This window comes from Rhodospirillales bacterium (genome assembly GCA_016710335.1).
Classification (GTDB): Bacteria; Pseudomonadota; Alphaproteobacteria; order Rhodospirillales; family Defluviicoccaceae; genus JADJXQ01.
The window spans coordinates 57,672-115,342 of sequence record JADJXQ010000004.1; the positions used below are offsets into that span (position 1 = coordinate 57,672).

General features: G+C 66.3%; 49 protein-coding genes and 1 pseudogene (2 of these 50 cut by a window edge). 21 read left to right on the forward strand and 29 right to left on the reverse strand.

Translation table 11 applies throughout. The features are described 5' to 3' along the window. The 12 genes and pseudogenes from infB to miaB all read right to left on the reverse strand — a co-directional run. A pseudogene (infB, locus tag IPM60_07975) lies at window positions 1–1,689 on the reverse strand (translation initiation factor IF-2); it reaches 988 nt to the left of the window's first position. A 5-nt stretch (window positions 1,690–1,694) separates the two neighbouring features. Continuing rightward, window positions 1,695–2,372, reverse strand: coding sequence for a DUF448 domain-containing protein (locus IPM60_07980; protein ID MBK8907832.1), 678 nt, complete (start codon window positions 2,370–2,372; stop codon window positions 1,695–1,697). After that, a complete protein-coding gene (nusA, locus tag IPM60_07985; protein ID MBK8907833.1) occupies window positions 2,359–3,948 on the reverse strand; it encodes a transcription termination/antitermination protein NusA in 1,590 nt (529 codons plus the stop codon). The genes IPM60_07980 and nusA overlap by 14 nt, the downstream gene beginning before the upstream one ends. Before the next feature lie 8 nt (window positions 3,949–3,956). Continuing rightward, window positions 3,957–4,487, reverse strand: coding sequence for a ribosome maturation factor RimP (gene rimP, locus IPM60_07990; GenBank protein ID MBK8907834.1), 531 nt, complete (start codon window positions 4,485–4,487; stop codon window positions 3,957–3,959). Between the two features lie 183 nt (window positions 4,488–4,670). Beyond that, window positions 4,671–5,414 carry a tRNA (guanosine(46)-N7)-methyltransferase TrmB gene (gene trmB / locus IPM60_07995; GenBank protein ID MBK8907835.1) on the reverse strand — a complete coding sequence of 248 codons (744 nt, stop codon included), beginning with the start codon at window positions 5,412–5,414 and terminating at the stop codon, window positions 4,671–4,673. Window positions 5,415–5,452: 38 nt separating this feature from the next. Then, complete coding sequence (locus IPM60_08000) at window positions 5,453–6,637, reverse strand: methionine adenosyltransferase (protein ID MBK8907836.1); 1,185 nt, start codon at window positions 6,635–6,637, stop codon at window positions 5,453–5,455. 464 nt (window positions 6,638–7,101) lie between these two features. After that, window positions 7,102–7,584 carry a helix-turn-helix domain-containing protein gene (locus IPM60_08005; GenBank protein MBK8907837.1) on the reverse strand — a complete coding sequence of 161 codons (483 nt, stop codon included), beginning with the start codon at window positions 7,582–7,584 and terminating at the stop codon, window positions 7,102–7,104. Between the two features lie 200 nt (window positions 7,585–7,784). Next, window positions 7,785–9,422 (reverse strand): apolipoprotein N-acyltransferase, encoded by a 1,638-nt coding sequence (lnt, locus tag IPM60_08010; protein MBK8907838.1) that lies wholly within the window; start codon window positions 9,420–9,422, stop codon window positions 7,785–7,787. After that, window positions 9,419–10,300 carry an HlyC/CorC family transporter gene (locus IPM60_08015; GenBank protein MBK8907839.1) on the reverse strand — a complete coding sequence of 294 codons (882 nt, stop codon included), beginning with the start codon at window positions 10,298–10,300 and terminating at the stop codon, window positions 9,419–9,421. Before IPM60_08015 ends, lnt begins: the two co-directional genes overlap by 4 nt. 104 nt (window positions 10,301–10,404) lie before the next feature. Then, window positions 10,405–10,911, reverse strand: coding sequence for an rRNA maturation RNase YbeY (ybeY, locus tag IPM60_08020; GenBank protein MBK8907840.1), 507 nt, complete (start codon window positions 10,909–10,911; stop codon window positions 10,405–10,407). Beyond that, on the reverse strand, window positions 10,895–11,920 hold the full coding sequence (locus IPM60_08025) for a PhoH family protein (protein ID MBK8907841.1): 1,026 nt from the start codon (window positions 11,918–11,920) through the stop codon (window positions 10,895–10,897). The genes ybeY and IPM60_08025 overlap by 17 nt, the downstream gene beginning before the upstream one ends. Before the next feature lie 8 nt (window positions 11,921–11,928). After that, complete coding sequence (miaB, locus tag IPM60_08030) at window positions 11,929–13,278, reverse strand: tRNA (N6-isopentenyl adenosine(37)-C2)-methylthiotransferase MiaB (GenBank protein ID MBK8907842.1); 1,350 nt, start codon at window positions 13,276–13,278, stop codon at window positions 11,929–11,931. 248 nt (window positions 13,279–13,526) lie between these two features. Here miaB and IPM60_08035 point away from each other — a divergent pair, with 248 nt between their 5' ends. The 4 genes from IPM60_08035 (at window position 13,527) to IPM60_08050 (ending at window position 16,391) form a co-directional block, all read left to right on the forward strand. Next, window positions 13,527–13,832 (forward strand): helix-turn-helix domain-containing protein, encoded by a 306-nt coding sequence (locus IPM60_08035; protein MBK8907843.1) that lies wholly within the window; start codon window positions 13,527–13,529, stop codon window positions 13,830–13,832. Window positions 13,833–14,423: 591 nt separating this feature from the next. Then, on the forward strand, window positions 14,424–14,666 hold the full coding sequence (locus IPM60_08040; GenBank protein ID MBK8907844.1) for a hypothetical protein: 243 nt from the start codon (window positions 14,424–14,426) through the stop codon (window positions 14,664–14,666). A 324-nt stretch (window positions 14,667–14,990) separates the two neighbouring features. Beyond that, entirely contained in the window at window positions 14,991–15,794 is an 804-nt protein-coding gene (locus IPM60_08045; protein ID MBK8907845.1) for a DUF169 domain-containing protein, read from the forward strand. A gap of 111 nt (window positions 15,795–15,905) precedes the next feature. After that, window positions 15,906–16,391, forward strand: a complete 486-nt coding sequence (locus IPM60_08050; protein ID MBK8907846.1) for a DUF1640 domain-containing protein — start codon at window positions 15,906–15,908, stop codon at window positions 16,389–16,391. Between the two features lie 41 nt (window positions 16,392–16,432). On the opposite strand, the gene odhB is transcribed toward IPM60_08050, so the two are convergent. The 5 genes from odhB to mdh all read right to left on the reverse strand — a co-directional run bounded on the left by odhB (window position 16,433) and on the right by mdh (window position 23,795). Beyond that, a complete protein-coding gene (gene odhB, locus IPM60_08055) occupies window positions 16,433–17,749 on the reverse strand; it encodes a 2-oxoglutarate dehydrogenase complex dihydrolipoyllysine-residue succinyltransferase (GenBank protein ID MBK8907847.1) in 1,317 nt (438 codons plus the stop codon). A 30-nt stretch (window positions 17,750–17,779) separates the two neighbouring features. After that, window positions 17,780–20,683, reverse strand: coding sequence for a 2-oxoglutarate dehydrogenase E1 component (locus tag IPM60_08060; GenBank protein ID MBK8907848.1), 2,904 nt, complete (start codon window positions 20,681–20,683; stop codon window positions 17,780–17,782). A gap of 70 nt (window positions 20,684–20,753) precedes the next feature. Then, on the reverse strand, window positions 20,754–21,629 hold the full coding sequence (sucD, locus tag IPM60_08065) for a succinate--CoA ligase subunit alpha (protein MBK8907849.1): 876 nt from the start codon (window positions 21,627–21,629) through the stop codon (window positions 20,754–20,756). After that, entirely contained in the window at window positions 21,630–22,799 is a 1,170-nt protein-coding gene (gene sucC, locus IPM60_08070) for an ADP-forming succinate--CoA ligase subunit beta (GenBank protein ID MBK8907850.1), read from the reverse strand. A 45-nt stretch (window positions 22,800–22,844) separates the two neighbouring features. Beyond that, complete coding sequence (gene mdh, locus IPM60_08075; protein MBK8907851.1) at window positions 22,845–23,795, reverse strand: malate dehydrogenase; 951 nt, start codon at window positions 23,793–23,795, stop codon at window positions 22,845–22,847. A 377-nt stretch (window positions 23,796–24,172) separates the two neighbouring features. On the opposite strand from mdh, the gene IPM60_08080 reads away from it, so the two are divergent. The 3 genes from IPM60_08080 to IPM60_08090 are packed head-to-tail and all read left to right on the forward strand — an operon-like array spanning window position 24,173 to window position 27,024. Continuing rightward, the gene (locus IPM60_08080; GenBank protein MBK8907852.1) at window positions 24,173–24,979 is read left to right on the forward strand and encodes a polysaccharide deacetylase family protein; all 807 of its coding nucleotides are present in this window, start codon (window positions 24,173–24,175) and stop codon (window positions 24,977–24,979) included. Window positions 24,980–25,033: 54 nt separating this feature from the next. Beyond that, window positions 25,034–25,951 carry a neutral zinc metallopeptidase gene (locus tag IPM60_08085; GenBank protein ID MBK8907853.1) on the forward strand — a complete coding sequence of 306 codons (918 nt, stop codon included), beginning with the start codon at window positions 25,034–25,036 and terminating at the stop codon, window positions 25,949–25,951. Beyond that, complete coding sequence (locus IPM60_08090) at window positions 25,948–27,024, forward strand: GNAT family N-acetyltransferase (GenBank protein MBK8907854.1); 1,077 nt, start codon at window positions 25,948–25,950, stop codon at window positions 27,022–27,024. Before IPM60_08085 ends, IPM60_08090 begins: the two co-directional genes overlap by 4 nt. 66 nt (window positions 27,025–27,090) lie before the next feature. On the opposite strand, the gene IPM60_08095 is transcribed toward IPM60_08090, so the two are convergent. Further along, window positions 27,091–27,996: a 4-hydroxybenzoate octaprenyltransferase gene (locus tag IPM60_08095; GenBank protein ID MBK8907855.1), complete on the reverse strand. Its 906-nt coding sequence runs from the start codon at window positions 27,994–27,996 to the stop codon at window positions 27,091–27,093. 79 nt (window positions 27,997–28,075) lie between these two features. Between IPM60_08095 and IPM60_08100 the strand changes: the two genes are divergently transcribed. Both IPM60_08100 and IPM60_08105 read left to right on the forward strand, forming a co-directional pair. Further along, on the forward strand, window positions 28,076–28,828 hold the full coding sequence (locus tag IPM60_08100; GenBank protein MBK8907856.1) for a 16S rRNA (uracil(1498)-N(3))-methyltransferase: 753 nt from the start codon (window positions 28,076–28,078) through the stop codon (window positions 28,826–28,828). Window positions 28,829–28,871: 43 nt separating this feature from the next. After that, window positions 28,872–30,239 (forward strand): glutamate--cysteine ligase, encoded by a 1,368-nt coding sequence (locus tag IPM60_08105; GenBank protein ID MBK8907857.1) that lies wholly within the window; start codon window positions 28,872–28,874, stop codon window positions 30,237–30,239. 18 nt (window positions 30,240–30,257) lie between these two features. Here the strand turns inward: IPM60_08105 and IPM60_08110 are convergent, their stop codons facing one another. Next, a complete protein-coding gene (locus IPM60_08110) occupies window positions 30,258–30,755 on the reverse strand; it encodes a DUF411 domain-containing protein (protein ID MBK8907858.1) in 498 nt (165 codons plus the stop codon). 40 nt (window positions 30,756–30,795) lie between these two features. After that, window positions 30,796–32,229 carry a metalloprotease TldD gene (gene tldD, locus IPM60_08115; protein MBK8907859.1) on the reverse strand — a complete coding sequence of 478 codons (1,434 nt, stop codon included), beginning with the start codon at window positions 32,227–32,229 and terminating at the stop codon, window positions 30,796–30,798. 265 nt (window positions 32,230–32,494) lie between these two features. On the opposite strand from tldD, the gene metZ reads away from it, so the two are divergent. The 3 genes from metZ (at window position 32,495) to acnA (ending at window position 37,650) form a co-directional block, all read left to right on the forward strand. Beyond that, entirely contained in the window at window positions 32,495–33,727 is a 1,233-nt protein-coding gene (gene metZ, locus IPM60_08120) for an O-succinylhomoserine sulfhydrylase (GenBank protein MBK8907860.1), read from the forward strand. Between the two features lie 179 nt (window positions 33,728–33,906). Further along, complete coding sequence (locus IPM60_08125) at window positions 33,907–34,758, forward strand: DUF1206 domain-containing protein (GenBank protein ID MBK8907861.1); 852 nt, start codon at window positions 33,907–33,909, stop codon at window positions 34,756–34,758. A 165-nt stretch (window positions 34,759–34,923) separates the two neighbouring features. Beyond that, entirely contained in the window at window positions 34,924–37,650 is a 2,727-nt protein-coding gene (gene acnA, locus IPM60_08130; protein MBK8907862.1) for an aconitate hydratase AcnA, read from the forward strand. A gap of 65 nt (window positions 37,651–37,715) precedes the next feature. Here acnA and IPM60_08135 read toward each other — a convergent pair whose 3' ends face one another. Then, window positions 37,716–38,270, reverse strand: coding sequence for a VUT family protein (locus IPM60_08135; GenBank protein ID MBK8907863.1), 555 nt, complete (start codon window positions 38,268–38,270; stop codon window positions 37,716–37,718). Window positions 38,271–38,564: 294 nt separating this feature from the next. Between IPM60_08135 and IPM60_08140 the strand changes: the two genes are divergently transcribed. Continuing rightward, entirely contained in the window at window positions 38,565–40,586 is a 2,022-nt protein-coding gene (locus IPM60_08140; GenBank protein MBK8907864.1) for a hypothetical protein, read from the forward strand. Window positions 40,587–40,619: 33 nt separating this feature from the next. On the opposite strand, the gene IPM60_08145 is transcribed toward IPM60_08140, so the two are convergent. Further along, the gene (locus tag IPM60_08145; protein MBK8907865.1) at window positions 40,620–41,684 is read right to left on the reverse strand and encodes a TRAP transporter substrate-binding protein; all 1,065 of its coding nucleotides are present in this window, start codon (window positions 41,682–41,684) and stop codon (window positions 40,620–40,622) included. 199 nt (window positions 41,685–41,883) lie between these two features. On the opposite strand from IPM60_08145, the gene IPM60_08150 reads away from it, so the two are divergent. Both IPM60_08150 and IPM60_08155 read left to right on the forward strand, forming a co-directional pair. Then, complete coding sequence (locus tag IPM60_08150) at window positions 41,884–42,606, forward strand: phosphatidylserine decarboxylase (GenBank protein MBK8907866.1); 723 nt, start codon at window positions 41,884–41,886, stop codon at window positions 42,604–42,606. 68 nt (window positions 42,607–42,674) lie between these two features. Then, complete coding sequence (locus IPM60_08155) at window positions 42,675–43,397, forward strand: phosphatidylcholine/phosphatidylserine synthase (GenBank protein MBK8907867.1); 723 nt, start codon at window positions 42,675–42,677, stop codon at window positions 43,395–43,397. Window positions 43,398–43,404: 7 nt separating this feature from the next. Here IPM60_08155 and IPM60_08160 read toward each other — a convergent pair whose 3' ends face one another. From IPM60_08160 to IPM60_08170, 3 genes are all read right to left on the reverse strand, one after another. Beyond that, window positions 43,405–46,575: an efflux RND transporter permease subunit gene (locus IPM60_08160; GenBank protein ID MBK8907868.1), complete on the reverse strand. Its 3,171-nt coding sequence runs from the start codon at window positions 46,573–46,575 to the stop codon at window positions 43,405–43,407. Further along, window positions 46,572–47,681: an efflux RND transporter periplasmic adaptor subunit gene (locus IPM60_08165; GenBank protein MBK8907869.1), complete on the reverse strand. Its 1,110-nt coding sequence runs from the start codon at window positions 47,679–47,681 to the stop codon at window positions 46,572–46,574. Before IPM60_08165 ends, IPM60_08160 begins: the two co-directional genes overlap by 4 nt. A gap of 135 nt (window positions 47,682–47,816) precedes the next feature. Beyond that, window positions 47,817–48,623, reverse strand: coding sequence for a hypothetical protein (locus IPM60_08170; protein MBK8907870.1), 807 nt, complete (start codon window positions 48,621–48,623; stop codon window positions 47,817–47,819). Between the two features lie 191 nt (window positions 48,624–48,814). Between IPM60_08170 and IPM60_08175 the strand changes: the two genes are divergently transcribed. Further along, window positions 48,815–49,165, forward strand: a complete 351-nt coding sequence (locus tag IPM60_08175; protein MBK8907871.1) for a carboxymuconolactone decarboxylase family protein — start codon at window positions 48,815–48,817, stop codon at window positions 49,163–49,165. A gap of 74 nt (window positions 49,166–49,239) precedes the next feature. On the opposite strand, the gene IPM60_08180 is transcribed toward IPM60_08175, so the two are convergent. Continuing rightward, window positions 49,240–49,935 (reverse strand): Bax inhibitor-1/YccA family protein, encoded by a 696-nt coding sequence (locus tag IPM60_08180; GenBank protein MBK8907872.1) that lies wholly within the window; start codon window positions 49,933–49,935, stop codon window positions 49,240–49,242. A gap of 225 nt (window positions 49,936–50,160) precedes the next feature. Here IPM60_08180 and IPM60_08185 point away from each other — a divergent pair, with 225 nt between their 5' ends. Both IPM60_08185 and thpR read left to right on the forward strand, forming a co-directional pair. Then, the gene (locus IPM60_08185) at window positions 50,161–51,303 is read left to right on the forward strand and encodes an FIST C-terminal domain-containing protein (protein MBK8907873.1); all 1,143 of its coding nucleotides are present in this window, start codon (window positions 50,161–50,163) and stop codon (window positions 51,301–51,303) included. 20 nt (window positions 51,304–51,323) lie between these two features. Then, window positions 51,324–51,905, forward strand: coding sequence for an RNA 2',3'-cyclic phosphodiesterase (gene thpR / locus IPM60_08190; GenBank protein MBK8907874.1), 582 nt, complete (start codon window positions 51,324–51,326; stop codon window positions 51,903–51,905). A 28-nt stretch (window positions 51,906–51,933) separates the two neighbouring features. On the opposite strand, the gene IPM60_08195 is transcribed toward thpR, so the two are convergent. Both IPM60_08195 and IPM60_08200 read right to left on the reverse strand, forming a co-directional pair. Then, window positions 51,934–52,143 carry a hypothetical protein gene (locus tag IPM60_08195; protein ID MBK8907875.1) on the reverse strand — a complete coding sequence of 70 codons (210 nt, stop codon included), beginning with the start codon at window positions 52,141–52,143 and terminating at the stop codon, window positions 51,934–51,936. A 128-nt stretch (window positions 52,144–52,271) separates the two neighbouring features. Next, window positions 52,272–52,823 (reverse strand): hypothetical protein, encoded by a 552-nt coding sequence (locus tag IPM60_08200; protein ID MBK8907876.1) that lies wholly within the window; start codon window positions 52,821–52,823, stop codon window positions 52,272–52,274. Window positions 52,824–53,020: 197 nt separating this feature from the next. On the opposite strand from IPM60_08200, the gene IPM60_08205 reads away from it, so the two are divergent. The 3 genes from IPM60_08205 to IPM60_08215 all read left to right on the forward strand — a co-directional run bounded on the left by IPM60_08205 (window position 53,021) and on the right by IPM60_08215 (window position 55,698). Then, the gene (locus IPM60_08205) at window positions 53,021–54,628 is read left to right on the forward strand and encodes a peptidoglycan-binding protein (protein ID MBK8907877.1); all 1,608 of its coding nucleotides are present in this window, start codon (window positions 53,021–53,023) and stop codon (window positions 54,626–54,628) included. 199 nt (window positions 54,629–54,827) lie between these two features. Continuing rightward, a complete protein-coding gene (locus IPM60_08210; GenBank protein MBK8907878.1) occupies window positions 54,828–55,268 on the forward strand; it encodes a hypothetical protein in 441 nt (146 codons plus the stop codon). Window position 55,269: 1 nt separating this feature from the next. Beyond that, window positions 55,270–55,698 (forward strand): hypothetical protein, encoded by a 429-nt coding sequence (locus IPM60_08215; protein ID MBK8907879.1) that lies wholly within the window; start codon window positions 55,270–55,272, stop codon window positions 55,696–55,698. Window positions 55,699–55,848: 150 nt separating this feature from the next. Here the strand turns inward: IPM60_08215 and IPM60_08220 are convergent, their stop codons facing one another. After that, a protein-coding gene (locus tag IPM60_08220) for an EAL domain-containing protein (protein MBK8907880.1) crosses the window boundary here: on the reverse strand, window positions 55,849–57,671 show its 3' portion. The gene runs 37 nt beyond the window's last position; 1,823 of the gene's 1,860 nt are visible here — the last part of the coding sequence; its start codon lies off the right edge, out of view — the gene reads right to left on this strand; its stop codon occupies window positions 55,849–55,851.

Below are 57,671 nucleotides of genomic sequence, written 5' to 3' on the forward strand. Positions count from 1 at the left end.
GGGTTGGATTTCAGGTCGAGGAACTCCGACAGGAGAAGAATGTTTTCGACCACCTTGTCGACATTGGCGCCTGTCTTGGCGGAAACCTCGATAGACAAAGTTTCGCCACCGGTTTCTTCGACCTGAACGTCGTGCTGCAGCAACTCCATCCGGATCCGCTGAGGATCGGAGTCGGGGCGATCGATCTTGTTGATGGCCACGATCATCGGCACGCCCGCCGCCTTGGCGTGACGGATGGCCTCGATGGTCTGCGGCATGACGCCGTCGTCGGCCGCGACGACGAGAACGACGATGTCGGTGACGTTGGCGCCGCGGGCGCGCATCTGGGTGAACGCAGCGTGACCCGGCGTGTCGATGAAGGTGATCCTGGCGCCGTTGGCGGTGGTGATCTGGTACGCCCCGATGTGCTGGGTAATGCCGCCGGCTTCATGGGCAGCGACGTCGGTCCTGCGAAGCACATCAAGAAGAGAGGTTTTGCCGTGGTCGACGTGGCCCATGATGGTCACCACCGGCGGCCGCGGCTGCAGGTTCTCCTTTACGTCTTCTTCACCTTTAAGGCCGATTTCCACATCGGCCTCGCTGACCCGCTTGACCTTGTGACCGAACTCGGAGGCGATGAGTTCGGCGGTGTCGGCGTCGATCGACTGGTTGAGGTTGGCCATCACCCCGATGTTCATTAGGGCCTTGATGACGTCGCTGCTGCGCTCCGCCATGCGGTTCGACAGTTCCTGGACGGTAATGACTTCGGGGATAACCACGTCGCGAATCACCTTGCCTGTTTCGCCCGGGCCGGCCTGCAGATGCTTGAGGCGTTCCTTCTCGCGTGCACGCCGCACGGCCGCCAAGCTGCGTCCACGCTCGCCGCGATCCTGATCGTCGAGGGCGTCGGTCACCGTCAGCCTGCCGACGCGACGTTTGGGCTCGCCCCGGCGCGGCGCGGTCAGCGGCTTGCGGATATCAGGTCGCACCGGCCGCTTGGCACGGGCCGAGGAATCCTCGTCCCGCTCCGCGGTTTCCCTCTCCGCCGGCTTGGCGGCTGGTTTCTTTGCCGCCAGTGCGGTCCGCGGGGCGTCCGGCTGGTCGTGCCGCCGGTCACGGCGCGCTTCCACCGGCATGTCGGCAGGTCGCTCGTCAGGCGGCTGTTCGTCCGGCCCCCCCCCCGGCTGGATGTCTTCGGCGATCTCGGGTTCTGCCGACAGCGCTGGCGATGCAGTCTCTTCGGCCGTCTCGCCCGCCTCGGCCTCAACCGGCGTAGTCTCGAGATCCGGCTCGCCGGAAACTGGCTCGGCGGGCGCCTCGTCCAGTGCCAAGTCCTGATCAAGGACCACCGGCTCAAGATCCTCTATCGCCTGCAGCGCGGCCAAGTCCTCCGTGCGCCTTGCCCCCTGCAGAGCCCGCGCGCGCTGTGCCTTTTCCCCCTCCGTGAGCCCGACGGCGGATCGATCCCGCAACGCCGTCTCGGCGGCGGCAGCGCGCTGCTCGGCCTCCGCAGCGACCTTAGAGAGCCGGCCGCGGGGCATCAGTGGCATAAGTGCGCTTCTTCCGCACCTCCACCCGAACGAGCTTGGACCGGCCATGGGCGAAGCTCTGACGCACCTGTCCCGTCTCGACCGTCTTCTTCAATTCAAGCTTGCGCGGGCGGCTAAGTTTGCCCTCGCTGCCGTCGTCGTTGCCGGTGGTGTCAGTCATCGCACCTACGTCTGTAACAGAACGCCATTGCCTCTCGACGCGGTTTCCCGCGCAGCTTCCTGAACGTCAGCCGTCCGGCGAATGCCGGCAAGCCGCAGTCCCTCGCGCCGTATGCACCTTGCGAAACCGCCAGGAGCTATAACGACATAAACCGAACGCTCACGGCCGGCCACGCCTCCCAGTTCCGAGGCCGTCAACGGCACAACCAGCGGCTCGGCGTCGGTGAACGCACGCCCCTTGGCCCGCGCATTGGCCGATGCATCCGCCGCTATAAGCAGCAAACCAGTTCGCCCAGACCTGAACCAGTCCCGCGCCTTCTCAAAGCCGAACGCCGCTTGCCCGGCGCGTCGTGCCAACCCGATCATGTTGAGGCAGTGTCGGATCAAGCGAGCCTCGACCTGCTCGACAAGCTCGCGTGGAACGATGACGCCGGCCCGCGCCGCCTTGGCGAATACATTTTTCGCGCACGCCTTCATAAGTGTTTCCCGATCCGCACTCAACCAAATTCCCCGTCCGGGCAGGCGCTGTTCGATGTCGACGACCAGCCGGTGCTCCGGATCGACCACAAACCGCAACAGCGCGTCCCTTTCCGTCACCGCACCGGTGACGATGCAGCGACGCCGAGGCGAAGTCACATCCTCAAAATCGTCCCTGGCCTCGGATCGAAGATCAGCGGCCAACATCGCCGGTCTCAATTCCCGAAGCCGCCGGCGCTTCTGATGCTGTCTGCTCGGCATCAGCGGCGTCGGCCTCATCCACGAACCAGTGGGCGCGTGCCGCCATGATGATTTCGTTGGCCTGATCTGAAGTCAGCGTCCCTTTGGGCGCGATCTCGAGCAACTCGTCACCGGCGAGATCCGCCAAATCATCGAGCGTCTTGACGCCGTTCTCGCCGAGCGCCGCCAACACCGCCGGCTTGAGACCCTCCACCTGCGCCAACTCGTCCGACACGCCCAATTCGTTGCGCCGCTGCTCGAAGGCTTCATCGCGCTCGGCAAGATAAACGCGGGCACGTTCACGCAGCTCCTCAGCGACATCTTCATCGAAGCCCTCAATGTCGGCCAGATCGTCAACCGGCACGAAGGCGACCTCTTCCACAGACGTGAAGCCTTCGGTCACTAGGAGATGGGCGATGACGTCATCGACGTTCAGCGCGTCAATGAAGGTCTGCGAGCGCGCGTGGAACTCCTCGTTGCGGCGTTGCGATTCCTCGTCTTCGGTAAGGATGTCAATGTTCCACCCTGTAAGTTGGGTCGCCAAACGCACGTTCTGGCCGCGGCGACCGATGGCGAGGCTCAACTGATCATCGGGAACCACCACCTCGATGCGGCCCGCTTCCTCGTCGAGGACGACCTTGGCCACCTCCGCCGGCGCCAGTGCATTGACCACGAATGTCGCCGGGTCGGAAGACCATTGAATGATGTCGATCTTTTCGCCTTGAAGTTCGCCGACCACGGCCTGAACGCGCGAGCCGCGCATGCCGATGCAGGGCCCGACGGGGTCGATGCTGCTGTCGTGGGACATCACCGCGATCTTCGCGCGCGAGCCCGGATCCCGCGCCACCGCCTTGATCTCTATGATGTTTTCGTAGATTTCCGGTACCTCCTGAGCGAACAGTTTCGACATGAACATGGGATGGGTGCGCGTCAGAAAGACCTGCGGGCCGCGCGGCTCGTCGCGCACGTCGAGAATGTAGGCGCGCACCCGATCGCCGAGGTTGAAGTGTTCGCGCGGGATGATTTCTTCGCGCCGCAGCACCGCCTCGACGCGGCCGAGGTCGACGACGACGGTCCCGAACTCCACCCGCTTCACCAGCCCGTTGACGATGTCGCCGATCCGGTCCTTGTACTCGTCGAACTGGCGCTTGCGTTCGGCGTCGCGGACCTTCTGGACGATGACCTGCTTGGCCGACTGGGCGGCGATGCGGCCGAAATCGATCGGCGGCAGCGGATCCACGAGGAACTCGCCGACCTCGGCGTCCGGCTTCTTGCGGCGGGCCTGCTGAACGGTCAGCTCCGTCGCCTCATTCTCGATCACTTCAACCACTTCGAGGTAGCGCGCCAGCGTGATCTCGCCGCTCGAGCGATCGATGTGCGCCCGGATGTCGTGCTCGTGCCCGTACTTGGAGCGGCCGGCCTTTTGAATCGCCTGCTCCATCGCATCGAGGACCTCGTCGCGGTCGATGTTCTTGTCGCGGGCGACCGTGTCCGCCACCTGAAGAAGTTCCGGCCGTGCGTGAACGGCCGCCGTATCCGCCATCGTAGGTGTCATTGTCCGTTTCTACTACCCAGTGATCTATTCAATGGCCCACTCGCGTCCTTGTCGTGGGCCGCGATTAAATCGTCCGTCAGGACGAGCTTGGCCCGCAGAATGTCAGTGACCGGCAGGCCCACGTCTTCTTCCGATTCAAGGCGAAGCCGGACCTGTCCGTCTTTCACCCCGACGATCCGCCCGGTAAACCGCCGACGCCCATCCAGCGGACGCCCCAGTTCGACACGCGCCGCAAATCCGGCGAACCGTTCGAAATCATCGGCCCGAACCAGCGGCCGATCAATGCCGGGAGAACTGACTTCCAGCGTGTAGGCGCCGGGTATCGGATCTTCGACATCCAAGATCGCCGACAACGCCCGGCTCACCTCCGCGCAGTCGTCAACCACGATGGCGCGACGGTCGCTCCGCTCGATCATCACCTGCAACCGCTTACGCTGCTGGCCGGAAAGCTGGATGCGCACGACGTTGTAGCCCATGGCGGCCAACGCCGGAGCGACCAAGGCTTCAATGTTGCCCAAGGCGGACATCTCGGAGGCCATGTCCTGCGGACATTCTGGAAACCTTGTACTCAGTTTGCACGATTGCCGTCGTCATCCCACCATAACGCAAAAAGGCGGGCCACTGGCCCGCCCCATCAAACCCCATCCGCGAAGAGGCCCAACGAGACCGAGTCGGCTGCGACTCACCAATGGTACTATAGGCATGGCGCGTTATGGCACAAGCAGTTTGCCCCGCTGCACGCCATATTCGCGCCTTGGACAGCGCTCGAAGCGGAGATAGGCGCATTTTCCGCCGGCTGCCAGCGCTTTGCTTTCGTAGCGGGTGGGTATCCAGTCTTGGGGTCTCCTCCGCCAGTCATCCGGCCGACGTGCCAGCCACCGAAAAGCGCGGTGGCGGGTCGCGTGCTGCAGGGTCCAGGCGACCGACCCCATGTGGTCGCTGGCGACCCAGATCTGACCGCCATCGGCGAGGATGTTGGCCAGCTTGTCCAGTGTTTCGGGCGACAGGAAGCGGCGCCTGTGGTGCCTCTTCTTGGGCCATGGATCGGAGAACAACAGGAAGATGCGCTCGACGCTGGCTTCCGCCAAGCGGGGGAGCAAGAGCCTAGCGTCGTCGTCGAAGATGCGAACGTTGTGGAGATCGGCTTCGGCGACGCGTGCGAGCAGGTTGGCGACACCGTTGACGAACGGCTCGCAGCCGATGAAGCCGATGTCCGGGGACGCAGCTGCGCGATGGAACAGGTGCTCGCCGCAACCAAACCCGATCTCCAGCCAGACCGGGGCGGTCGGCCGATCGAACGCCGTCCGCGGATCGAGAGCCACGCCATCGTCAGAAATCGGTACCCGCAGACGAGGCAGCAATGATCGGACCAGGTCTTGGCGGCCGGCTCTCAGCTTGCGTCCGTGACGCCGACCGTGAAAGCGGGGCGCGACCGCCGGGATGTGGCGATTCACTTTTTCCTGATCGTCGCGCGTGCCGCCGTGGTGCTGCGTCACAGGGCTCCGAACGCGGTTCGGAGAGCGCCGACGAGATCGGTGCGCTCCCACGAGAAACCGCCGTCGCTCTCCGGCTCACGTCCGAAATGGCCGTAGGCCGCAGTCCGCGCGTAGATCGGCAGATTCAGGTTGAGGTGCTTGCGCATGCCCCGCGGCGACAGGTCCATCAACTCCTGCAGCACCACGGCAAGCCTGTTCTCCTCGACCTGGCCGGTGTCGTGGAGATTGACGTAAACTGACAGCGGGTGCGAGACGCCGATGGCGTATGACAGCTGGATGGTGCAGCGATCGGCCATCCCGGCGGCGACCACGTTCTTGGCGAGATAGCGAGCCGCATACGCGGCGGAGCGGTCGACCTTGGTTGGATCCTTGCCGGAAAAGGCGCCGCCGCCATGAGGCGCAGCGCCGCCATAGGTGTCGACGATGATCTTGCGGCCGGTGACGCCGGCGTCGCCGTCGGGCCCGCCGATCACAAAGCGCCCAGTCGGGTTGACGTAGAACTGATCCTCAGGGCACATCCAACCGTCCGGCAACACCTCGACCACATACGGCCGCACGATTTCCCGGACGTCGTCCACCGAAATCTGATGGGCGTGCTGAGTGGAGACGACGATGGCGCTGGCGCCGACCGGCTTTCCGTCGACGTAGCGGAGGCTAACCTGGCTCTTGGCGTCGGGGCCGAGCATCGGCTCCTTTCCGGCGTGGCGGGCGCAGGCAAGCGCGCGCAGCATCGCGTGGGCGTAGAAAATCGGCGCCGGCATCAGCACCTCGGTCTCGCGGCAGGCATAGCCGAACATGATGCCCTGGTCTCCGGCGCCTTCATCCTTGTTACCGGTGGCATCGACGCCGAGGGCGATGTCAGCGGACTGCGAATGAATGTGGGAGGTGATTTCCGCATCCCGCCAGTGGAAGCCATGCTGCTCATAGCCGATATCGCGGACCGCCTGGCGGGCGATCTGCCGGAAGCGGTCGTGATCGAGGCTCTCCGGCCCTCGCACCTCGCCTGCTAGGACGATGAAATTGGTGGTGCAGAGGGTTTCGACAGCCACCCGCGATGTCGCGTCCTCGGCGAGGAAAGCGTCGACGATCGAGTCGGAGATGCGGTCGCACACCTTGTCGGGATGCCCCTCGGCTACGGACTCGCTGGTGAAGACGAAGTCATTTTTCCATTGGTGCGACACAGACGCCCCCTGTAAATTCCGCAACTTTGTTCTCCGGAACAATCATGCCGCGCGGTGTTTGGCGTCCGGCGGGGAAGCAGGACGCGCAAAAACACCTCACTGCGCCAGCCGCACGTTCCGGCTGACGGCCGTCGTTGTGACGAGGAAACTTTTGGAGGTCAAGAACCTTGGCTCGTCGTCCATCGGCGAATTCGAGGAATGCGCCGACGGACGTAATGATCGCTTCTAGTGGATCCGCTGGTCCGATCCAGCCAGCGGCTGTGACTCAACTTGCATCATTGACCCAGAAGTGCATATCCGACCTCGATCGGTTGAAACACGCGAACGGGTACAGTAACCCCCGTTAAGGATTGATCGCTCCCATGCGGCCGACGAGCTGTGCAACGTTCTCGCGCTTCTAAAGCCGCTTTACGCGAAATGCGCCGGCCGCCACCGTCACCTTCTGCGAGGTACCTCTTTTGCGCTTATGAGGCTTGGCCGTCGGTGCCCAGCGACTTCGCAAGCTCGAACAGACGACGCCGCACTTGGGGATCGGTGATCCGATAGTAGGCACGAACCAGCTCAAGCGTTTCGCGGCGGGTGAGAGGGTCCTGTTCCATGGACGGCTGCGGATGATCGGCCAGTCCCCAGGCCACGTAGCTATCGTCCGAGCGCGGGGCCTCCGGCATGTCGTCAAAGAAGAATGAGACGGGCACGTCCAAAATCCGGCTGAACTCGAACAAGCGGGAGGCGCCAATACGATTGGCTCCTCGCTCGTACTTTTGAATTTGTTGAAACGTCAGACCTACGGCTTCCCCTAACCGCTCTTGGCTCAAGCCGAGCAGCGTCCGGCGCAGCCGGACCCGGCCGCCGACATGGATGTCGACCGGATTGGGCGTGCCTGGAGGCATGCGCTCGAACCGTGCTGCGGGACCCGCAGAATTGCCCTTCCTCGTCGCCCTTTGCATCCTAACTTCGGTCATTTTTTTGACACACCTTATCGTTGGAACCCGCGGCCGTGCGCCTGCAGCTTCTACCCGCCCCGTGCACATCCTTTCCGCAACCGCACCCATTCTGAGCATTCGGACGATTGTATGCAAATTTTGATCGATTCCGCAACACTTGTTGTCGGGCACCCGCTTTCAACCATGTGTGGATCAAGGGACGACTAAGCGCCGTGGCTGAAGCGCCACCCGATGAGCCCTGCAGCTAGCACCATGACGAGCACTACGCCGTCCCCGAAGCGCGCATAGGGCGTGGGCGCAGCCAGCGGACGTGGCAACGGGCCGTCGAGGCTGCCGACCTTGCCGAGGTCGAGGGAGGCCACAGTGCGCCCGAACGGATCGACGATGGCGGAAACGCCGGAGTTCGCGACACGCACCAGGGGCAAGCCCTCTTCCACCGCCCGCAAGCGGGCGGCGGCGAAATGCTGGTAGGGCCCGGGGGAAATACCGTACCATGCGTCGTTGGTCAGGTTTAGCAGCCAGTCCGGGCGCCGGCTCGGCTCCGTCACCCGGCCGGGGAAGATCACTTCATAACAGATGAGAGGACTCGCCGGAGGCAACCCCGGCAGATCGAGGGTCGTTGGTCCATCGCCGCTGGAGAAATCGGTGCTGCCCGTGGTGACCTTGGCGAACCCCAACCACGAGCGCAGCGGCACGTATTCGCCGAACGGCACCAAATGGGATTTGTCGTACGTCCCCACGATGGCGCCTTGATCGTTGACCGCGTACAGGCTGTTCCAGATCTGCAACGATTCCGTGTCCGGCGTTCGCCGCAGCGTGCCGAGGATGGTCAGCCCTCCTGGCGGCGTAAAGCGGCCGATGAGCGCGAGGCGCTCGGGATCTTCGGCCAAGAACAATGGAGCCGCCGTCTCGCCCCAGATGACGTGGGTCGGTGCAGCTTCACCCCCCGTCCCGCGCCCCTGGTAGCCGAGCTTCAACTGGGCGACCAGATGCGCGTCCAGTTCGTCGCGCCGCCATTTTTGTTCCTGTGGAATGCTGGGTTGGATAAGGCGGAGATAAATTCCGGGAACGGTTTCGGTGTCTCCCGCGGCTGCCAGGCGTGCCGCGCCGCCAGCCCAGGAGACGACAAGAACGCTCGTCGCTATACCCGTCGCCAGCACCCCGCGCCGCCACGACAGCGCTGGATCCGCCAGCGCCGCCGGTATCGACGCGGCGGCAACCGTGACGAGGCTCAGCCCGAGCGTGCCGATGACCGCGGTCACCTGCATCATGGGGTCGGAGGCCGTCCAGATGGTGCCCACGAGGTTCCACGGGAAGCCGGTCAGCACCCAGCCGCGCAGCCACTCCGCCACCGTCCACGCTGCGGCGAAAACGACAATGCCGCCGATCCCGCGCCATCGCAGCCAGCGGGTCGCCCCCCCGGCAACGGCCGGAAAGCAAGCCAGCAAGGCCGCAAGACCGACAACAGCGAACGGTCCGGCCCAGATGAAGCCGCCGCCGCGCACGATGAAGGCATTGACGACCCAGTAGAGACCGAAAACGAAATAGCCGGCGCCGAACCACCATCCGGCCCACAAGCCGCCGCGCCGGCGCTGGGCGCTGTCGATGAGCCAATAGAGACCCATGAAGGCCGGCACGACGGCTGGCCAGACATGGAGCGGCGGCAGGGCAGCCACCGCCATGGCGCCGAGCAGAAACGCCACGCCATACCGCCGCCATCCTTGCAGTTCGGTGACTGTCGCTCGCGAGCGTTCCAGTGCGCCAAGGAACGGGCTCAACGTCCGGTCCGAGTGCCTCGCCACGACCAGCGGCGGCGCCCCGGTCGTCCCAGCGGTTATCATCGCGTATCCGCCGGCTCGGCCGCCTCTGCCGCTGACGGGTCCGGGCCGCTGGCAGGCACATCGACGCGGCGCAGACGCAGACGACGTATACGCCGCGGATCGGCATCGAGGACCTCGAATTCCAAACCCGCCGGGTGCTTGATCAACTCACCGCGGATAGGAATGCGCCCGATCAGGAGAAACACCAAGCCGCCGATGGTATCGATTTCCTCGCGCTCTTCCTTGCTCAGGACTTCACCGTATTCCTCCTCCAGGACTTCTATGTCAGTCCGAGCGTCGGCATCGAGCGAGCCGTCGGCGTTGCGCACCACTGTCTCTTCGGGCCCACGGTCGTGTTCGTCCTGGATCTCGCCAACAATCTCTTCGACAAGATCCTCAATGGTGACAAGGCCATCGACCCCACCGAACTCGTCGACGACAAGGGCCATGTGCATGCGCTTGACGCGCATTTCGAGGAGAAGCTCGAGCACCCGCATCGACGGCGCGACGAACAGAACGGGGCGGAGCACCTTGGACAGGCGAAAGGTGTTTTCTTCTTCACGCCAGGCCAGCACGTCCTTGATGTGGACCATGCCAATCGCGTCATCGAGCATTTCCCGGTAGACCGGCAGACGGGAATGACCGCCCCTGGTCATGAGGTCCAAGATCTCCCGCATCGTCGAACGACTCTCGGCAGCGATGATATCGGCGCGCGGGACCATCACATCCTCCACCGTCTCATCCCGCAGCCGCAGGATGTTGGCAAGAAGGGCGCGTTCGTCCTGATCAAGCGGAATTTCCGCTTCCTCGCGTTCCTCAATGATCTCGTCGAGGGAGTCGCGCGCAACCTGTTCGCCGTTCCGCGCACGTCTCACGCTGCGCATCAGGCCGCGGAGCATTTTTTTTAGTGGATACTCCTGCGGGATCCGCGCTTCGCCGGCAGCAACGTCGGGTGCGCTGGTTCCACCGGTTCCCCCTGGCTCGGCGTTGGCATTGGATCGACTCATTGCTGTTCCACCCCCGGTTCGGCATAAGGGTCGGGAATACCGAGCCCGGCGAGGGCGGTCACCTCCAACCGCTCCATCGCGTCCGCCTCTTGCGGCGATCCGTGATCGTACCCCAAGAGATGCATGGTGCCGTGCACGACGAGATGACTCAAGTGATGCTCGAGCAACTTGCCTTCGCGTGCAGCTTCCGCTGCCGCGGTCTCAAAAGCGACAACCACGTCGCCCAACAACAGAGGGTGGCCCGGCGCCGGCCGCTCTCCTGCCGCTGAGGCGGGAAACGCCAGAACGTTCGTCGGAGCATCCCGGGCGAGCCAAGCGCGGTTGAGTGCGCGGATCGAATCGTCGTCCGTCAGGACAACGCTCATTTCGGCCTGGTCAACCGTGAAGCGGATAACAGCGAGCGCCGCTTCGACCGCCCGCCTGCAGATCGCCTGCGCCCGCGGCAAAGCCTCCAGCCACGCCTGGCTGTTGACCAGCACCTCCAAATCAACAATTGCGCTCATTGCCGCGAGCTGGCCCTGCCGCGTAGCGCGCTCCGACTCCGAGGCGGCTCTCGGCCTCTTCATACGCCCGCACGATGCGGGTGACCAGCGGGTGCCGAACCACGTCCGCGTCCGTGAAGTGCACGAACGCCACATCGTCGACGTTGTGCAGGACTTCCAGGGCGTGACGAAGCCCGGAGCGTGTGCCCTTGGGCAGATCGACTTGGCTGAGGTCGCCGGTGACCACCATGCGGGCGTTCTGCCCGAGCCTGGTCAAGAACATCTTCATCTGCACCGAGGTGGTATTCTGCGCCTCATCCAGGATGACGAAGGCGTTGGCTAGGGTGCGGCCGCGCATAAATGCTAGCGGCGCCACCTCGATTTCGCCGCTCTCCAGACGCTTTACCACCTGCTGCGCTGGCAGCATGTCGTAAAGCGCGTCATAGAGCGGGCGCAGGTAGGGGTCGACCTTCTCCCGCATGCTGCCAGGCAGAAAACCCAGCTGCTCCCCCGCCTCGACTGCCGGGCGCGACAGGATGATGCGGTCGACGCCGCCGCTGACCAGCCGTTCCACCGCCTTAGCCACCGCCAAATAGGTCTTGCCGGTGCCGGCAGGCCCTAGCCCGAACACAAGGTCGAAGTCGTCGATCGATTTGATGTATGCCGCCTGGGTCGCGGTGCGCGGTGATACGGTGCGTTGGCGAACCCGCACTTCCACGTTGGCGCCGGATGTGTCGCCGGTCGCCGCTGCCATGCGCACCGCCGCGTCCACGTCTTCGCTCAAAACCGTCTGGCCGCGGCGGAGGCGCCCGTAGAGATGGTCGAGCACGGTGCGGGCCAGATCGACGGACTCCCCGGCGCCGGCGATGGTGACGCGGTTACCGCGGGCGTCGACACTGACATCGAATGCATGTTCGATGCGGGCGAGGTGGCTGTGATGGGAACCGAACAACTCCAGAGCGTAGCGGTTGTCGTCAAACTCCAGAACTAGGGACTTGTCATCGGCATTTGCGAGGCGGCGCGGCTGCAAGAGGCGGTTCAAGCCACGCACCTTTCGTCCATGGCGCCAGCGAGACTGTTGGCGTAACCGGCAACAATATGCACCGGCTGGATTGTCCCCAGGTTGGTCTCAGGCGCATCGGCGTGCACTGCCTGCATGTACGGGCTTTTTCCCACCAACTGCCCCGGCCGGCGCCCCCGCGTCTCGAACAACACCGGCAGGATCCGGCCTTCGCACCGCCGGTTGAAGGATAGCTGGTGCTCGTCGAGACGGGCCTGCAGGCGATGGAGGCGATCCGCCTTGACGGCTTCGTCCACTTGCGGTTCCAGCGAAGCGGGCGTCCCCGGGCGGGCGCTATACTTGAAGGAATAGGCCTGCGCGAAGCCGACCGCATCGACCAGGTCCAGCGTTGCACGGAAATCACCCTCGGTCTCGCCAGGAAAGCCGACGATGAAATCGGAGCTGAGGGCGATGTCGGGTCGCGCCGCCCGTAGCCGATTGATTATGCTCCGGTAGTCTTCAATCGTGTGGCGGCGATTCATGGCCGCCAGTACCCGATTCGATCCCGTCTGCACCGGCAAATGCAGGTACGGCATGAGCTTTTCGACGCGGGCATGGGCGGCAATAAGATCGTCTGTCATATCCGTCGGGTGGGAGGTGGTGTAGCGGATGCGCCCTACGCCCGGAATTTCAGCCACCTCCTCGATAAGCCGCGACAGGCGCCACGCACTGCCATCCGGCGCCACGCCGCAATAGGCGTTGACGTTCTGGCCGAGGAGCGTGATCTCGCAGGCGCCTGCATCGGCGAAGCGTCCCGCCTCCTCCACCACATCGCCGGCCGGGCGCGCGTACTCGGCGCCGCGGGTGTAGGGGACGACGCAGAAGGTGCAGAACTTATCGCACCCTTCCTGCACCGCGAGGTAACGCGACGGCCCAGCGCAGCCTTCGCGGCTGTGCGGAAGGTGGTCGAATTTCGGCTCGGTGGGAAATTCGGTTTCCAGCACCAAGCCGGCGGCGCGGCTCGCTCTCGCCACCATCTCCGGCAGTCTGTGGTAGTTCTGCGGACCGAACACCATATCCACCTGCGGCGCCCGCCGGAAGATTTCGCCGCCTTCGGCTTGCGCGACACATCCCGCAACCGCGATCAGCGGAACGGTGCTGCCCTGCTCCCTTGGGCGCGTCTTGAGCGGCTTGAGCCGGCCTAGCTCTGAGTAAACTTTTTCCGCTGCTTTCTCTCTGATGTGGCAGGTGTTGAGGATGACGAGGTCGGCCGTCTCGGCATCGTCCGTGCAAACGAACCCGAGTGGCGCCAGCACATCGGCCATGCGCTCGGAGTCGTAGAGGTTCATCTGACAACCGTAGGTCTTGATGCAGACGGTCTTGGTCACGACTAGATCGTCAGGCCGCAATCGCGACAAGGTAAAGGCGGTGATCGTTCATCAACCCGGATGGTCCCGAACCTGCATTCACGCACCAGCGTAACCGCACAAAGGCGAGAGTCAAGGCTCTCGCCCTGGTACTGTCGCTAACACGAGGTATGTCCGGCGTAGGGAACACATGATCTGTCCGGGATTAGAACTGCTCCAGACGGAGGAGCGGGATGCGACGGACAGAGTGTTTGCAAGGGCTACGTCTGATGAAGTTCGAGGAGGTTTACGGCAAGGTCTGCCGGGGTCGGCTGAGCGTGTCGGAGGCGGCTGAGGTGTTGGGGATGCCGGAGCGGACGTTTCGGCGCTGGCGGGGCCGGTACGAGGAGTCTGGCGCGGAGGGTCTCTACGACCGGCGTCTGGGCCGGGCCTCGGCGCGGCGGGCGGCGGTGGACGAGGTGGCGCGGGTTCTGGAGCTGTTCGACACGCGGTACTTCGATTTCACGCCGAAGCACTTCCACGAGAAGCTGGTCTCGGAGCACGGCTGCCGACGGGCTACAACTGGGTGCGACTGACCCTGCAGCGATGCGGGCGGATCACGCCGGCGCCACGTCGCGGGCCCACCGGCGAAAGCGGCCGCGGCGGCCGATGGCGGGAATGATGCTGCACCAGGACGGCTCCCGCCACGAGTGGGTGCCCGGCGAGCGCTGGGATCTGATCGTCACCATGGACGACGCCACGTCGGAGATCTACTCGGCGTTCTTCGTCGCCGAGGAGGACGATGTCGAGCTTCCGGGCGCTCGACGAGGTGATCTCGGAGCGGGGAGTGTTCTGCGCGCTCTATGCGGATCGCGGGTCGCACTACTGGCATACCCGGAAGCCGGCGGCAAGGTCGACAAGGACAACCCGACCCAGGTCGGCCGGGCACTCGCCGCGCTCCGCATCGAAGCTGATCGCGGCGTACTCGCCGGAAGCCCGCGGCCGCTCGGAGCGCATGTTTGGGACCCTGCAGGGCCGCCTGCCGCAGGCGTTGCGGGAAGCCGGGATCACCACCATGGAGGAGGCCAACCGGGACCGCGCGGGAGGTCTACATCCCCGAGCACAACGCCCGCTTCGCGCGGCCGCCGGCCGAACCGGGCTCGGCGTTCACCGCCTGCCCCGCCGGCATTCTCGAGGACGTCCTCTGCATCCAGGAAGAGCGCGTCGTCGGTAATGATAACACGGTGCGCTACCGCAACCGGATCCTGCAGATCCCGGCGGATCGTCACCGCCACCACTACGTCAAGGCGCGTGTCCGGGTTCACGAGTACCCCGACGATACGCTGGCCGTGTTCCACGGGCCGCGGCGCCTGGCGCGCTATGCGCCCGACGGAAATCCGATCGACGACGCCGATCAACAGGCGGCGTGACCTGCTTCGACGCCCGCCAGCCCCGTGGATTTGTGGACAAGGCTACACCTTCCCCACAACCCCACAGGGCCATCAGCCACAACAGAAGCGGTCAATTCATGTGGTACCTAAAGCGGCCAACTCAGTTTGTTATCGACACCCGCATCGCGTCCGGCCGTTGGGAGCGGAGGGATGAAGCGCCTTTACCAAACCTTCCAGGGGCGGGCTGCCGCAGGAGGTGCGGAGGCCATCCTCACGCTTTATGGCCAGGAGACGTGCCTGCGGCTTGGCGAGGGTGCGCCGGCAGGCTTACACTGGATATGGATTTAAAGGAGAGACCGGACGATGGACGCCGCGACGAACGCCGACTACGACAACCGCTTGAACCAGTACCTCAGGCTGAACAGCTTCCCGGTTGCGGTGAAGTTCCTGAAGACCTGGGACGAGGCGCCGCCCAAGGCGCGCCGACCGGCGAAGGACCTGAACAACCGCTTCACGACGTGTCAGGCCATTTCCATGTCTCGGCGCTACGGCTGGGTGCTGGCGCTGGGACGGGAGGACTCGAGCTGCGTGCTCGGCAGCATGGCGCTCGGCTTGGACAGGCGGTTGCCGCACTACACCGAGGGCAACCTCTGCGTCGACCTCTACACTGAAAGTCTCGAGGCCGGACGGCTCAGCGAGGACAGCGTGCCGAGGCTTCCGGAAGGCGAGCATGTCGGGGTGGTCACCGCGCCCCTCAACCGTGCCGCCTTCGAGCCCGCTTCGGTGATCATCTACGGCAACAGCGCGCAGATCATGCGCCTGGGCCAAGCGGTGCTGTGGAAGCGCGGCGGGACGATGAACAGCGCCTTCCGCGGCCGCATCGACTGCGCGGATCTCGCCATCGCGCCGCACATCACCGGCGAGGCGCAAATGATCGTGCCGTGCACCGGCGACCGCATTTTCGGCCAGGTCCAGGACCACGAGGTCGCCTTCAGCTTCCCCTACGCGATGATGGAGGAGATTCTCGCCGGCCTCGAAGCCACCCATAAGGGCGGCGCCGCCCGCTATCCCGTCACCCACTGGCTCAACTACACCGGCGGCTTTCCGCCCTCCTACAACGCCTACGCCAAGATGCTGGATGAGGAAGGGCAGCCGCGGGAGGCGTAAGAGCGGCGTCCCCATGGTTAAGCGCGAGAGACCTTGTCCGGAACCGTGCAAGCCCGGGTTGTCGATGCTGGCGTTCTTTAACCAGAGGATAATCCGGGCTATATTGACCGCATGACCGTGATTGCCTTCGATACCCTCAAGCTGGCGCGAAAGCTGGAGGCCGGCGGCTTTTCCGCACAACAGGCGGAGAGCTTTGCCGAGGCGTTTGCCGATGTGGTGCAGGACGCGCCGGGGGCGGATCAATGGGCGGAACTCCGGGCCGAGATGGCGACCAAGAAGGACCTGGAGGCGTTCGCGACCAAGAAGGACCTGGAGGCGTTCGCAACCAAGAAGGACCTGGAGGCATTCGCGACCAAGAAGGACCTGGAGGCATTCGCGACCAAGAAGGACCTTCAGGACCAGGTCGGTGCGATCCGGGCCGAGATGGCGACCAAGAAGGACCTGGAGGCGTTCGCAACCAAGAAGGACTTGGAAGTGCTGCGGTCGCAGAGCATGGCCGAGATTTACGCCGCCAAGCACGACATGCTCAAGTGGGCGGTCACCGCACTCGCCGCACAGGGCGCCCTGATCGTGGCGATTCTGAAGCTTTTGCCGTAGGCGGCGATATACCTTCGACCGTCTGTACCGATGAACTTGATTTAAATCTCCAGAAGCAGCCGCTGGGGATCCTCAACGCACTCCTTGACGCGGACGAGGAAGGAGACCGCTTCGCGGCCGTCGATGATGCGGTGATCGTAGCTGAGCGCCACGTACATCATCGGCCGCGCCTGGATCGAGCCGTCGGGCATGACGACCGGCCGCTGCTCCACCTTGTGCATGCCGAGAATGCCGGACTGCGGCGGGTTGAGGATCGGCGTCGACAACAGGGAGCCGAACACGCCGCCGTTGGTGATGGTAAACGTGCCGCCCTGCATCTCCTCAATTGCGAGCTTGCCGTCGCGGGCGCGCTTGCCGACGTCGGCGATCCTGGCCTCGATCTCTGCCATGCCGAGTTGGTCGCAGTCGCGCACAACCGGCACCACCAGGCCCTGCGGTGAGCCCACGGCAATGGCGATGTCGTAATGGTTCTTGTAGACCAGCTCCTCGCCGTCGATCTCTCCGTTTACCGCCGGGAACTCCTTCAGTGCCTGCACGCACGCCTTGACGAACACCGACATGACGCCGAGGCGGGCGCCGTGCCGTTTCTCGAACGCCTCGCGGTAGCGGCTCCGCATGGCATTGACGGCGGTCATGTCGATCTCGTTGAAGGTGGTGAGCATCGCCGCCGTGTTCTGGGCCTCCTTGAGGCGGCTCGCCACCATCTTGCGAAGTCGCGTCATCCGCACCCGCTCCTCGCGCGGCCCGGCCGGCTTCGCGGGCGGTGCGGCCGGTTTCTCGACTTCGCGCTTCTTCTCCGGCTGCGGCTGCGCCTTAGCCTCGGGCGCCGGAGCTTTTTCTTTCTCTCCGCTGTCGATGAACGCGAGAACATCGCCCTTGGTCAGGCGGCCATCCTTGCCGGACGCCGGAATCGCGGCCGCATCGAGATCATGCTCCTCCACCAGCTTGCGCACCGCCGGTGACAGGGCTGCGGCGGCCGGTCTGTTGTCCTCGCCGGACTCGGCTGTGGGCTCCGCCGGCGCTGGTTCCTCCGTCTCGGCCTCACCGGCGTCCCGCTGCTCCGCTTCGGTTACGGATTTCGTATCGCTTTCCTCTTTCGGGGCAGGCTTGGACCCGGCAGCGCCTTCGCCGATCTCGCCGAGCCGGGCCCCGACCTCCACTTCGCTGCCGTCGGGCGCGTCGATGGCGCTGAGGATGCCGCTGGCCGGCGCGTTGACTTCCAACGTGACCTTGTCGGTCTCCAACTCGCAGAGAGGTTCATCCGCCTCGACGGCGTCGCCCACCGCCTTGAACCACTTGGCTACGACCGCGGTTGTCACCGATTCGCCGAGAGCGGGAACCTTGATCTCCGTCGCCATCTTGAACCCCACGCGTCTATTGGTTGGCCGTTACACCGTCTGCGCTGGACGCCGAATGAACGGTTGCGGCATGGCATCGAGGTCGCTGCAGAGGGCCTGATCCACGAGCGTCTGCTGCTCTTGGACGTGCGCCCTGTGCGAACCTGTCGCCGGCGAGGCGGCTGCCTTGCGCCCGACGTACCTCGGCAGGACACTGTCCCGCTCCAGCTCCTGGAGAATGCTGATCAGGCGCGGCAGCACGAAGGTCCACGCTCCCATGTTGGCCGGCTCTTCCTGGCACCAGACCACTTCGGCATTGCCGTATCTCCAGACATGCTCCGTGACCGTCTGGCGCGGCCACGGGTACAGCTGTTCGACGCGGACGATGGCGACGTCGTCGATGCCGCGCTCCCGGCGCTCCTGCAAAAGGTCGTAGTAGACTTTGCCGGAGCAAAGAACCAGACGGCGCACTTTGGCGTCCGGAACCAGCCCGTCGACCTCCGGCAGTACTCGACGAAAGCGGGTGCCGGGTCCCATATCGGCCAGCGAAGAAACCACCAGCTTGTGGCGCAACAACGACTTTGGCGACATCACCACCAGCGGCTTGCGGTAGTTGCGGCGGATCTGGCGGCGCAGCGCGTGGAAGTAGTTGGCGGGCGTGGTGATGTTGACGACCTGGATGTTGTCCTCGGCGCTGAGCTGAAGGAACCGCTCCAGCCGCGCCGAGGAGTGCTCCGGCCCCTGCCCCTCATAGCCGTGCGGGAGAAGCATGACCAAACCGGAGAGGCGCAGCCACTTGGACTCCGCCGATGAGATGAACTGGTCGATGATCACCTGCGCGCCATTTGCGAAATCGCCGAACTGGGCCTCCCAGATGACTAGCGCGTCGGGCTCAGCCAGCGAATAGCCGTACTCGAATCCCAGCACCCCGGCTTCCGAAAGCGGGCTGTCGATCACCTCGAACATCGCCTGGCCGTCGCTGATGTTGTTGAGCGGCACGTAGCGGCGTTCGTTCTCCTGATCGACCAGAACCGAATGGCGGTGGGAAAACGTGCCTCGCCCCGAGTCCTGCCCGGAAAGGCGCACCGGCGCGCCTTCGAGCAACAGCGTGCCGAACGCCAGCGCCTCGGCGGTCGCCCAGTCGATGCCCTCGCCCGTCTCCATCATCTTGCCACGAGCGTCCAGCAAGCGGAGGATCTTTCGGTTGACATTGATCTCGGCCGGCGGGCGGGCGAGACTTTCGCCGATCAGACGCAGCATGTCCTCGGCGACCGCGGTGTCCTCTTCCCGCAGTTCTTCTTCGCCGATAAGGGTCTTGAGGCCTTCCCACTTGCCCTGCAGCCAGTCCGCCTTGTTGACCTTGTAGCTGCCCGCCGCGTCGAAATCGCTTTCGAGACGACTGCGGAAGCCGGATTCCATGGCCTTGACGTCATCCTCCGTCACCGTGCCGTCGGCGATCAGGCGGTCGGCATAGATCTCCTTGGTCGACGGATGCTTGGCGATGGCGCGATACATGATGGGCTGGGTGAACATCGGCTCGTCGCCCTCGTTGTGGCCGAAGCGCCGATAGCAGAACATGTCGATGACCACGTCGCGCTGGAACTCCTGGCGGAACTCCATGGCGATGCGCGCCACGTGCACCACCGCCTCGGGATCGTCACCGTTGACGTGGAAGATCGGCGCCTGCACCATCTTCGCCACGTCGGAGGGATACGGTGACGAGCGCGATTGTCGCGGGCTGGTGGTGAAGCCGATCTGGTTGTTGACGATCAGGTGGACGGTGCCGCCGGTGCGATAGCCCTTGAGCTCCGACAAGTCGAAGCACTCCGCCACCAGCCCCTGGCCGGCGAAGGCGGCGTCGCCGTGCAGCAGGATCGACATCACCGCCCGCCGCCCCTCGTCGCCGCGCTGGGACTGCTTGGCGCGCACCCGGCCGAGCACCACCGGGTTGACCGCTTCCAGGTGTGACGGATTGGCGCTGAGGGTGAGATGGATTTCGTTATCATCGAAAATCCGGTCGGACGAGGTGCCGAGGTGGTACTTGACGTCGCCCGAGCCCTCGACGTCTTCGGGATAGGCCGACTGCCCCTGAAATTCGGCGAGGATCGCGACGTAGGGCTTGTGCATGATGTTGGCGAGCATGTTGAGGCGGCCGCGGTGCGGCATGCCGATGACCACCGCTTCCACGCCAAGTTGCCCGCCGCGCTTGAGGATCTGCTCGATTGCCGGGATCATCGCTTCGCCGCCGTCGAGCCCGAAGCGCTTGGTGCCTGTGTATTTCAGGTGCAGGAACTTCTCGAAGCCTTCGGCCTCGATCAGCCGCTCGAGGATCGCCCGCTTACCTTCCGGCGTGAAATGGGTCTGGTTGCGGATGCCCTCGATCCGCTGCTGGATCCACGCCTTTTCTTCCGGATGCATGATGTGCATGAACTCGACGCCGATCGAGCCGCAGTAGGTCTCCTTCAGAATCTGCAGGATCTGGCGGATGGTCGCGGTGTCGAGGCCGAGCACGTTGTTGATGAAGATCGGCCGGTCCATGTCGCTATCGGAGAAACCCCAGGTCTTGGGGTCCAGCTCCGGATGGTACTTGTTTCCTTCCAGGCCGAGCGGATCGAAGTTGGCGATCAGGTGTCCGCGCACGCGATAGAGGCGGATCAGCATCAGCGCCCGGATCGAGTCCCGGGCCGCCTGGCGCACATCGACCCCGGCCGCGTCGGCTTGGACGGCCTGAGACGCTGGCGCGCCCACGCCGTCCCGGATCATCCGGGATCGCCGGGGCGCCCAGCTGGCGCCGGTGACCTCCGTCAGCAGCGCTCGGCCGTCGTCCTGAAGCTCGTCGAAAAAGGATCTCCAGCTTGGGTCTACCGAGTCCGGATCGTCCAGAAAGCGGCAGTAGAGTTCGGCGATGTAAGGAGCGTTGGCCCCGGTCAGGAACGTGTCGTGTTCAGCGCCCATGCGTCAAAACCCATGCAAAAAATAAGGGCGCGGCGAGGCGCCGCGCCCCTCCCGCATCAGGGTGTTCGAACTAGCCGCGCAAAACCTCCACCATGGTGCTGCCGATCGCTGCCGGCGATTCTGCCACGGCGACGCCTGCGCTTCTTAAGGCTTCGATCTTATCCCCGGCAGTCCCCTTTCCGCCAGAGATAATGGCGCCGGCGTGACCCATGCGCCGGCCCGGCGGCGCGGTCAGTCCGCAGATGAAGCCGACGGTGGGTTTCTTGACCTTGTTGTGTTTCAGAAAATCCGCCGCCTCTTCTTCAGCGGTGCCGCCGATCTCGCCGATCATCACGATGCACTCGGTCGCGTCGTCGGCGAGGAAGGCCTCGAGACAGTCGATGAAGTTGGTGCCGTTCAGCGGATCGCCGCCGATGCCGATGCAAGTGGTCTGACCGATGCCGGTCTCCGTCGTCTGCCCCACCGCCTCGTAGGTCAGGGTGCCCGAGCGCGAAACGACCCCGCACTTGCCCTTGAGGTGGATGTGGCCCGGCATGATGCCGATCTTGCACTCGTCCGGCGTGATGATGCCGGGGCAGTTGGGCCCGATCAGGCGCGTCTTGGCGTCCGCCAGCGCCCGCTTCACCTTCAGCATGTCCTGGACCGGAATGCCTTCGGTAATGCACACCGCCAGCGGGATTTCAGCGTCGATTGCTTCCAGGATGGCGTCGGCCGCGAACGGCGGCGGTACGTAGATGACCGTGGCGTCGGCGCCGGTGGCTTCCCGCGCCTCGGCGACCGTGTCGAACACCGGAAGGTCGAGGTGCCTGGAGCCGCCCTTACCAGGGGTGACGCCGCCGACCATCCTGGTGCCGTACGCGATCGCCTGCTCGGTGTGGAACGTGCCCTGCGCTCCCGTGAACCCTTGGCAGATGACTCTGGTTTGGGCATTGACCATGACAGACATTTACGCAGCCTCCTTCACGGCTTTGACCACTTTCTCGGCCGCGTCCGCCAGGTCGTCGCCTGAGATGATGGGAAGACCCGAATCGGCGAGGATTTTCTTGCCCAGGTCGACGTTGGTCCCGGCGAGCCGCACCACCAGCGGCACGTTCAGATGCACCTCGCGGGCCGCCGCGACCACGCCCTCGGCGATCACGTCGCAACGCATGATGCCGCCGAAGATGTTGACGAGAATGCCTTCGACGTTGGGGTCGCGGAGAATGATCTTGAACGCCTCGGTGACCCGGTCCTTGGTGGCGCCGCCGCCCACATCGAGAAAGTTGGCTGGCTCGCCGCCGTAGAGCTTGATGATGTCCATGGTCGCCATGGCGAGGCCGGCGCCATTGACCATGCAGCCGATGCTGCCGTCGAGGCGGATGTAGTTGAGGTCATGCCGGGCCGCTTCCAGCTCGGCAGGGTCTTCTTCCGCTTCGTCGCGAAGCTCCTCCACGTCTTTGTGGCGGAACAGCGCGTTGTCGTCGAAGTTCATCTTGGCGTCGAGGGCGATCACGTCGCCGGCGCCGGTGACCACCAGAGGGTTGATCTCCAACAAGCTGGCGTCGAGGTCGGTGAACGCCCGGTACATGCTCATCACGAACCGAACGCAGCTGCCGACCTGCTTGCCTTCGAGCTTGAGGCCGAAGGCGATCTTGCGGGCGTGGAACGGCTGGATGCCGATGGCCGGGTCGATGGCCACTTTGAGGATCTTTTCCGGCGTCTTCGCCGCGACCTCTTCGATGTCCATGCCGCCTTCGGTGGAGGCCATGATGGTGATGCGCGAATTGGCCCGGTCGATCAGCATGCTCATGTAGAGCTCGCGCTTGATGTCGCAGCCCTCTTCCACGTAGATGCGCTTGACCTCCTTGCCGTTGGGACCGGTCTGGTGGGTGACGAGGGTCATGCCCATCATCGACTTCGCCGCCGCGACCACGTCCTCGATGGACTTCACCACCTTGACGCCGCCGCCCTTGCCGCGGCCGCCGGCGTGGATCTGCGCCTTGACGACCCAGACCGGGCCGCCGAGGTCCTTGGCAGTCGCCTCCGCTTCCGGCCACGTGTAAGCGACGCCGCCGCGCGGTACGGCGACGCCGTATTTCGCGAGCAGCTGCTTGGCTTGATATTCGTGAATATTCATGGATGTCCTATTTTTCTAAGGTCGCGGCGGTCCGCACCGCACCGACTACATCAGGCCCTTTGCGACATCGACCAGTGAGCGCACGGCGTTCACCGAGTTATCGAACATCTGCTTTTCCTCGGCGCTGAGTTCGATCTCGACGATCTTCTCGATGCCGCCGGCGCCGATCACGGTCGGAACCCCGACATAGACGCCGCTCAGCCCGTAGACGCCATCGCAATACGCAGCGCAGGGCAGGACGCGCTTCTTGTCCTTCAGATAAGCCTCGGCCATCTCGATCGCCGAAGTCGCCGGCGCGTAGAATGCCGAGCCGGTCTTCAGCAAGCCGACGATCTCAGCGCCGCCGTCACGGGTGCGTTGCACGATCTTGTCGAGCTTCTCCTGGGTGGTCCAGCCCATCTTGACCAGGTCCGGCAGCGGAATGCCGGCCACGGTGGAGTACCGCACCGACGGCACCATGGTGTCGCCGTGGCCGCCGAGCACGAACGCGGTCACGTCTTGGACGGAGACGCCGAACTCCTCGGCGAGGAAGCAGCGGAAGCGCGCGGAGTCAAGGACCCCCGCCATGCCGCAGACCATGTGATGCGGCTGACCGGTGAACTCTCGAAGCGCCCACACCATCACGTCGAGCGGGTTGGTGACGCAGATGACGAACGCTTCGGGACAGTGGGTCTTGATCCCGTCGCCAACGGCCTTCATGACCTTGACGTTGGTGCCGATCAGGTCGTCCCGGCTCATCCCCGGCTTGCGGGCGATGCCGGCGGTAACGATGACCACCGATGCGCCGGCGATGTCGGCGTAGTCCTGTGTTCCCTTGAGCGACACGCTGACCCGCTCGACCGGGGCCGATTGCGCCAAGTCGAGAGCTTTGCCTTGCGGCATGCCTTCGACGACATCGAACACAACGACATCGCCGAGTTCCTTGAGGGTGATGAGATGCGCGAGGGTGCCGCCGATATTGCCGGCGCCGACGAGCGCGATTTTGGGTCTTGCCATTGGACCTCCCCCGTTTGTTGCGGCCGACATGACCGAGGTACGCTTTGCCGACGGTCACTTTGCCGCAGTGCAACATGAAGCGATGTGTGTACCGCGATCCTTGCGGAGAGGCAAGGGAAAGCCGATCTCGACCTGCGCATGCGGGACGCCGCGAAAGCTAACGGCGGGGAGGTTCGCGATGGCGTTACCGGGCCGGCGGACGAATTCGACGTCACGATGCGGACGATCCGGTTCCGAGATGGCCGCCCCGCCAGCATCGATGCCGAAACGGCCCGGATTCAGCTGTTGATTGCAGCAGCCGCACGTTGTAGGTTTCGAGCGCCGACTTCAGCTTAGGGGTCGACTGCCAGCGACAACGACCGCAGAGGGCCGCGCCGTTGGCCTATGAGCCGCCCATCACCATCGTCGACAAGCTCCGGTCGCGGTACGCGCGCGCGCGCAAAGCCAAGCCGCACACTCTCGCCAACACCCGCTCCATTGTCTCGTTTTCCTTCGATGATTTCCCGCGTTCCGCCGTCCGTGTCGGCGGCCGCATCCTCGCGGCGCACGGTGTGGTTGGCACGTATTACGTCGCCGGCGGGATGATCGGCAGGCGCGGCGAGAGCGGCGAGTTCGCGACCCATGAGGACGTGTGCGACGTCATTGCCAACGGCCACGAACTGGCATGCCACAGTCATAGTCACCAGGATGGCATGCGCGTGCCCGCGAGCGCGATGATGCGCGATATCGATCGCAACGCCCGGCACGTCGCGAGAACCATCGGCGGTTATCGCCTCCAGAATTTCGCCTACCCTTATGGCCGTGTCTCTCGGGGTCTCCAGGTCGCCGTCGGGGCGCGGTTCACGTCGGCGCGGGGCGTCCTGCCCGGGATCAACCACGGAACGATCGATCTTACCTATCTCCACTCCAGTCTGCTTTACGCTGCACCCGAGTATCAGGCGGCCGCACACCGGATGATCGAGGAGAATGTCCTGCTCGGCGGCTGGCTGATTTTCCTCACCCACGACGTCGGCCCGCATCCGTCCCCCTACGGCTGCACGGCGCCGCAGCTCGACGCGGCGGTGCGGGCGGCGCTGGCGTCCGGGGCTGAAGTGCTGACCGTGGCCGCGGCGCTGGACCGCATCGGCGTCCCCAAGCCGGAGCCATCGCGGTTGCGGGATCAAGACCGGCGCGCGGCGAACTGATATGATGCGGGCCGGTGAGCGCGGTAGGCGCTCTTGGCCAAGCAGGAGGGACGCATGCGCTGGCGAACGGGGCGACGAAGCCAAAACATCGAGGACCGGCGCGGCAGTCCGATGGGCGGCGGTTTCGGCGGCTTCCGCATGGGTCGTGGCGGCATGGGCTTTCCGGGCGGGATCCGGGTCGGCCGCCGCGGCGGGGTCGGCGGCATCGGCGCCATCATATTCATTCTCGTCGCGCTGTTCTTCGGCGTCGATCCCGGCATGTTCATGGGTGGCTCGGAGACCACCGCCGTCGCACCTTCGGACGCTCCATCCACGGCTCGACCGGCGGCCGAGAACGAGCTGAAGGATTTCGTGTCGGTGGTCCTCGCCGACACCGAGGACACCTGGAGCGCCGTGTTCAGGGAGGCGGGCGCCCAATACCATGAACCGAACCTGGTCCTGTTCACCGGCGCGGTGCAGTCCGCTTGTGGCTATGCCCAGGCGGCGATGGGACCGTTCTACTGCCCCGGCGACCAGAAGATCTACATCGACCTCGGCTTCTATGACGATCTCAGGAACCGGTTCGGCGCGCCCGGAGATTTTGCGCAAGCCTACGTGATCGCCCATGAGGTCGGTCACCACGTCCAGACCCTGCTCGGGATCAGCCCGAAGGTCCACGCGGCGCAACAGCGGGCCAGCCAGAGCGAAGCCAATGCGCTCTCCGTGATGCTCGAGTTGCAGGCCGACTGCTTTGCCGGGGTTTGGGCCAAACGCGCCGATCATGCGCGCAACATCCTCGAAGCCGGCGACATCGAGGAAGGTCTGAACGCGGCGAGTGCCATCGGCGACGATCGTCTGCAGCGGCGGTCGAGCGGCCGCGTGGTCCCGGATTCGTTCACCCACGGAAGCTCGGCGCAACGGGTCAACTGGTTCCGACGGGGGTTGGAGAGCGGCGACCCGGCGGCGTGCGACACCTTCAGCGCCCGCTCATGATCCGGGTCCATGTGGTTCGGCCGGGCGAACTGGCCTCGGCCGAACTGGCCCGCTGGTCGCAGCTTCAGGCCGCCGATCCACGATTGGCGAGCCCCTACTTCTCCCCCGGCTTCACGCTCGCGGTGGGCCGGGCGCGCCCGGATGCCCGTGTCGCCGTCATCGAGGGCGCAAGCCGCATCGCCGGTTTCTTCCCGTTTCAGAAGCGCCCGTTCGGGCTCGGTATTCCGCTCGGCGGGCCGCTTTCGGACTATCAGGGGATCATCGGCAATAGGGACATCACGATCGACGCGCCGGCGCTGTTGCGCGGCTGCGGGCTCGCAGGCTTCGCTTTCACCAACCTCATCGCGGCGGACGATGCCTTCAAGCCCTATCACCGCCGCGTCGATCCCTCCCATCAGATCGACGTTTCGGCGGGGGTCGACGCGTTCATGGCCGAGCGGCGGGCGGCCGGATCCGATGTCATCCCGGCCACCTTGCGCAAACGCCGCAAGATCGAGCGCGAGGTCGGGCCGCTGCGCTGGGTCCTGAAGGATCCGGACCCGGCGTCTCTCGAGCGGGTCATTGCATGGAAGCGGGATCAGTACCGGCGCACGCGGGCCGTCGACGGCTTCGCCTACCGCTGGCCGGCGACCCTGCTCGCGGATCTCCATCGCATCGACGCGCCGGAGTTCGGCGGCGTCCTCTCGACCTTGTGGGCCGGCGATCGGATGATCGCCGGCCACATGGGCATGCGTTCGCAGAGCGTGTGGCACTACTGGTATCCGGTCTATGATCCCGCCTTCGGCAAGTATTCGCCCGGCCAGATCATGCTGTTGGCGATGGTGGAGAGCTGCGCCGATCTCGGCGCCAACGTCATCGACCTCGGCAAAGGCGCCTACATCCACAAGCTGCGCCTCGGCAACCGCGCCGTCGACGTGGCCGAGGGCTATGCCGGGCTTGCCTCGCTGGCGACCGCAATGCAGCGCCTTTGCGTCCGGTTCGAACGGACGGTCCGGCGCCTGCCGCTCGGGCCGGCAGCCGAGTGGCCGGGCAAAGCCTTACGCCGCCTTGAAGGCCACCTGGGGTACCTGTGAGGGCACGCCGGCGGATGGATCAGCGCGTCCGCCTGCCGGCTCGTCGCGATGACGATGAGAGGCTGGCTACAGCGCCTTGGCGGCGACGATGCCGATGAACAGGACCAGGCCGAAGTCGCGGTTGGACCGAAAGGTCCTGAGGCAGCTATCCGGATCGTCGAGATCGACGAACACCACCTGCCAGATGGCGTGGAGGATCACCAGGACGATCGCGATCAGGTAGGGAAAGCTGAGCTCGGCCGCATATCCGGCCACCACGAACATCGCCGCCGCCAGCGCATAGAAGCCGGCGACCATGGGCTTGGTCTCGGCGCCGAACCGCAGCGCCGTCGAGCGGACGCCGATCAGCGCGTCGTCCTCCTTGTCCTGGTGGGCATAGATGGTGTCGTAGCCGAGCGTCCAGAACAGCCCGCCGATGTAGAGCGCGATCGCCGGCGCCGCCAGGTCGCCGCGCACCGCCGCCCAGCCGAGCAGCGCGCCCCAGTTGAAGGTGAGGCCGAGCCACGCCTGCGGCCAGTCGGTGATCCGCTTCATGAACGGGTAGACCGCGATCATCACCAGCGACGCGACGCCGAGCCAGACGGCGAAGGCGTTGAACTGCAGCAGGACGACCAGGCCGATCAGACACAACATGCCCATGAACAGCCAGGCCTTGAACACGCTCACCTCTCCCGCCGGGATCGGACGCCCCGCGGTGCGGGCCACCTTGGCATCGTAGCGCCGGTCGACGAGGTCGTTGAACGTGCACCCGGCGCCGCGCATCACCAATGCGCCGACGGCGAACAGTGCCAGGTACCACAGGTTCGGCCATTCTTCCGCGGCGAGCGCGATGCTCCACCACCCGGGCAACAGCAAGAGCCACGTGCCGATCGGCCGGTCGATGCGGGCCAGACGCAGATACGGACGCCACGCCGGCGGGGCGGCGCGAAGCACGGGGTTGTCGTCACGGATGTCGCTGGATGCGTTGGCCATTGTTTCTGTCACCCTGCTGATCCTGCGGAAGCGTTCGCCCGGGATCGATCTGCAGCCGGGCGTGCGCTAAGAGTAGCCTATGTCGACGTCGTTGCCCAAGACCCGCCTGTTCGTCGCCGAAGATCTCGGCCCTGCGTCGGTGCTCACCGTCGGCGGCAAGTCCGCGCACTATCTCCTCAACGTCCTGCGGATGACCGCCGGCGATCGGCTGACCGTGTTCAACGGCCGTGACGGCGAATGGCTGGCGGCAATTGCCGCCGCCGGCCGGATGCGCTGCGAGCTTGCCCTCGAGCAACGGATGCGGACGCAGCACGCGGAACCGGGGCCGTGGCTGCTGTTCGCGCCGATCAAGAAGACCGGCGTCGACTTCATCGTGGAGAAGGCGACCGAGTTGGGCGCCGCGCATCTGTGGCCGGTGCTGACCCGGCGGACGCAGTCGGGCCGCGTCAATCTGGAGCGCCTGCAGGCCCAAGCCATCGAGGCGGCAGAGCAGTGCCGCCGCCTTACCATTCCGGCCATCGCCGCGCCGGTTTCTCTCGCCGCGCTGCCGGCGCACTGGCCGCCGGACCGGCGGCTCATCGTTCTCGACGAGCGTGGAACGGCGCCGCCGCTCGCCGCCGTCATTCAGGACGGCGCGCGCCGGCATCCGACCATGCCGGTCGGCTTCCTGGTCGGCCCGGAGGGCGGCTTCACGGCTTCCGAACTTGACGCGCTGACGACGCTGCCCTTTCTTAGCGCCGCGTCGCTCGGTCCGCGCATCCTCCGGGCTGAAACCGCGGCGCTGGCCGCGCTGGCATGCTGGCAAGCAGTTGCCGGTGACTGGGGCCAGTGAGTTGGGACCAAGTGCCTGCTGCAACAGGCCGTAAGGACACGTCATGGCCACCACGACCACCGCCGACAGCGAACCTCTGACCGAGAAGCGTCAACTCGTGGACTTCATCGCCAGCGGCTGCAAGCCGAAGGAGCGGTGGCGGATCGGCACCGAGCACGAGAAGTTTGCCTACTGCCTGGAGGACGGCCGGCCGCTCCCGTATGAGGGCGAGCGCAGCATCCGAACCCTTCTCGAAAGCCTGATCCCGTTCGGTTGGACGCCGATCCTCGAGCACGGCAATCCCATCGCTCTGTCCGCGCCGGACGGCTGCCAGATCACCCTCGAGCCGGCCGGGCAGTTCGAGTTGTCGGGCGCGCCGCTCAAGACCATCCACCAGACCTGCGGCGAGGTCGACCGTCATCTGGAGCAGGTGAAGAGCGTGGCCAAGGCCACCCAGGTCGGCTTTCTTGGTCTCGGCTACCAGCCCAAGTGGCCGCTGGCGGCGATGCCGTGGATGCCGAAGGGCCGCTACGCCATCATGCGCCGCTACATGCCGACCCGCGGCAACCTCGGCCTCGCGATGATGCAGGCGACCTGCACCGTACAGGTCAACCTGGATTTCGAGTCCGAGGCGATGATGGCGGAGATGTTTCGCGTCGGATTGGCGTTGCAGCCGGTGGCGACGGCGCTTTTCGCCAACTCGCCGTTCCGCGACGGCCGCCCGTGCGGCTATCTCAGCTACCGCAGCCACATCTGGACCGACGTCGATCCGGACCGCACCGGCATCCTGCCGTTCGTGTTCGAGGACGGCTTCGGGTTCGAGCGCTACGTCGACTACGCCCTGGACGTGCCGATGTACTTCGTCCACCGCGGCGATCGCTACATCGACGTCGCCGGCCGGTCGTTTCGCGACTTCATGGCCGGCCGCCTCGACGGCCTGCCGGGCGAGCGGCCCATCGCCACCGACTGGGAGGACCACCTCACCACCATCTTCACCGAGGTGCGCATGAAGCGGTTCCTGGAGATGCGCGGCGCCGACGGCGGTCCGTGGAACCGGTTGTGCGCGTTGCCGGCGCTCTGGGTGGGCCTGCTTTATGATGCGGAAAGCCGCGCCGCCGCGTGGGATCTGGTGCGCGACTGGACGGCAGAGGAACACGCGGCGCTCCGTCTCGCTGTGCCCCGCCTCGCCCTCAAGACAGTGTTCCGGTATGGGACTCTCGCCGACATCGCGGTGAGGGTGCTGGAGATCGCCCGCGACGGCCTCAACCGCCGCAACATCGGCGACGGCACCGGCCAGAATGAATCCAGGTTCCTGAACCCGCTGTTCCAGATCGCGGAATCCCGCTTCACCCCGGCCGAGGACCTGCTCGCCGCCTACAACGGCCGTTGGCGCGGCTCTGTCGACCCGGTGTTCAGAGAGTACGCCTACTGACGGGTTGCGCCGCTGAACCTACTCCCGCGTCGGCACGACGCTCATGTATACCGACGTGCCGCCCGTCTTGTCGAAGGTCATGACATCGTAGGTCTCGGGGTTTGGCCCTTCCATCCCGGGCGAACCCACCGGCATGCCCGGCACCGCGAGGCCGGCGACGTCGGGCCGCTCGCGCAACAGTCGGTCGACCGCGTCGGCCGGGACGTGACCCTCGAGAGCATAGCCGCCGACCACAGCCGTGTGGCATGACTCCAGTTCTGCCGGCACGCGTGCGCTCGTCTTGACCGACTGGAGGTCCAACATGTCATGGCTGCTCACGGCGTACCCGCGCGCCTTCATGTGCTCGATCCAGCCCTCGCAGCAGCCGCAATAGGGCGACTTGTAGACGGTGACGGCGGGCTGCTCGACGCTCCCCGCGCTTGCGCCATGCTGGTCCGCAGAGGCCGGGCTCGTGAGATCGAACGCCGCCAAAGGCGCCGCCACCACTGCCGCCAACAGAACTCTCAAGCCGTTCATCTCTGCTCTCCTTGTCGCCAGTGGAGCAATGGTACGTGCATTAGAAAGCCGTGCCGCCGACCGTGAGGCCGTCGATGCGGAGCGTCGGCTGGCCGACGCCGACGGGCACGCCCTGGCCGTCCTTGCCGCAGGTGCCGATGCCGGGGTCGAGCGCCATGTCGTTGCCGATCATCGCCACCTTGGTCAGCACATCCGGACCATTGCCGATCAGGGTCGCCCCCTTCACCGGCGCCCCGACCCGTCCGTTTTCGATCCGGTACGCCTCGGTGCACGAGAACACGAACTTGCCGTTGGTGATGTCGACCTGACCGCCGCCGAACGACACGGCGTAAAGCCCGCGGTCGACCGAGCCGAGGATCTCCTCCGGCTCATGACCGCCGGAGAGCATGTAGGTATTGGTCATGCGCGGCATCGGCCGGTGCGCGAAGCTCTGGCGGCGGCCGTTGCCGGTGGACTTCTGACCCATCAGCCGAGCGTTCATGCGGTCCTGCATGAAGCCGACCAGGATGCCGTCCTCGATCAGCACCGTCCGCTCCGTCGGCGTGCCCTCGTCATCGACCGTGAGCGAGCCGCGGCGGTCGGGAATGGTGCCGTCATCGACGACGGTCACCCCAGGCGACGCCACGCGCTCGCCCATCAGGCCGGCGAACGCCGACGTCTGCTTGCGGTTGAAGTCGCCCTCCAACCCGTGGCCGATGGCCTCATGCAGCAGGATGCCGGGCCAGCCGGGGCCGAGCACTACGGTCATCTCGCCTGCCGGCGGCGGCACCGACTCGAGGTTCACCAGGGCCTGGCGCAATGCCTCGTCGACCGCCGCCCGCCATGCCTCCGGCTGCAGGTAGCGGTCATAGTTCACGCGGCCGCCGACGCCGTGGCTGCCGACCTCGCGGCGACCGTCGCGCTCGACGACCACCGAGACGTTGAGCCGGACCAGCGGGCGGATGTCGCCGATCGGCGGCTGCTTCGGGCGCACGATCTGCACGGCCTGCCACTCGCCGGACATGGAGGCCGTGACCTGGCAGACTCGCTCGTCGCGGCCGCGGGCGTACGCATCGATGGCGGCCAACAGGGCGACCTTGTCCTCGAACGGCACCGCCGCGAGCGGATTATCGTCGCCGTAGAGCCGGCGATTGGTGCCGACGGGGGGCTCCGCGAAAGTGCCGCCATGCCCGGCGCGTACCGCGGCGATGGTGTTGGCGGCGCGACGGATGGACTCCTCGCCGAGCACGGAGGCGTGGGCATAGCCGGTGGTATCGCCGTTGACGGCGCGCAGCCCGAAGCCCTGGGCAGTGTCGAAGCTGGCGGTCTTCAGGCGGCCGTCGTCGAACACGAGGCTCTCGGACTGGCGGTACTCCAGGAACATCTCGCCGTCGTCCGCGCCGTGCAGGGAGTCGTCGACGAGCGCCTGCACCCGCCCCCGGTCGAGGTCGGTCCGCCCGAAAAACAGGTCGTCGGCAATGGCTGCATTGGTCATTATGATCTCCGTCAAGCACTCCGGCTGGCATGACCGTTATATGGCGCGAGGGCAGGCTCACGTCGACCCGCCTTCCGAATTGCGCTTGACGCGGTGCGGGGCGTCATGCTGAACAGAGTCGCTGGCAGCAAGCGCTTATCTCTCGACTTCGCTTAGGATAAGGTGCCGGGTCAGGCAGCGAAGCAACCCCATGCTGAGCGAAATCGAAGCATGGGCGTCGCAAGGCGCGGTACATAGTCCAAGTGCAAAGGGAGACGGTCGGCCAATGGCCCGTGATCTTCGCGACGAAAATGGTTGGCGGCCGGCGACACGGCTGGTGCGAGGCGGCACCTGCCGTTCGGCGCACGAGGAAACCTCCGAAGCCCTCTACATGACCTCCGGGTATGTCTACGGCTGCGCCGAGGAGGCCGAGGCGGCGTTCAAGGGCGACACGCAGCGTTACGTCTATTCGCGGTTTGCCAACCCCACCGTGACGATGTTCGAGGCGCGCATGGCCGCTGCCGAAGGTGCTGCACATTGCCGGGCGACGGCCTCCGGGATGGCCGCCGTCTTCGCCTCGATGGCCTGTGCGGTCCGCGCCGGCGACCGGGTCGTCGCGTCGCGGGCGCTGTTCGGCTCGTGCCAATACGTCGTCGCCGAGATTCTGCCGCGCTTCGGGGTGGAGACGGAATTCGTCGACGGCGGCGACCTCGCCGCGTGGGACCAGGCGCTGGCGCGGGCGGCGGCGTTCGTTTTCCTGGAGACCCCGGCCAACCCGACCCTCGGAATCATCGATCTTGCCGCCGTCGCCGAACTGGCGCACAGGGCGGGGGCCAAGGTGGTGGTCGACAACGTCTTTGCCAGCCCGATCCTGCAGAAGCCGCTCGAACTCGGCGCTGACATCGTCGTCTACTCGGCGACCAAGCACATCGACGGCCAGGGCCGCTGCCTCGGCGGCGCCGTCCTCACCAACGACGGCGACTACGAGGACACGGTCCTGGTGCCGTTCCTCCGCAACACCGGTCCGGCGCTGAGCCCGTTCAACGCTTGGCTGCTGCTGAAGGGCCTGGAGACACTGGAGCTTCGCGTCCAGCGCCATTGCGGCAATGCCGCCGCCGTCGCCGGCTTCCTTGAGGCCCGCGACGGTGTCGGCCGGGTGCTCTACCCCGGACTGGCAAGCCATCCGCAGCACGACCTCGCCGCGCGGCAGATGACCGCCGGCGGCAGCGTGGTCTCGCTCGAGCTGCCGGGCGGCAAGGCCGCGGCGTTTCGTTTTCTCAACGCCCTCCGGCTGATCGACATCTCCAACAACCTCGGCGACGCCAAGAGCCTCGCGACCCACCCGGCGACCACCACCCACCAGCGCTTGACCCCGGACGAGCGCGTCGGCATGGGCATCGGCGACGGCCTTGTGCGGATCTCGGTCGGATTGGAGGACGTGGACGACATCAAGGCCGACCTCGATCAGGCGCTGGCCGCGGCGTCAGCCAGCACATCGGGCCTTCGCGCGGCGGTGTAGGGTTGCGCCGCCGGGAGGTCGCATCACGAGGCCATCTGGTTAGGGAGATTGGCGACGATCTGCGGGAACACGGTGACGTCATGTACCGGCGACACCTTCTGGATCCCCCGCACCTCGGAACAAAGCTCGGCGCTGGCGGCTTGTGAGGGGATACGCAAACGGTGGAGCGCCTCATGGACATGCAGAGGCACGGCCGCGCAGCGAAGCGGCGTGTGGCTGCGGAAGCCGGCGACAACGGCAAGTACAAGGCGTTGGCGCGGCTCGGGTACGCGTCCCGCGGCGTCGTTTACGTCATCGTCGGGGCGCTCGCCGTCCTCGCCGCCTGGGGCGGCGGCGGCGGCCAGACGACCGACACCAAGGGTGCGCTGCAGTCTCTAATGGACGAGCCGTTCGGGTGGGTCCTCATCGGCGTGTTGGCGCTGGGCCTCGTCGCGTTCGCGGTCTGGCGCGCCGTGCAGGCCTTTGCCGATGCGGATCGTCACGGGAGCGACGGCAAAGCGCTGGTAATTCGCGGCGGGATGGCGGTCAGCGCCGTGACCCACCTTTTGCTGGCCGTGTTCGCCGCCAGCCTGGCCTTCGGCTGGGGATCCGCCGGCGGGGGCAGTGGTGATAGCGGCACGCAGAGTTGGATCGCCAAGCTGATGCAGCAGCCTTACGGCGTCTGGCTGGTCGCAATCGTCGGTCTATCCATCATCGGCGCAGGCATCGCCCAGATCGTCAAGGGCGTCAAGGTCAAGTTCGAGAAACGGCTGGACGCCGACGAGAGCGCAATGCGCTGGATGCGGCCGGTCTGCCGGTTCGGCCTGATCGCGCGCGGCATCGTCTTCGTCATCATCGGCGGCTTCATCGGCATCGCCGCCTGGCAGAGCGATCCCCAGGAGGCACGCGGCTTGGCCGGCGCCCTGGAAACCCTGCGGAGCCAACCCTACGGCGAGGCGCTGCTGGGCGTCGTTGCGCTCGGCCTGATCGCGTTCGGAATCTATTGCTTTGTCGAAGCCATCTACCGCCGCATCGGGATGGGCGCCGGCTAGCGCGGCGGCGCGGCCGCATCGGCCCGGCCGGCGCTCGGTGGTGGCAGAGCGGCAGCGGCGCTACAGACGCCCCGTGCGAAGCGTCCGTCGAGGTGGACAGGTGCGGCGAAGTGTCCCATACCTTAGGGACGGAATTCGAAAGATGCGTCACGGAGGAGGTCATCGATGTCTTTGACCGGAAACGACAGCCTGGGCGCGCGCCGGCAACTGAAGGTCGGCGGGCGAGATTACGAATTCTTCAGCCTCAAGGCGGTTGCCGATGCCGGGTTCGGTGACGTGTCGCGGCTGCCGTTCTCGCTGAAGGTGCTTTTGGAGAACCTGTTGCGGTTCGAGGACGGGCGCAGCGTCAAGGTGGACGACATCGAGGCCGTTGCCGCGTGGCTGCAGGAGCGCAGGTCCAGTCGCGAGATCGCCTATCGGCCGGCTCGGGTGCTGATGCAGGACTTCACCGGTGTGCCCGCCGTCGCCGACCTGGCCGCCATGCGCGACGCCATGGTGGCGCGCGGCGGCGACCCGAAGAAGATAAATCCGCTGGTGCCGGTCGACTTGGTCATCGATCACTCGGTAACTGTCGATGCGTTCGGCACGGCAGGGGCGTTCAAGCAGAACGTCCAGCACGAATACGACCGCAACCACGAGCGCTACGCGTTCCTCCGCTGGGGCCAGAAGGCGTTCGACAACTTCCGCGTGGTGCCGCCGGGCACCGGCATCTGTCATCAGGTTAACCTGGAATACCTGGCGCAGGTGGTGTGGACCAGCGGCCTCAACGGCACGACCCTTGCCTATCCGGACACGCTGGTCGGCACCGACAGCCACACCACCATGATCAACGGCCTCTCGGTGCTCGGTTGGGGCGTCGGCGGCATCGAGGCGGAGGCGGCGATGCTCGGCCAGCCGATCTCCATGCTGATCCCGGAAGTGGTCGGCTTCAAGCTGACCGGCGGAATGCGGGAGGGCGTGACCGCCACCGACCTGGTGCTCACCGTAACCGAGATGCTGCGCAACAAGGGCGTGGTCGGCAAGTTCGTTGAATTCTGCGGGCCGGGGCTGGCCCATCTGACCCTCGCCGACCAGGCGACCATCGCCAATATGTCGCCCGAGTACGGCGCCACCTGCGGCTTCTTTCCGATCGGCCAAGCCACCATCGACTACCTCACGTTCACCGGCCGGGAACCCGAGCGGGTGGCGCTGGTGGAAGCCTACGCCAAGGAACAGGGGATGTGGCGGGACGCCGACACGCCGGATCCCTCTTTCACAGACACCCTTGAACTCGACCTCGGCGACGTGGTTCCGTCGCTGGCCGGTCCCAAGCGGCCGCAGGACCGGGTGCTGCTGTCGGACGCGGCGGCGGCGTTCAAGCGCCATCTCGCCAGCGAGCGGCACGTTGATCAGAACGACCGGGTCAACGAGATGGACCTGGAGGGCTCTGGCACGGTGCCGTCCCTTGACCGCGAAGCTCCGGTTGAGGGCGCCAACTACAGCCTCACCGACGGGGACGTCGTCATCGCGGCGATTACGAGTTGCACCAACACCTCCAACCCCACCGTGCTGGTCGGCGCCGGCTTGGTGGCGCGCAATGCGCGGCGCCAGGGTCTCTCGGTCAAGCCCTGGGTCAAAACCTCGCTCGCGCCCGGCTCGCAGGTGGTCACCGCCTACCTGGAGGCGAGCGGACTCCAGGAAGACCTGAACGCGCTCGGCTTCAACCTGGTCGGCTATGGCTGCACCACCTGCATCGGCAATTCCGGGCCGCTTTCGGAGCCGATTGCCGAGGCCGTCACCAAGGGCGATCTCATGGTCGCCTCGGTGCTGTCCGGCAACCGCAACTTCGAGGGGCGCATCCATGCCCTGACGCGTGCCAACTACCTCGCCTCGCCCCCACTGGTTGTGGCTTACGCACTCGCGGGGTCGATGAGCCGCGATCTCCTGAACGAGCCCTTGGGCAAGGGCGGGGAAGGACAGCCGGTCTACCTCAAGGACATCTGGCCCGAGAACAAGGAAATCCAGGACGTCATCAAGAGCGTGGTGACTCCGGAGATGTATCGCACACGTTACGCGGACGTGTTCACCGGGACCGAGGAGTGGCGCCGCATCGACGTGGCCATCGGCGAAACCTACGACTGGGAGCCGGAATCCACCTACGTGCGTCTGCCGACCTTCTTCGAGGAGGGCGGCCAGAGCGGGTTCGCCAACATAGAAGGCGCTCGCCCGCTGGCGCTGCTCGGCGACTCGGTGACCACCGACCATATCTCCCCGGCCGGCGCCATCAAGCGGGACAGTCCCGCAGGCGAGTACCTGATGGAGCGCGGGGTCAAGGTTGCGGAGTTCAACTCATACGGCTCGCGGCGCGGCAACCACGAGGTGATGATGCGGGGCACCTTCGCCAACATCCGCATCCGCAACGAGATGGTGCCGGGGACCGAGGGCGGCGTCACCAAGCTGATGCCGGACGGCAAGCAGATGTCCATCTACGATGCCGCCATGGCCTACCAGAAGGACGGCGTACCGCTGGTGGTCATCGCCGGCAAGGAGTACGGCACCGGCTCGTCCCGCGACTGGGCGGCCAAGGGCCCGCGACTGCTCGGCGTCAAGGCGGTGGTCGCCGAAAGCTATGAGCGCATCCATCGCTCCAACCTGGTGGGCATGGGCATCCTGCCGCTCCAGTTCAAAAACGGCGCCACCCGCAAGACCCTGAAGCTCGACGGCAGCGAGACGTTCGACATCACCGGCATCGAAGGCGACGTGCGCCCGTCGATGGACGTCACCCTGACCATCCACCGCAGCGGCGGCGAGAGCGAAACGGCGCCGGTGCTATGCCGGATCGACACTCTGGAGGAGGTCGACTACTACCGCTCCGGCGGCATTCTCCAGTACGTCCTCAATAACCTCTCGTGAGGAGCTTCTGAGCATGAGGCCAGGGCCGTAATCGACTTGGCAGCCAAGCCGCTGTTGCGGGCCGCTCACGCCGGTTCCAGGCCGAGGCGGCGGTCGCGGTTGCGGATCCACCAGATCGCCGGCAGGGCGAGCAGCACCATCCATGTTTTGCCGATGATCTGGCCGGGAAGATACGCGAGACTGCCGAACGCCAGATAGAGGAAGACGGCGCTATCGACAATCAAGCCGACCAGGCTGCTGAGCGCCACTGCAAGCAGCAAGCGGCGGCGCTGTAGCGGCGTGTAGACCGCGAGGTCCACGAACTCGGATATCAGGAACGCGACGGCCGAGGCGATAACCAGAGACGGCGGCGCCAGCACAGCCGAGACGGCGGCGCCTCCGAGAATCGCCGCGGCCGCCCAGCCGACCCCCAGCCGCCGCTGCACCAGGTCGCGCAGCACCAGCGCCAGCCCGACCATGATCACGCCGCTCGGCGCCATGACGCCCGGCGCCACCGGCACCAGACAGACGCCGTCGGCCGTGCACACGGTTCCGACGTGCTGGATCAGCCAGTTGGCCGCCGGAATGCAGGCGGCGAAGGCGGCAAGGAATGCGGTTCCCTCAATGGTGCGTCTGTTCATCGTGCGTCCCCGATCTGGCGCGGACCTTACCGGTGATGCGCGGGACAAGACAACACGTCACGTAAGGTTTATGCAGGCGGTGCGCCCTTTCCTTCCCCTGCACCGCGGCATGGCCAACCCGTTTACACTCCGGTTACGATGCAATGGTAGTCTCCCAGCCTGGTTCGAAGTGTCGTGCCCGGCGGCCGCCTGAATGCATCGGCAGCGTTTTCGGTCACGGCGCTGGCCAATCCTTGAGCGAGGCCACGGTCGTTGACGACACTGCAGGAACTGGGGCGGCGAGAGGATTCGTTCATGGCGGCCTTGGACCCCAGCCACGTCTACATTAACGACGCCCGAGCCGAGGTGCTGAAGGCGGCGGTGACCGCCGTGCGCGAAGGCCACGCGATCGTCATTATCACCGGAGCCGACGGGGCCGGCAAGACGACGCTGATGCAGGCGCTCGGCGCGTGGCTGAAGGGGGTCGACGACATCGTCCTCGCCTGTCGCGACCGGGTGCTGGCCTGCAGCAGCGGGACGACCCTTGAAGCCGCGACCGCCGTCTGCCGTCCACCGGCACATTTCGCCGCGGGCGCCGCCGCCCGTGGCCGGAGCGAGAACGGGCCTTTTACGCTCCTTCTGGTTGACGATGCCGACCGCCTTGATGCGCCCGTCCTTGCAGGGCTGAAGCGCTGGGTGGTGCAGGCGCGCGAGGACGGCGTCGCGATGGCGATGATCATGACCATCACAGACCGTGGCCGACGGGCGCGGCGGACCGAGGACGAACAAATCCGCGCCGGCGCCGACCGCGAAATCAAGCTGCCGTTGCTCGACGCGGGCGAGGTGCCCGCCTTCGTCTATCACGCGCTTCAAGCCAAATGCGAACACGGGCTGGACTTGTTCAGCGACGCGGCGTTGGCGCGCATCTCTTTCTATGGCAACGGCAATCCGGGGCGCATTGCGCGCCTCTGCACCGGCGTTGTCGCCAAGGCCGAGCGCACCGGGACCCGCCCAATACCGCAGGAGTTGGTCAAGGATGTGGCATGGACCCTGTTCGTGCCGCCGCACTTGCGGAAACTGGCTGCCGGGCGGTCGCAGCCTGAATTCGATGGCTTGACGGCGACGGCCGACGACGATGACTCCCGCCTCGATTACTCGCTTGCGGATCCGGAACCAGAGCGACGACCGCACCGGGCTCCTCAGGAACAGCGGCCGCCTGTTATCCCGCAGCGCGACGGGGGCCCAGAGCCGCCGCGCCGCGCCGTGCCGGAGCGAACGTTCCCGCAGCCTCCTGCCGACGGCGACGCCGCCGCCGAGACTGCGCTGCGGCCGGCGCCCATTGTCATGGAGCCGCCTGCGGCCGCGGCGGCCGAAGCCGCGAAGCGCTCCGGCCCCGGCGCGGCGCGCACCGTGCTCGTCGTGCTGCTTGCCTTGCTGGTCGGCGGGGCCACCGGGTACGCTCTGGTCCGAACCGGACTGGTCAAGGCCGGCGGCCTCAATCGCGCTTGGCGTGCCGTCACCGTCGAAGGCGAAGCCGCCGTGTCTGCGGCCTCAGTGTGGATCGCCGACCTCAGCAGTGTCGTCACCGAGATCAGCGACAACGTCAACGAGGTCCTGCGCGAGGTCGGTCCGCTCGACGATGAGCGGTATGGTCGGGATCGGGTGGCCGCAAGCGATGCGGAAGGCGCCGCCGCAGGGGTTGATGCGCCGCCGCCGCAGTCCCCGCTGGCGGGCGCGGAACCCAGCCTCAAGCCGGCGGATCCCCCGGCGACGGAGATCCTCCAGGGCCCCCGGCCGGCACCACCAGCGGCGAGCGCTCCGCCGGCGGCCGAAATGTCGCGGAAGGATGCTTGGGATGGTGCGGTGGACGCCAGCACGGCGCCTTTACCGGAGTCTCCTCCTGAGGAATCCGCCGCCGCCGACGTTGCGCCGGCCCCGGCCGAACCCGCCGCAAATAGCCAAGCCCCGTCTGCGCAACAACAACGGAAAAGCTCCATTGGCGCCATCGACGCGGCGCCGTTGCTGGCCCGCGGCGACCGGATGCTGGAGTTGGGCGACCTGGCTTCGGCGCGCCTCTTCTACAAGGTGGTGGCCGAGCGCGACGACGGCCGCGCTGCGATGCTGATGGGCCTGACGTTCGACCCTGTCTACTTCCGGCAGCGGGGCATCAAGGGCATCCGACCTGAACCGGAACAGGCCATCGCCTGGTACAGGCGCGCCATTGCGCTCGGATCCGCAGAGGCCGAGCAGCGCCAGCGGGTCCTGGTGTCGTGGCTGAACTGGCGGGCCGAAACCGGCGATGCGGCGGCGGCGCGGACGCTGCAGAATCTGCCGTAGTCGAAACCGCCGCGTCGCCCGCGCCTTCTCTCTTCACTGGCCGGCGCCGGCGGCGGGCGCCAGCGACGCCCCCGTCTCGCCGGCAGTCGCGTCCGGCGCGCCGGGCTGGCGATCGGCGGTGGGCTGGGAATCCAGCCATTCCTGCGCCGCGGCAAAGCGGGTCCAGCCCGCGACGTCGGCGGCGAGGTTGATTTCGCGCCACTTGGGGTGGCGGGCTTCGGACAGCAGATTGCCGAAATCGCCGAACAATGCTTCGACGAACCGCGCCGCCTGGCGGTAGCGCACCGATCCGGGCTCCCAATTGTAGACGGCGAGCACCGTGCCCACCGCGAACGTCTCGATCGCTTGCGGGTCATCGACGAGGCGCGGGTAGTCATCGTGATCGAGAGACGCCGGGGCGTACGTCGACAACAGCGCTGGCGCCATCGGCACGGACAACAGGTGAAGCCCGCCGGGATCGTCGATCTGCCGGAAGAAGGCGGCCGGCTTGCCGGTCACGTAGACGAGACCGGCGATTTCCCCTGCCTTCAGTTTGTCGAGCGCCACAACGTGGTCGAGCAGCAACGGCTGCACGGTGACGCCGAGGGTCTCGAAGGCGGCGGTCGCGGCCACCGCGGAGCCACTGCCTTCCGGCCCGATGCTCACCGGTTGGCCGGCGAGATCCTGGAACGAGCGGATGTCGTCCCGCACGAGCAGGTGGAACTCCTCGTTGTGCAGCTTGGTGATGTAGCGAAGGCGCTGCGCCGTGGTGGTGTGGATGCGGTTGCGGGCCACGTAGTCGAGGGCGTCCTCCTGGATGATGCAAAGGTCGATGCCTTTGAGATAGAGGAGGTCGGTGATGTTCTGCACAGAGCCCTTGCCCACGATCGGCAGGATGCGGAGGTCGCCCCGCTGGTCGAGCACCGCTGCGAGGTCGCTGGCGATCCGTAGCGAGGTGCTGCCCCATTCCCCGGCGATGATGCGCACAACCCCCTCGTTGACCCGGGAGCGGGTCTGGTACACAAAGGCGTCAGCCTCGGTCTGTTGCGCTTCGACAGTGACCGCAACGCCGAGCCAGACGATCACCGCGAACACCGCTGCCTGAACAAATCGTTGCACGCGGATACTCCTCGCTGATGAACGGCTGTCGTAACGGGGCGGACGAGCGCAGCCTAGACCTCCCGATATGCGGGAACAAGTCTAACTTCACGCTACCGCGTCCGCCGGCGTCGACCAGGCGGCAGAAGGCGTGGTAAGCTGAGGGCGAAAACGCGGGTCGAAGGGCCTGCGGCGGGCGCTATGGGCGGAATGGCGGCAGATGGCTTCGCTCAAACCTTTCGGAGAATCGATCGCCTCTCTGGATGCCGTGCTGGCACCGATCAATCGCGCCGGCTGGCCGTTCATCGCCAGCTTCGCGGCGGCGACGGTTGTGCTGTGGTGGCTGGCGCCGCCGTTTGGGTGGATCGGGGTCGTGCTCACGCTCTGGTGCACGTACTTCTTCCGGGATCCTTCGCGGGTGACCCCGAGCCGCCAGGGCCTGATCATCAGCCCGGCGGACGGGGTGGTGCAGGCCGTCCTGCCGGCGGTGCCGCCCCCGGAACTGGGTATGGGCAACGCCCCCCGCACCCGCATTTCGGTGTTCATGAATGTGTTCGACGTGCACGTGAACCGCATCCCCGTCGACGGCGTCGTGACGCGGACCGCTTACCGACCCGGCAAGTTTTTCAACGCGTCGCTCGACAAGGCGAGCGAGCACAACGAACGCCAGGGGTTGGTGGTGACCGCCGACGACGACGCGCAGGTGGCGTTCGTGCAGATCGCCGGGCTGATCGCGCGGCGCATCAAGTGCATGGTGCACGAGGGGCAGGTGGTTCGGGCTGGTGAGCGGTTCGGGCTGATCCGCTTCGGCAGCCGGGTCGATGTCTATCTGCCGGACGGCGTTGCGCCGCTGGCGGTGGTCGGTCAGCGCGCCGTCGCCGGTGAAACGGTGATCGCGGACCTTCGCGCCCAGGAAGCGGCACGCGAGGGGGAGCGCCGGTGATCGCGTCGTCCGATGAAACTGCTCAGCCGCCGCAACGCCGGCGGATCAAGGCTCTCCACATCAATCGCATGATCCCCAACGTGCTGACGTTGCTGGCGCTGGCGGCGGGCCTGTCCGGTATCCGCTTCGCGTTGCAGGAGCGGTGGGAGCTTGCCGTGTTCGCCATCGTCGTTGCCGGTGTCCTCGACGCCCTCGACGGCCGCATCGCCCGCATCCTCAAAGGCGCCACGCGATTCGGCGCCGAACTCGACTCCCTTTCGGACTTCCTGTGTTTTGGCGCGGCGCCGGCCCTGATCCTCTACGTCTGGACCTTGCAGGACGCCGGGCGCATTGGCTGGTCGTTGGTGCTGTTGTTCTGCATCTGCTGCGCACTCCGGCTGGCGCGCTTCAACACGGACCTGGACGCGCCGGAGCCCCCGGCATGGCGGCGCAGCTACTTCACCGGCGTGCCGACGCCGGCCGGCGCCGGGCTGGCGTTGCTGCCGATGGTCATGTGGTTTCAGGGAGAAATAGACTTTTTTCGCCATCCCGCCGTCGCTGGCCTCTGCGTGGTCACCGCGGCGATCCTCGAGGTCAGCCGGGTGCGCACCTTTTCGTTCAAGAAGATCCGCGTGCCCACCAACCGCGTGCTGCCGGTGATGCTCGCCGCCGGCCTCTATCTGGCGCTCCTGCTGAGCGCCCCGTGGACGACGCTGTCGCTCACCATGTTCGCCTACGTTGCCTCGATCCCGTTCAGCGTTCGCAGCTACGCCGCCCTCAGCCGCGCCCCCTCCGCCGAGGAGGGTGAATAGCAGACCGTTACTCCGCGGCCTGCGGTAACTCCTCCACGACCGACAGCTTGTGGGTGCGGCGGCGGCGGCGCCAGTCGCTGACGTTGGCTTTCAGCATCAGCGCCGCGGGGGTGAACACCAGGGTCAGGAGGGTCGAGAAGCCGAGGCCGAACACGATGGCCGTTGCAAGCTGCGACCACCACTGGGTCGCCGGCGCGCCGACCGAGACGTGGCGGGCGATGAAGTCGATGTTGACCCCGAACATCATCGGCAGCAGGCCGAGTATGGTGGTGATGGTGGTCAGCATCACCGGCCGAAGCCGCTGGGCGCCGGTCCGGAGAATGGCGTCCAGCGGGCTTGCCGCGGTCTTGACGAGGCGGTCGTAGGTGTCGATCAGCACGATATTGTTGTTGACGACGATGCCGGCCAGGGCGATGACGCCGATGCCGCCCATGACGATGCCGAACGGCTGGACGGTGACCAGCAACCCGACGAACACGCCGATGGTCGACATCACGACTGCGGTCAAGATCAGCGCCGCCGAGTAGAAGCTGTTGAACTGCGTGACCAGGATCACAGCCATCAGGAAGATGGCGTAGGCGAACGCCTTCAGCAGAAACGCCTCGGCCTTGTTCTGCTCCTCGTCCTCGCCCTTGAAGCGGATACCGATGCGCCGATCGACGTCGGCGCCCGCCAGCCACGCCTGAATTTGCTTCACCTTGTCGTCGGCGAGCACGCCCTCTTCCACGTCGGCCTTGATGGTCATCACCCGGCGGCTGTCGGTGCGATAAACGGCGCCGACCTGCGGCTGTGGCTTCAACTGCACGAAGTTGCCGATGGGCACGGCGCCCGAAGGCGTGTTGAGGCGCATCTCGTCCAGCATGTCGATGGTGCGGTAGCGCTCCGGGTAGCGCACCCGGATGTCGATCTCGTCGTCCGAGTCGTCCGGGCGGTATTCGCCGGCCTTGATGCCGGTGGTGACCATCTGCACGGCGCGCCCCAGCGTCGCTACATCGACGCCGAACTTGGCGGCCTGGGCGCGGTCGATGACGATCTCCCAGTCGATGCCGGGGAGCGGCCGGCTGTCCTCGATGTTGACCAGGCCGCCGATCTGCCGCAGCCCCGCCAGCACCTGCTCCACCGCCGGCGCCAACAACTCCGGATGCCGGGACGAGAGTTCGATCTGGACCGGCTTGCCGATCGGCGGCCCGGCTTCCTCTTCGCGCGGATCGACGAACACCCCGGCGATCCCGGACGTGCGGTCCTTGACCTCTGCGAGGATCTCCTTCGCCGGGCGGCGGTGCTCCCAGTCGACGAGTTCCAGGGTGATGGTGCCGATGATGTCCTCGGCCTCCTCGCCCCGCTCGGGCGTGCCGGTGCGCGTGTAGACGGCTTCGAACTCGTCCATGCCGAGGATGCGCTGCTCCACGTCCCGCATCAGGGCGTCCTGCTCGAGGCTGGAGAGGTTGCCCCGTGCCCGAACCTGCAGCTTGACCACCTCCGGCTCGACGTCCGGGAAGAACTCGACGCCGCGGCCGAACGCAGCATAGGCGACCTGGACGCCGACCAGGAGCACAACCGCAACCACCACTACCTTGCCCGGATGGCGGAGCGCCGCCTGCAGGAAGCGCACATAGCGGGCGGTCCAGCCGTGCAGGTGGCCGAGGTCGCCGCCTTCCGCGCCGGCGAGGCTCCGCATCGTCTCGGGATCGGCGGCGCCCGGCTTGCCGATGAAGGCGCCGAGGGTCGGCACGAACACCAGCGCCATCAGGAGCGACGCGGAGAGGGTGGCAAGGAGGGTGATGGGCAGGAACTTCATGAACTCGCCAACCACGCCCGGCCAGAACAGCAGCGGCAAAAAAGCGGCCAACGTGGTCGCGGTCGAGGCGATGATCGGCCATGCCATGCGCTTGGCGGCGACCGCATAGGCCCGGCGGCGCGGCTCGCCCTCCACCATCTTGCGGTCGGCAAGCTCGGTGACGACGATGGCGCCGTCGACCAGCATGCCGACGGCGAGGATCAGCGCGAACAGAACAACCATGTTGATGGTCAGCCCGAACCCCTGCAGCACCAGGATCCCGGCGAGAAACGATCCTGGAATGGCGACGCCGACGAGGGCCGCGGAGCGAACGCCGAGCGCCGCCACGATGACGATCATCACCAGCAAAACCGCGAACAGCACGCTGTTCTGCAGGTCCGAGAGCATGGTGCGGATATCGCCGGACTTGTCCTGGATGAAGGCGACATGCACCGACCGGCGCAGCGCCTCCGGCCACGCGCCGCTTTCTTCGGCAACCACGGCGCGGACCCGGTCGACCGTCTCGATCAGGTTTTCGCCGGTCCGTTTGGAGACCTCGATGGCCAGCGCCGGCCGCCCGTCGACACGGGCGAAGCCCTGTGGGTCCTTGAAGGTGCGGCGGACCTCGGCGACGTCGAGCACGCGCACCACCGCGTCCCCTTCGACGCGGAGCGGCAGATCCGCGATGTCGCGGGCTTCTTCGAACAAGCCCGGCACCTTGACGCTGAACCGGCCGCGCCCGGTGTCCTGAGCGCCCGCGGCTACCAGGAGGTTGCTGCTCTGCACCAGGGCCAAGGCCTCGTCGGGGGACAGCCCGTAGCTTTCCACGACAACCGGATCGATCAGGACCTCGACGAGTTCCTCGCGGTCGCCGGCGATCTCGGCGCTGAGCACACTGGTGACCGATTCGATCTCGTCCCGCAGGTCGCGGGCGAGGCGGAGCAGGGTGCGTTCCGGCACATCGCCGGACAGCATCACCACGACGACCGGGAACAGGCTGAAGTTGACTTCGCTGACGATGGGCTCGTCGGTTTCTTCCGGCAGTTCCGGCTTGGCCAAGTCGACCTTGTCGCGCACGTCCTGCAACGCGCTGTCGGCGTCGAAGCCGGCCTCGAACTCCAGCAGCACATAGGCGCCGCCCTCGTAGCCCTTGGAGCGCATCTCCTTGACGCCCTCGATGGCGCGCAACTCAACTTCCATCGGCCGGATCAACAGCCGTTCGGCGTCCTCCGGCGAAATGCCCTCGTGGGTCATCGAGACGTAAATGATCGGGATGTTGACGTCCGGCTCCGCCTCCTTGGGAATCTCGATGAAGGCGATGGCGCCGGCGATCAGCACCAGCACCAGGATCGAGAGGACGGTGCGCGAGCGGACGAGGGCGGTATCGATCAGGGGCATCAGGACGTGTCCCCTGCTACGGCGGCGCTGTTCGCGCCCGCTTCCTCGACCGGTCGCACCCGCTGCCCGTCGCGGACGAACTCCTGGCCGACCGTGATCACCGTCACCCGCTCCGGCAGGCCGCCGACCCACATGCCGTTGGTCGTGTCGTCGATGATCTGCACCGGACGGAAGGCAACCTCGCCGTCACCGTCGATGGTCTTGACGCCCAGTTCGCCGGCGTCGTTGAGGGTGAGAACCGCCGGCGAGACGAGATGCGCCGCAATCGGCCCCAACGGCAGCGACACTTCGGCGGTCAGTCCTTCAGGAATGGCGCCGTCCGGATTGTCGACGACGATCTCGACGCGGAAGGTGCGGGTCTCGCTCGACCCCATGCGCGCCAGATAGCGGACGGCGCCTGTGAGTTGCCGGCCGGTGACGAGGCGGATGTCGGCTTGGCTGCCGACGCTCACTCCGCCGACCATCCGCTCCGGCACCGCGACGACCACCTCGATTGGGTCGAGATCGACGACGGTCGCCACCGGATCATGGACCTCGACGACGTCCCCCACTTCGACCGGCAGCGCGTCGACGACGCCCCGGAACGGCGCCCGCACTTCGATGCGCTCGATGTCGAGGCGCGTGGCGGCAAGCCTTGCCTCGGCGGCCTCGAGCGCCGCCCAGTCCTCGGCCTTGCGGACTTCGGACTGGAAGCCGGACTTGGAGAGTTGCTGCGTCGCCTCGAATTTCTGCTGCCATTGCTGGACCGCGGCCTCCGCCTCGCGGAGCCGGCTCTGGCGGTCCTCCATCGCGAGGCGGACGATCACGTCGCCCTCGTCGACCCACCGACCCTTTTCCGCGACCAGTTCGACGAGGCGGCCGCCGGTCTCGGCGCGCACCTCGACGGCGCGGCCCGCTTCCGTGCGGCCGAACAGGTTGAGGCGGCGGTCGTGGCTCGCGGCGTCCAGGGTTCGCACCTGCACCGACGGAAGCGACTCTGACGCCGCCGCGGCGTCGGCGGTCGCGCGCTCTGTTGGCGCTGGGTCGCCATCGTCGCCGATCAAGCCGGTCGCCAGCCACAGGCCGACGGCGGCGACGATGCCGCCGGCTATCACGTAGGAGCGTTTCATCACAGGATAGACCTCGCATGTTCCTACGCAGCGGCAGCGCCGGTCGATCACCGGGCGGAAGCCGGTCGTCGTGCGCAGGCCTGCGCGGCACCGGCGCCGGGTGCGTTGGCACCCTCAGTATCTATGCCACGGAGCTCAGTTGTCCAGGAGTGCCAGAAGATGCTGCGCCGCTTCGTCAGCCTCGCCGCGCTCGCCGCTGAGCGCCGCCGCGTCTGCGGTGAAGGCCGCCGAGAGGGCGCGCAAGGTTCGCTCCGGCGTCTGGTGCGCGAACAGGGTGTGAGCGATGAGGGCGCGGGCCGTGTCCTCGAGCGAGGTTTCCGAAACGTGCCAGGAGCGCGGACCGCCGTAGCGGAGACAGGCGATGACGCCGATGCCGCAGGGCCCCGCGGCGGGCAGGGGCTTCAGGGGAGCATCGCTCGGCTGGCGTGCCGCCAGCGGCACCGCATAGGGATGCACGCCGCCCTCCCGGTCAAGGATGGCGAAGGCGTCGGAGAAGTACGCCGCGCCGCAGCGGACCAGCGCCTCCACCAGCGCCGTCGTTCCGGCGCCCGGCGCCCCCGGCAGGAGGATGACGCGGTCCCGGTGGCGAACTACTCCGGCGCGGACGAAGACGAAGCGGTGCGAGTGCGCGGCGACCATCACGTGGAGCGCATCCTCCACTGCGCGCGCGATCACTGTCCGGTCGCTGGACCTGAGAATCGGCCTGCCGTCGATCAACAGAGTCCAAGTGTCGCCGGCCAACGCGCCCGGAGCATTCCGCCGCTCGAGGCCGATCGTCGCATCCACGGTCTCGCCCGGTACGGTCGGCTGCCAGCACGGCGGCAGGCGGTCGAGGACCGCGCCGATCAGCCCGTTGCGCTCGGCGCGGATGCCGATGGTGGCGTCGAAGCAGTGATAGCAGAGGGTCTCGGCCGCGGCGGACGGCGGCGATGTGGTGCTCATGTCCCGGCGTCTTTCGTTTTTCTTGCAACCGAGCATAGCGTGAACGCCGCCTGTGGGAAACCGGCTGTGTGACACGGCGCAGGCTTGCGGCCGGGTGGCCGACGGTATATTAATTTTATCTAATTCAGGAGGGGGTGCTGACGGAGCGCCTCAGCCATAGCAACGCGCCGGGACCGGCCGAAAGGAGCACCATGAGCGAGAAGAACTATCCCGAGATCGTGAAACACCTGAGCGGCGTGATGGCCGACCTCAACAAGGGCATCCCCGGCCCATGGAAGGGGTTCGTGCAGCTAGCCGATCAGGCCAAGGCCGACAGCGCGCTCAATGCCAAGATCAAGGAGTTGATGGCGGTCGCCATCTCGATTTCGTTGCGCTGCGACGGGTGCATCGGCTTCCACGTCCGCGGCGCGGTCAGGAACGGCGCCACCCGGCAGGAGATGATGGACACCATCGCCGTCGCCGTGATGATGAACGGGGGACCGGCGACGGTCTACGGCGCCTACGCCCTCGAAGCGTACGACCAGTTCGCGGAAAAATCGTAGGTTACGCCCGGCCCACAATAAAACCCCCGGGAAGGGTTCTCCCGGGGGTCGGAACCAGTGGAACCGCGGAGCGCCTATTCGCTGCGGGCGACGCCCAACAGCTGCAGGATCCAGATGAACATGGTCACGAAGCTGCCGTAAAGCATGAAGGCGCCGAAGATCGCCTTGCGGTGCGTGACGTCTCCGGCGTCGGTCTCGAAGTACCAGTTCTTGATCTGCTGCGTCTCGTAAGCCGTCAGCCCGGCGAAGATCACCGGCACGACGATCGACATCAGGAGATGGAAGCCCGACGACTGCACGAACAGGTTAACGAGCAGCGCGATCAGGATGCCGAACGTCGCCATGACCAGGAACCGCCCGATGGCCGTGAGGTCACGCTTCGTGGTGTAGCCGTAGAGGCTCATTCCCGCGAAAGCCGCGGACGTTACGAAGAAGGCGCGGGCGATGCTGTCCTGGGTGTAAAGGTAGAAGTAGGGGGCGATCAGCGCGCCCCACATCGCAGCGTAGACCCAGAAGCAGGCCTGCGCGGCGCCGAAGCTTTTGCTCATCATGATGCGCGGCGCGACGAAGCCCATGCCGATGATGCCGATGAACAGCACCCAGACGAACGGGCCGCCGACGATCGCCTGCATGACCTGCGGGTTGGCAGCGACCAGCATGGCGATGACGCCGGTGAATGCGACGCCGAGCGCCATGTAGTTGTAGACCCGCAGCATGTACTGGCGGAGGCCGACATCGATCTGTGCGGCCTCGGCCTGGCCGCGCGTCATTGTGTCGGTTCGCAACTGGAAACGACTGTCAGGTCTCAACGCCATCAGAACCTCTCTCCCAAGCGAGTTGAACCTGGAAGTAATATGGGAGCAGGGCCTTTGCGATCAAGTGGGATCGCGGCGCCCGGGACCATGATGATGGATTGTTAACATTGCGCTCCCGCCGTTCGCGCGGCACATTTGGCGACCTCTGAACAAGGCTGGAGCGCGGGGAGGAGCAGCGTCTTGCCGATTGTTGATGGTGTCCGCGGTGACGCGCCCTTCACGGTCGCTCACGGGGCGGCGGAGGACTGGGCGCACGCGGCTCAGGGGTGCGCGGACGGCCTCGCAGACGCGCCGGGTGCGCCCAACATCGGTTTCCTCTACGTCAGCGATCTCCTCGCGGAAGACGTCGCCAGCATCCTCGCCTACCTGCGCCAGAAGACCGGGGTCGAACACTGGGTCGGCTCTGTAGGCATCGGCGTGCTCGCCGGCAATGCAGTGTATGTGGATCGGCCCGCTGTCGTGGCGATGGTCGGCCAGGTCCCGGAGGCAGGGTTCTGCGTGTTCCCGTCGATCGCCAAGAGCGTCGATGAGCTGTCTCCGGAACATCGGTCTTGGATCGAGAGGCAGCCGTTGCTGGTGGGCATCGTCCATGGCGATCCGCAGAACGAGCGGGCGCCGGCGTTGATCACGGAAATGGCGGAGCGCACCGCCGGCTTTCTCGTGGGCGGGCTCACATCGTCGCGAAGCGCCCATCATCAGGTGGCGGGGCGGGTTACCGGCGGCGGCGTGTCCGGGGTCCTGTTCACCCCCGACGTCGGCCTGCAGACGGCCCTGACCCAGGGGTGCGTCCCCATCGGCGTCAGCCACCTGGTCTCCGACTGTGTCGACAACGTCGTCATCGGCCTCGACGGCCGCCGCGCCCTCGACGTCTTGAAGGAGGACATCGGCCCCGCGCTGGCCGCTGATCTCAACCGGATTGCCGGACGCATCCACGCGGCACTGCCGCTCCCCGGCTCCGACACCTGTGACTACATGGTGCGCAACCTGATCGCTCTGGACCGGATGCATGGGTGGCTGGCGATCGGCAGCGGCATCGAGGCCGGCGATCGCCTGATGTTCGTGCGCCAGGACGTCGAAGCGGCGCGTGAGAACATGACCGTCATGGTGGCGGGCCTGAAGCGTCGCCTGTCGGCGCCGCCGCGGGGTGGCGTCTATTTCTCGTGCGTCGCCCGCGCCCCCGGCGTGCCCGGCGGGCTGAAGGATGAACTGGCGACCATCCGCGACGCGCTCGGCCCGTTCCCCGTCGTCGGCATGTACTGCAATGGCGAGATCTCCAACGGCCGCCTCTATGGCTACACCGGGGTCCTCGCGTTGTTCACCTGAAGAGGGGTCAGGAGGGCGCCATGTTTCGCCTGTTCGTCGCACTGCCGCTGCCCCGAGAGGTCCGCGAACACCTTGCCGGCCTGTGCTCGGGCATCCCCGGGGCGCGCTGGGTGCCGCCGGAGAACATGCACGTGACTTTGCGGTTTATCGGCGAAGTGGGCGGCGCCGATGCGGAAGACATCCACGAGGCGCTCGATGGGGTGCGGATGCCTGCGTTTGGGTTGAGCATCGCCGGCCTCGGGTGCTTCGAGAGCGGGCACAAGGTGCGATCGCTGTGGGCGGCGGTCAAGCGGGACGAACTCTTGATGCGCCTCCAGGACAAGGTGGAGATGGCGGTGACGCGCAGCGGCCAGACACCCGAGCGGCGCAAGTTCAAGCCGCACGTGACCCTGGCGCGATTCAGGAGCGGCGCGTCGGTCGCCCGCATCGGCAGCTTCATGGAGCGCAACAACGCGATCGCGCTGGGTCCGTTCCAGATCCCGTCGTTCGCGCTGTTCCGGAGCCACCTGGGGGGCGAAGGCGCGCACTACGAAGTGCTGGCGGAGTACCCGTTGCGCGGCGCCGGCGCGACGGCCGACCTGCCGGTGCAGGCGGTGCCGTGAGCCGCGCGCACTTCCGGGCGGCAGAACTTCAGCGCGAAATACGTCTCACGAATATCCCGCATGCTGCGCCGAGATCCTGCACCAAATAGCCGGGAATTGCCGCGCTTCTGTGCGATTCGTGACAGGCGACGGCCGTTAACCCGCTCACATCAAGCGCTTTGTGTCCGTTCGGGCGCTGAAACTGTATGCCGATGTCATCAAATGTATGCAGAATCAAGGTCAAGCCTTTGTAATCCAAGCATTCTTCCAAGGGTTGAATATGGCCTTACAATTTTCGTGCGCTGGTTTCGCCGTTGCACTCGCGCTTCTCGAACGTAGAGTGAACATACCCGCGACTCCCATCGTCGTCAAGGTCCTGCAGCAGAATCACCGGGGCGGAGGAGCGTCACCGGGTTGCGGGGGCGGCGGGCCTGCATTGGCGGGAGCGTTGTGGTAGCCGGGGCCGAAAGTCAGCGGGCGGGGCGGCAGGACGTCTGAGCCGATCTGCGAACGGAACTGCCGGCCCGCCGTGGCGATGACGGCCTCGGTTGCCGGATCGAGCAGTCGCAGTTCCACTCCGTAGTCGCGCTCGGCCTCGACGGAGGCGAGCGGCGGCGTCTCGAACTTGTAGCGGTCGCGGCCGCGGCGGGTGGGCTGGCGGACGACAATCGCCTCGCCGCCGCCGGGATTTTCAAAGCGCGCCTCCAGAACGGCCTCCTCTGGGACGCCGCCGAGGGTACGGGCGGTTATTCCCCAATACGCCTCCGCCAAACGGTAATTGAAGATGAACCCGCCGCCGATAATTTCGAGCGACGGCGGTTCCGGCTCCTGATCACATCCGGGAAGCGCCAGCACCAGGGGCAGGAGCACGAACAAGAGCCAATTCAGCGGCGCGCCGAACCAGTTCTTGCGGGCGACCCCGCGAGTCCGCGTCCGCATCGTGTGCGCCCTTTTCTCCCGTCACAAGAGCACGTTACAAAAGGATCACGGGCTTCGGCAACGGAAAGCGAGGCCCACGGCGTGGTTCCTGCTTCATGGGCCTCGCGCCAACAACCCCCCCAATGCGATAGGTATATTTTCTTTTTCCGCGCACTTAAGTTGCCTTCATTCCTAATGCGCGCAGAGAGGCCTGATCGATGATGCAGACATCCGGGCGGAACGCAGGCAGACGCTATGGCGGCGAGATCTTGCGACGCGGCAGCGCTGACGACAACGCCGTGCGCCGCCTGCAGCGCGACCTTGCCGAACTCGGGTTCACCGTGGTCGGGCCCGCCGACGGCTGCTTCGGCCGCTTCACTGCCTGGGCGGTGCGGGAATTCCAAGCCTATGCGGCGTTGGCGCAGGTCGCGGTGGAGAGCCCGCGCCGGGCGACGATCTACGCCGACGGCCTGACGCCGGTCGCTACTGGTCCAAACCGCTACGCCGGGCCGATCAGCGGCGTGGTCGACGCCGCCACGGGCGAGGCCTTGCAGCACTGGCTCGACAGCCGTTGGCGCTGCCCGGTGGCGGTGGAAGCCTGGCGGCTGCGCAATGGCCGACGCGACCGCCCGGTGGCCACCAACATCTGGCGCCATGACGAGGTTCCGGACGCGGCGGCGCGGATGTACGCCCGCGACCTCAGCGGCCATTTTCCGGTGACGGGAGATGGCGCCAGTGCGGACACCGCGGATGACGACGGAGCGGGCCGGGTCATCATCGGGGAGTTCACCTCGTATCTGTCGTGGAGTGGACCACGCGCGGTGCCGCCCCGACATTCGCGCCCGGAAGGCGAGATTGTGCCGGAGTGCGTGATCGGCCGCCGCGCGGAAGAGCTGGATGCAGCGCAGCAATCGACCTTCCGCGTCGTCCGCTCCGTCGCCGAAGTCGAATGTCTCGGCCATTTCGACAGCGTCAATGCGTACGACAACGCCCTCATCTCGGTCGGCCCGTGCCATTGGACGCTCGGCATTGTCGGCCGCAACGGCACCGTCAGCGAGGGTGAGCTGTGCGGAGTCCTCGCCTACCTCGCCCACGCTGATGCGGCGGCGTTCCATCAGACCCTCGGGGTGTTCGGCGTCTCCATCGACCGCGGCTGGGTCAACCACCACGGCATCGCCAACGGCCAGCTTTTGTTCGACCGCGGGCAACGCAAATACGCCGGCTGGCTGGCGTTGCACGACGAGCGCGGCGGTTTCGCGCGCTTGCCGCAGCGGCAGGAGGAGAGCGACTACTTCAAGACGTGGCATTGGTTCTACCGCTTCGTCATGGCCGGGCGCACCATTCCCGGCTATCGCCGCACCATGTGGGACATGACGCGGATTCGGCTGCGCGACCTGATCGACATGCCGTGGGACGCCGGCAGCAGCCTTCGCCTCGGCGACATTTTCACGTCCGAGAAGGCGATCGCCATGATTCTCCGCTGGCACGTGCGCTATCCGGGCCATGTCGCCGCCCGCGGCTGCGCCGGACGGCGCCTGCACGCGGTATTGCAGTCGGTTCGTGACCGGCATGCGAGCCTCGGTTGGGAAGGCGACCCTGGGGCTTGGGGCGACGCCCACGAGAAAGCCCTGATCCGCGCGCTGCGCGTCGCCGTCGGCCAAGTCGGCGGCCGCCTCGCCGAGACCGTCAAGCGCGTCGACCGCTGGCCGCAGTGGGGCAGCGGCAACAACCCGCACCGCTATCGTTTGCCCCCCACCATCGGCCCGCTCGACGAGCGCCGCGGCTCGTTCCGCCTGGAGCGCAGCGGCCTGCCGCCGGCGCCGTGAGCGGCCAGCGCACGTCAACTGTCACCGTGCGGCCAGCGCACGTTAACAGCCCACCGTGCGGCCAGCGCACGTTAACAGCCCACCGTGCGGCCAGCGCACGTCAACAGCCCACCGTGCGGCCAGCGCGTCAACAGCCACCGCGTCGCGGCGACAGTTCAGTCGGCGGGATTTTCCTCAGGCAGCCGCAAGGATCCGAACGATGTCGAATTATTTCAAGTCTCACGATGGCTACCACTACCCCCACAGCGCCGTGGAGCGATTCAAGGTTTGCGCCAACTCGAACGTCGCTCACGTCGACGTCGCGCTGGGCGACGATGTGGTGACGGTGACGGCGCCGAGCCGGCAGTTCGCAAACCGTAAAGAGCAGTTCGTGGCGGCCGCGCCCGGGACGCACCTGCTGAACGTCTCGCTCGACGAGCCCCCGGAACTGCTCAAGGAGCCGGTTCTGGCGTGGCAGGTGCGGGAACGGGTGTACCCGGTGGTCGCCGACCCGGATTCGTTATCGGAACTGAAAGACGGTTCGGGGTGGGTGGTGGAACTGCCCGGCGGAACGGTGATAACGCCGTCGGCCTGCGAAATTGTCGCCAACAGCGCCGCCGAGTGGTTCGAGACGGCAACCGAGATCGATGGAGACGTATGACATGGGTTTTTGGGACTGGGTCGGCAGGACCGCCGGCTCCGCGATCGCGGAGCCGGTCAAGGCCATCGGCAACGCGGCCGACGAGCTTCTCAGCAGCGATCACGAGTTGAGCCAGGAGGAGACCCGACGGCTGGTGGAGCGCATCAAGGTGTCGCTCGCCGAGTTGGCGATCGAAGAAGCGCGTGCCCGCCATCCGTCGTGGTGGGTTGCCGGCGCCCGTCCGTCGCTGATGTGGGCGGCGACGATCGTGGTGATGTACGCCACCGTCGGCCAGCACCTGGTGCAATCGCTCGGCTGGGCATTCGGCGGGCCGATTCCGGATCCGATCTCCTGGCAGGAAATCCTGGCCTCACTCGGCGCCATTTCGCCCCAGGCCACGTCCTACGTGTTCGCGCGCCGGGATGAAAAGCGGGACGGCGTGTCGCGCTAGTCGGAAACACGTTGCCGCCGGCGTTCGATCCATTCCCTGCGTCGCCTAGTGCAGCGGCGCATTCAATAATGCACCGTTGCTGCACGTAACCTCTTGATTCCCGTGCACACTACGACCCATTCGACCGAATCTCTCGAATGGGTCTGTGCACTAGAACAGGTGGCGGGGGATGGCGGCGGGAAAGCTTGCGATGTCGGAGGAGGGGCGGCCGAAAAGGTGACCCTGGACGTATCGGACCCCGCAGTCGCGGACGAACGCGAGACCGGCCTCGTCTTCCACCATCTCGGCGACGGTGGCGATGCCGAGGTCGTCGCAGAGCCCCACCAGTGCCTTGAGGAACGCCTTGCCGGTGCGCTCCTTGCGGGCATTGTGCAGGGAGGGGCCGTCGAGCTTGACGATGTCGACTTCGAGCCGCGCCAAGTAGCGGAAATTGGCGGCGCCGGCCCCGAAATCGTCGAGACAGACAGGAAAGCCCTGGTCGCGCAGCCGCCGGATGAAGGTGTTGGCGGGACCCAAGCGCTCCATCCGCGCCGATTCTGTGATCTCGAACATCAGCCGGCCGCGGAGCCATGGATTGGCGGCAAGTATGGCGTCGAGGCAGCCGAGGTAGGTGAGCGAGCCCACCGACACGCCGGAAATGTTGATGGCGATGGTGACGTCGTTTGGCTGCGCGAGAGTCCGCAGCCAGCCGATCACCTTTCGGGCCATGGCCAGATCGAACGCTCCGATCAGCCCCGATTCTTCCGCAAAGGTGATGTGCTCGTAGGCGTTCTGCATGCCCGTCCCGGTTGGAAAGCGGGCAAGCGCCTCGTAGTGATGGATGTCGCCGGTGCCGACATCGACGATCGGCTGAAATGCCACCTGGAAGTCGCTGGCGTCGATGACGCGTTGCAGCCGTTCGACCGCTTCGTTCGAGGCGCGTGCCTGTTCCGACAGCCGCGTCGCCTCCGGGGTCGCGATCAGCGTCGGAAGCAGTCGTTCCTGGGCCATGGCGTGTTCCGCGGGCACCGTCGTCGAGGCATCCGGCGTTCCGGCGCGCTTCGCCCCGACAACGGTTGCCCGTCGCAGGGGGACATCCACGACCGCGCGATGCTTGAACCGGTTGACGGCGTATCTCAGCCCGGCAACGACAAGCTCGGGCGCCATCTCCGCGCTGTCGATGTCGATGCTCGCCGCCTCGACCGTGCAGCCGGCGCCGAGGGGCGCCGCGCTTCGCAGCAGCCTCTCGATCCGCTTCTCGACCAGGGCGATGGTCTGTCGGGCGTTGTGGATGAACGCATAGCGGTTGGCGTGGATGCGGCCGGCCGCGTCGCCGGCCAGCGAGTTGGAGCGGAGGCATGCACCGATGGCCTGAAGCAGCCGCTGCTTCGCCGCCCGATCCGGGTGCGCATGCAATGCCTCGCAGCCGACGAGCGCGATCAGGGTTATGCGCAGGTGCTGATCCGAGCGATGCCTGGCAATCCGCTGCGCGGCCACATGCAGAAAGGTCTCGGCGTCGAACACTCCGGTCTCTTCATCGCGCGCAAGCGCTACGCGGCTTTCCCCCAAGGGGAAGGGCCTGTACCTCCTTATCGCCAGGAAGCTGAGGCCCGGCGCAGCGTCGCCCGGCTCGCGCGCCGCGGCAACGCTGCTGTCACCGTCGTTGCCCGAGCCGTTCCGGAAGTAGTAGGCGGCGAAGGCAAGGCGTGTCGACGGCCCTATGGCGCCGGCCAGCCGCAGCGCCACGTCTTCAGTCCGGCCGTTGCGACGGGCGGTCGCCAGCAACGAGCGGAACAGCGTCACGTCTTCCGCCGCAATGAACCGTTCCGCCCCTCGCCCGGTCAGTTGCGCCGGGTTGCGGCCGAGCAGCAACTCGGTAGCGCCTTCGGCAGCCACGATGCGATTGTCGCCGTCGACCTCGATCACCAACTCCGCCCAACAAAACGCCAGCGAAAGGAAGCGCTCGCGATCGATCCGGAGGACGGCGCCGTCAA

What these genes read in the sequence shown, in the direction of transcription:
- IPM60_07980 (MBK8907832.1), bottom strand. Translation starts at nt 2,372, where the DNA reads ATGTTGGCCGCTGATCTTCGATCCGAGGCCAGGGACGATTTTGAGGAT.
- nusA (MBK8907833.1), bottom strand. Translation starts at nt 3,948, where the DNA reads ATGGCGGATACGGCGGCCGTTCACGCACGGCCGGAACTTCTTCAGGTG.
- rimP (MBK8907834.1), bottom strand. Translation starts at nt 4,487, where the DNA reads ATGTCCGCCTTGGGCAACATTGAAGCCTTGGTCGCTCCGGCGTTGGCC.
- IPM60_08005 (MBK8907837.1), bottom strand. Translation starts at nt 7,584, where the DNA reads ATGCAAAGGGCGACGAGGAAGGGCAATTCTGCGGGTCCCGCAGCACGG.
- lnt (MBK8907838.1), bottom strand. Translation starts at nt 9,422, where the DNA reads ATGATAACCGCTGGGACGACCGGGGCGCCGCCGCTGGTCGTGGCGAGG.
- IPM60_08015 (MBK8907839.1), bottom strand. Translation starts at nt 10,300, where the DNA reads ATGCTCCGCGGCCTGATGCGCAGCGTGAGACGTGCGCGGAACGGCGAA.
- ybeY (MBK8907840.1), bottom strand. Translation starts at nt 10,911, where the DNA reads ATGAGCGCAATTGTTGATTTGGAGGTGCTGGTCAACAGCCAGGCGTGG.
- IPM60_08035 (MBK8907843.1), top strand. Translation starts at nt 13,527, where the DNA reads ATGAAGTTCGAGGAGGTTTACGGCAAGGTCTGCCGGGGTCGGCTGAGC.
- IPM60_08045 (MBK8907845.1), top strand. Translation starts at nt 14,991, where the DNA reads ATGGACGCCGCGACGAACGCCGACTACGACAACCGCTTGAACCAGTAC.
- IPM60_08050 (MBK8907846.1), top strand. Translation starts at nt 15,906, where the DNA reads ATGACCGTGATTGCCTTCGATACCCTCAAGCTGGCGCGAAAGCTGGAG.
- odhB (MBK8907847.1), bottom strand. Translation starts at nt 17,749, where the DNA reads ATGGCGACGGAGATCAAGGTTCCCGCTCTCGGCGAATCGGTGACAACC.
- IPM60_08060 (MBK8907848.1), bottom strand. Translation starts at nt 20,683, where the DNA reads ATGGGCGCTGAACACGACACGTTCCTGACCGGGGCCAACGCTCCTTAC.
- sucD (MBK8907849.1), bottom strand. Translation starts at nt 21,629, where the DNA reads ATGTCTGTCATGGTCAATGCCCAAACCAGAGTCATCTGCCAAGGGTTC.
- sucC (MBK8907850.1), bottom strand. Translation starts at nt 22,799, where the DNA reads ATGAATATTCACGAATATCAAGCCAAGCAGCTGCTCGCGAAATACGGC.
- mdh (MBK8907851.1), bottom strand. Translation starts at nt 23,795, where the DNA reads ATGGCAAGACCCAAAATCGCGCTCGTCGGCGCCGGCAATATCGGCGGC.
- IPM60_08085 (MBK8907853.1), top strand. Translation starts at nt 25,034, where the DNA reads ATGCGCTGGCGAACGGGGCGACGAAGCCAAAACATCGAGGACCGGCGC.
- IPM60_08090 (MBK8907854.1), top strand. Translation starts at nt 25,948, where the DNA reads ATGATCCGGGTCCATGTGGTTCGGCCGGGCGAACTGGCCTCGGCCGAA.
- IPM60_08095 (MBK8907855.1), bottom strand. Translation starts at nt 27,996, where the DNA reads ATGGCCAACGCATCCAGCGACATCCGTGACGACAACCCCGTGCTTCGC.
- IPM60_08100 (MBK8907856.1), top strand. Translation starts at nt 28,076, where the DNA reads ATGTCGACGTCGTTGCCCAAGACCCGCCTGTTCGTCGCCGAAGATCTC.
- IPM60_08105 (MBK8907857.1), top strand. Translation starts at nt 28,872, where the DNA reads ATGGCCACCACGACCACCGCCGACAGCGAACCTCTGACCGAGAAGCGT.
- IPM60_08110 (MBK8907858.1), bottom strand. Translation starts at nt 30,755, where the DNA reads ATGAACGGCTTGAGAGTTCTGTTGGCGGCAGTGGTGGCGGCGCCTTTG.
- tldD (MBK8907859.1), bottom strand. Translation starts at nt 32,229, where the DNA reads ATGACCAATGCAGCCATTGCCGACGACCTGTTTTTCGGGCGGACCGAC.
- metZ (MBK8907860.1), top strand. Translation starts at nt 32,495, where the DNA reads ATGGCCCGTGATCTTCGCGACGAAAATGGTTGGCGGCCGGCGACACGG.
- IPM60_08125 (MBK8907861.1), top strand. Translation starts at nt 33,907, where the DNA reads ATGCAGAGGCACGGCCGCGCAGCGAAGCGGCGTGTGGCTGCGGAAGCC.
- acnA (MBK8907862.1), top strand. Translation starts at nt 34,924, where the DNA reads ATGTCTTTGACCGGAAACGACAGCCTGGGCGCGCGCCGGCAACTGAAG.
- IPM60_08135 (MBK8907863.1), bottom strand. Translation starts at nt 38,270, where the DNA reads ATGAACAGACGCACCATTGAGGGAACCGCATTCCTTGCCGCCTTCGCC.
- IPM60_08140 (MBK8907864.1), top strand. Translation starts at nt 38,565, where the DNA reads ATGGCGGCCTTGGACCCCAGCCACGTCTACATTAACGACGCCCGAGCC.
- IPM60_08150 (MBK8907866.1), top strand. Translation starts at nt 41,884, where the DNA reads ATGGCTTCGCTCAAACCTTTCGGAGAATCGATCGCCTCTCTGGATGCC.
- IPM60_08155 (MBK8907867.1), top strand. Translation starts at nt 42,675, where the DNA reads ATGATCCCCAACGTGCTGACGTTGCTGGCGCTGGCGGCGGGCCTGTCC.
- IPM60_08165 (MBK8907869.1), bottom strand. Translation starts at nt 47,681, where the DNA reads ATGAAACGCTCCTACGTGATAGCCGGCGGCATCGTCGCCGCCGTCGGC.
- IPM60_08170 (MBK8907870.1), bottom strand. Translation starts at nt 48,623, where the DNA reads ATGAGCACCACATCGCCGCCGTCCGCCGCGGCCGAGACCCTCTGCTAT.
- IPM60_08175 (MBK8907871.1), top strand. Translation starts at nt 48,815, where the DNA reads ATGAGCGAGAAGAACTATCCCGAGATCGTGAAACACCTGAGCGGCGTG.
- IPM60_08180 (MBK8907872.1), bottom strand. Translation starts at nt 49,935, where the DNA reads ATGACGCGCGGCCAGGCCGAGGCCGCACAGATCGATGTCGGCCTCCGC.
- thpR (MBK8907874.1), top strand. Translation starts at nt 51,324, where the DNA reads ATGTTTCGCCTGTTCGTCGCACTGCCGCTGCCCCGAGAGGTCCGCGAA.
- IPM60_08200 (MBK8907876.1), bottom strand. Translation starts at nt 52,823, where the DNA reads ATGCGGACGCGGACTCGCGGGGTCGCCCGCAAGAACTGGTTCGGCGCG.
- IPM60_08205 (MBK8907877.1), top strand. Translation starts at nt 53,021, where the DNA reads ATGATGCAGACATCCGGGCGGAACGCAGGCAGACGCTATGGCGGCGAG.
- IPM60_08210 (MBK8907878.1), top strand. Translation starts at nt 54,828, where the DNA reads ATGTCGAATTATTTCAAGTCTCACGATGGCTACCACTACCCCCACAGC.
- IPM60_08215 (MBK8907879.1), top strand. Translation starts at nt 55,270, where the DNA reads ATGGGTTTTTGGGACTGGGTCGGCAGGACCGCCGGCTCCGCGATCGCG.